Genomic DNA, 57671 nt, shown 5'->3' on the forward strand with positions numbered 1-57671 from the left:
AAAGAAATGAATCGTGTACTTGAGTATATCGATTCATTTCCTGAAATTGAACGTACGATAACACAATTGGAATGGTATTGAATGAGGTGAAGAGTTATGAAATTACGTGCAAACCGTGTAGGCGAGCAAATGAAAAAAGAATTAGGCGACATCATCAGTCGTAAAATTAAAGATCCACGTGTCGGATTTGTTACTGTAACAGATGTACAAGTGAGTGGAGATTTACAAATTGCTACAGTGTATATTTCTGTTTTAGGTGATGAAGAGCAGAAAGAAAGTACATTAAAAGGTTTAGCGAAGGCAAAAGGCTTCATTCGTTCAGAAATTGGCCAACGTATTCGTCTTCGTAAAACGCCTGAAATTTCCTTTGAATTTGATGAATCTATCGGATATGGTCATCGAATTGATACACTTTTACATGAAATTAATAAAGAAGGTAAACGTGAAGAATAATGGATAGACATTTGTCTATCCATTTTTTCAATGTAAAATAAGTTTTAGGTAATGATTATGAAAGAATTACGATGAGGTGAACATATATGGAAGGTGTAGTATTATTACATAAGCCAAAAGGCATGACATCACACGATTGTGTATTTAAATTAAGAAAGATATTGCGTGAAAAACGAATTGGTCATACAGGAACATTAGATCCAGATGTAACAGGAGTATTGCCTATTTGTGTTGGACGAGCAACGAAGATTGCACAATTTTTAACAAGTGAAACGAAAACATATGAAGGTGAAGTAACATTAGGGTTTTCAACAACAACTGAAGATGCTTCAGGTGAAGTTGTGGAAACGAAACATGTAGATCGTGTTATTACTCGTAAAGAAGTGGAGGAGGCTCTTGCCGCATTAACAGGTACGATTGAGCAAATGCCTCCGATGTTTTCGGCTGTAAAGGTTAACGGGAAAAAATTATATGAATATGCAAGAGCAGGACAAGAGGTTGAACGTCCAGTTCGTACAATTACAATTCATGAATTTGTATTACTAGATGATCGTGAAGTGTTTGAAGGAGAAAATATTTCATTCCGTTTCCGTGTAACGTGTAGTAAAGGAACATATGTAAGAACATTAGCGGTAATGATTGGTGAAAAACTTGGTTTTCCATCACATATGTCTCACCTTGTAAGAACGGCTTCTGGTGAATTTTTATTAGAGGATTGCATATCATTTGAAGAAATTGAGGAAAACGTGCAAAATGGAACAGTAGAGTCTATCTTCATTTCAATTGATGAAGCATTAAGTAAATTCCCGAAAATGGTTGTAGATGAAAAGCAAGCAGAAAAAATAAAAAATGGTATGTTCTTAAAAAATGAATTGCAAATAACGGCGCCGTTTATAACAGTGTTTGATAAAAACGATCACTGCCTTGCAATTTATGAGCACCATCCAAAGCACCCTGGTATGCTAAAGCCGATGAAAGTACTTGTGAATAATCAAGAACTAAAGCTATAATGAATTATTGGAAGGATTATTACAGAAAAAGGTGAATTCAAGCGTGAAACTTATTCATTTAACTCATCCACATGAACAAAATAAATTAGAATTACCACCTACTGTAATGGCATTAGGATTTTTTGATGGCATTCATTTAGGACATCAATGTGTGATTCGAACTGCGAAACAAATAGCGGATGAAAAGGGATATAAAAGTGCAGTTATGACATTTTATCCGCATCCATCTGTTGTTTTAGGTAAAAAAGAAGCGCATGCCGAGTATATTACACCAATGTGTGATAAAGAAAAAATAGTCGAGAGTTTAGGAATCGATATATTATATGTTGTTAAATTCGATGAATCATTTGCAGGCTTATTGCCACAACAATTTGTAGATGATTATATTATTGGTTTAAATGTAAAGCATGTAGTAGCAGGGTTTGATTATTCATATGGACGTTTAGGAAAAGGAAAGATGGAGACTTTACCATTTCATGCAAGAGGGGAGTTTACACAGACTGTGATTGAAAAAGTTGAATTTCAAGAAGAGAAAGTAAGTTCTACGGCATTACGAAAGTTAATTCGAAATGGCGAAATGGAGCAAATTCCATCTATTTTAGGTAGAGCATATACAGTAGGAGGAACGGTTGTACACGGTGATAAACGTGGACGTCAAATTGGTTTCCCAACAGCTAATGTAGGTTTAAGTGATGAGTATCTATTACCACCTGTAGGTGTTTATGCAGTGAGATTAAAAGTTCACGATGAATGGTACGATGGTGTATGTAATATTGGATATAAACCAACCTTTAAAGAAGATGAGCGCCAACTATCTATTGAAGTGCACTTATTTGAATTTAACAAAGACATATATGATCAAAATGTTACAGTAGAGTGGCATATGCGTATAAGAGAAGAGAAGAAATTCAATGGCATCGATGAGTTAGTTGAACAAATCGCAAAAGATAAGAAAACAGCACAAGAATATTTTGCGAACGAAAATAATATACTTGCTTTTTCAAATGAAAAGTAGTATTCTATGTTATGTACTTTATGACAACCATTGCTTGGCATTGCGACTCACCGACGCTTGCTAGGTAATCGGGGGTTTAATTAATAGGAGGTGAAATAGGATGGCTTTAACACAAGAGCGTAAAAATGAAATCATTGCACAATTTAGAACTCATGAGACTGATACTGGTTCTCCAGAGGTTCAAATTGCTGTCCTAACGGAGCAAATTAACACTCTAAACGAGCACTTACGTACTCACAAGAAAGATCATCATTCACGTCGTGGTCTATTAAAGATGGTTGGTAAACGTCGTAACTTACTAACTTACCTTCGTAATAGCGATATCACACGTTACCGTGAATTAATCACAAAGCTTGGCTTACGTCGATAGTCAAAGAAGCGGGAATATTCCCGCTTTTTTGTTAGGTAAAAATATATCTTCTACTCTTTATAGCTTACTTCATTTTCGGTAATACTAGAGGTAGAATATTGTGATATACTATCCATTTACATAGAAGAATTGAATACTTTAAATTGAGAGGGGTACTTAAATGAGTCAAGAAAAGCAAGTCTTCTCGATAGATTTAGCTGGTCGCCAGCTAACAGTTGAAACAGGTCAGCTTGCAAAGCAAGCGAACGGAGCAGTATTAGTAAGATATGGCGATACAGCGGTTCTATCTACAGCAACTGCATCAAAAGAAGCAAAAAATGTAGATTTCTTCCCACTTACAGTAAACTATGAAGAGCGTTTATATGCAGTCGGAAAAATTCCTGGCGGTTTCATTAAACGTGAAGGTCGTCCAAGTGAAAAAGCAATTTTGGCAAGTCGTTTAATCGACCGTCCAATTCGTCCACTTTTCGCAGATGGTTTCCGTAACGAAGTACAAGTTGTCAGCATCGTAATGAGTGTTGATCAAGATTGTTCTTCTGAAATGGCAGCTATGCTTGGTTCTTCATTAGCGTTATCGATTTCAGACATTCCATTTGAAGGTCCGATCGCGGGTGCAACAGTTGGTCGTATTAACGGCGAATTCGTTATCAACCCAACAGTAGAACAGCAAGAACAAAGTGATATTCACCTTGTTGTAGCTGGTACGAAAGATGCAATTAACATGGTTGAAGCAGGAGCAGATCAAGTGCCTGAGGAAACAATGTTAGAAGCAATTATGTTTGGTCATGACGAAATTAAACGTCTAATTGCATTCCAAGAAGAGATTGTACAAGCTGTAGGTAAAGAGAAATCAGAAGTGAAACTTTATGAAGTTGACGCTGATCTTAACCAAGCTGTACGTGAAATGGCTGAGAAGGATATGCATTCTGCAATTCAAGTACATGAGAAACATGCACGTGAAGATGCAATTAACGAAGTGAAAAAGCGTGTAATTGAGCATTACGAAGCGCAAGAAGCTGATGCTGATACATTAGGACAAGTAAATGAGATTTTATATAAAATTGTAAAAGAAGAAGTACGTCGTCTTATTACAGTTGAGAAAATCCGCCCAGATGGCCGTAAAGGTGACGAAATCCGTCCATTAGCATCAGAGGTTGGCATTTTATCTCGTACACACGGTTCTGGTTTATTCACACGTGGACAAACACAAGCATTAAGTATTTGTACATTAGGCGCATTAGGCGATGTGCAAATTTTAGATGGCCTTGGTGTAGAAGAATCAAAACGCTTTATGCACCATTACAATTTCCCATCATTTAGTGTTGGTGAAACAAGACCAATGCGTGGACCGGGTCGTCGTGAAATTGGTCACGGTGCACTAGGAGAACGTGCTCTTGAGCCTGTAATTCCGTCTGAAAAAGATTTCCCATACACAGTACGTCTTGTATCTGAAGTATTAGAATCAAATGGTTCTACTTCACAAGCGAGTATTTGTGGTAGTACTTTAGCAATGATGGATGCTGGTGTTCCACTTAAAGCTCCAGTTGCAGGTATTGCAATGGGCCTAGTTAAATCAGGTGAGCATTACACAATTTTAACTGATATTCAAGGTATGGAAGATCATTTAGGTGATATGGACTTTAAAGTAGCAGGTACAGCACACGGTGTAACTGCACTACAAATGGACATTAAAATCGATGGTCTATCTCGTGAAATTTTAGAAGAGGCATTACAACAAGCGAAAGTTGGTCGTATGCACATTCTAGATCATATGTTATCTGTAATTGCAGAGCCACGCACTGAATTATCAGCGTACGCTCCAAAGATTATTACAATGACAATTAACCCGGATAAAATCCGTGACGTTATCGGACCAAGCGGTAAACAAATCAATAAAATTATTGAAGAAACTGGTGTTAAAATTGACATCGAGCAAGATGGTACAGTATTCATTTCTTCAATAAATCAAGAAATGAACGACAAAGCTAAGAAAATTATCGAGGATATCGTTCGCGAAGTACAAGTAGGTGAAATCTACGAAGGAAAAGTGAAACGTGTTGAGAAATTCGGTGCTTTCGTTGAATTATTCAGCGGTAAAGACGGATTAGTTCACATTTCTGAACTTGCACTTGAGCGTGTAGGTAAAGTAGAAGACGTTGTGAAAATCGGTGATGTAATTACAGTTAAAGTTATCGAGATTGACAAGCAAGGTCGCGTGAATTTATCTAGAAAAGTATTGCTAAAAGAAGAGCAAGAAAAAGAAGCTGCTAAAGAAGAAAACAAACAAGAGCAGCAATAAGCAAAAGCCAGTTTAACTGGCTTTTTTTGTTATGTAAAAATATGATTTGCATATATTTTTATGTCAGTATAGGTATAGTTTTCATTATAACGCTCAAATTAACAAAGATAAGAAGGAAAATGGTTTTTTATATAGTTAATGGGAGGGTTTATATGAAAACTCGTATATTGGCATACATATGTATATTCTTTTTATATGTCAGTGCAGGTTCTTATTCTGTTTTTGCACAGGATCACTTATATGAAGAAATTCAAAAGCATGCAAAACAATATGAGATTGCACCGCAAAATGCGATGATTGATAAGATATGGAAAGCAACACCAGGATATAATGGAAGACAAGTTGATATGGAAGCATCCTATAACAATATGAAGAAATTAAAGCAGTTTGATCAAAAACATCTTGAATTCAAGGAAGTATCACCGAGTGTCCACTTAGAAGATTTATCACCAGCACCAATTTATAGAGGTCATCCGGATAAAAAGATGGTCGGGTTAACAATAAATGTGGCATGGGGAAATGAGTATTTGCCTCGTATATTAGAAATATTGAAAAAACATGATGTGAAGGCGACTTTCTTTTTAGAAGGACGTTGGGTGAAAGAAAATTTACGATTTGCAAAAATGATTGTCGATGCAAATCAAGAAGTTGGAAATCATTCTTACACACACCCTAATATGAAAACGTTATCGTCTGATGAAATAAGAGATCAGTTACAAAAAACAAATCGAATGATCGAAGCAGCTACGAATCAAAAGGTAAGATGGTTTGCACCGCCAAGTGGAAGTTTTCAGGATGAAGTCGTGAAAATTGCAGATGATTTTCAAATGGGAACGATTATGTGGACTGTTGATACAATTGATTGGAAGCGACCTGAGCCAGGTGTACTATTGCAGAGAGTAATGAGAAAAATACATCCAGGTGCTATCGTATTAATGCATCCTACTTCGTCCACAACAGAAGCATTAGATACAATGATTACAAAATTGAAGGAACAAGGATACAAAGTAGGGAATATAACAGAATTACTGGATGAAAAACGTGTAGATTAAATACATTTGCATGACATTCATCCTTAAACTTGTTATCATTAAATAATAGCACTTATTTAGAGAAACTGGCAGTAGGAGGAAAGTTTTTGATTAAAAAATATACTTGTAAAAATGGTGTAAGAATAGTTATGGAGAATATACCAACTGTAAGATCGGTTGCGATTGGTATTTGGATCCATGCAGGATCAAGAAATGAAAATGAAAAAAATAACGGGATTTCTCACTTTTTAGAGCATATGTTCTTTAAAGGAACAGAAACACGTAGTGCACGTGAAATTGCAGAATCATTTGATAGCATTGGTGGGCAAGTGAATGCTTTTACTTCAAAAGAATACACTTGTTACTATGCAAAAGTGCTAGATGAGCATGCTAAATATGCTTTAGATGTATTAGCAGATATGTTCTTTAATTCAACATTTGATGAAGAAGAACTGAAAAAAGAGAAGAATGTCGTATGTGAAGAAATTAAAATGTACGAAGATGCTCCAGATGATATTGTGCATGATATGTTAACGAAAGCAACATATGAAACGCATCCGCTTGGATATCCTATTTTAGGAACAGAAGAAACGCTTAATACGTTTACAGGTGATACGCTACGTCAATATATTAAGGATCATTACACACCTGAAAATGTAGTTGTATCAATTGCAGGAAATATTGATGAAGCCTTTTTACAAACAGTAGAGCAATATTTCGGTAGTTATGAAGGAACGACAAACCGTGAACAAGTACATAGCCCAATTTTCCATTTTAATAAGGTAGCACGTAAAAAGGAAACAGAACAAGCTCATTTATGTTTAGGATATAAAGGCTTACAAATGGGACACGAAGATATTTATAACTTAATTGTATTAAATAACGTTTTAGGCGGTAGTATGAGTAGCCGTTTATTCCAAGAAGTACGTGAGCAACGCGGGTTAGCTTACTCAGTCTTTTCTTACCATTCTTCTTATGAAGATACAGGTATGTTAACGCTCTATGGTGGAACAGGTAGCCAACAATTAGATACACTGTATGAAACAATGCAAGAAACATTAGAAACATTGAAAAATACAGGTATTACAGAAAAAGAGCTTATGAATAGTAAAGAACAATTAAAAGGAAACTTAATGTTAAGTTTAGAAAGTACGAATAGTCGTATGAGCCGTAATGGTAAAAATGAATTGCTACTTCGTAAGCACCGTTCACTTGATGAGATTATTGAAAGTGTAAACACTGTAACAAAAGAAAATGTAGATGAGTTAATTCGTAACATGTTTACAGATGAATTTTCTGCAGCATTAATTAGTCCAGATGGAAAACTTCCAAAAGGAATAAAACTGTAATTACTATATATGATTTAAAAATAACCGTATCTCTTTTAAATGAGATACGGTTATTTTTTATGGGTATATAGAATAGGTACTAATTATGGATAACTTAAATGAATAATTTGGGTAGGAGGAGAGAGTATGCGATTAAGTGAACTAAGTGGGAAAGAAATTGTTAATTTAGAAAGAGCAGAAAAAATGGGGGGTTTAGGTTATGTGGATTTAGAGATTGATGAGAAGGATGGACAAATACAGGCTCTTATTATACCTGCTGGGAAATGGGGAGGTTTTAAAAAGGAACCACAAGAAATAAGAGTAGCATGGAGTCAAATAAAAAAAGTGGGTCATGATATGATTCTTTGCGATATTACAGATCGTTCAAATTCGAAGTGAAAGATGGCCATTTTGGTCATCTTTTTTTGTTCATTTTACTCAGAGCAAAATCCAACAGAATATCTTTTCCTATGCCGAATTTTGAGGTAGGGCCTTCCTACATACAAATAGCGGGATACATGATAGGTGCTTTTTGTTTTTCAATCACCTAAAACTCGTACATTACATATGATGTGGAGGAAAAAGAAAAAGTAGGCACTTTTCTTATAAATGACAGAAAAAGAAGGTGAATTAGGGAATGTTGACTGAGATGCATATTGCTGTCATAGGAGGAGATGCAAGACAGCTAGAAGTAATTCGCAAGCTCGTTGAATTGGATGCGAAACTTTCATTGATAGGGTTTGATCAGTTAGACCATGGCTTCACAGGGGCAGCAAAAGAAAGTATACAAAATTTAGATTTCACTTCTGTAGATGCAATTATTTTGCCAGTTGCAGGTACAAATGCCAAGGGAGAAGTAGATACTATTTTTTCAAACGAAAAAGTTTCTATAACGAAAGAACAAATTGAAAATACACCAGAACATTTTACTATATATTCAGGTATTGGTACGCCTTACTTGGAAAATCTCGTATCTACTACAAACCGTAAACTAATTAAATTATTTGATCGTGATGATGTGGCAATCTACAATTCTATACCAACTGTAGAAGGTACATTAATGATGGTAATTCAACATACCGACTATACAATTCATGGTTCTAATGTAATGGTTTTAGGATTTGGTAGAACAGGGATGAGCGTTGCCAGAGCATTTCAATCATTAGGAGCCCATGTCAAAGTTGGAGCAAGACGATCGGAACATATTGCACGTATTACAGAAATGATGTTTTCTCCTTTTCATATGCAGGACATTGAGAAAGAAGTAGGGGATATCGATATTGTCATTAATACAATTCCGCATCTCGTTGTGACAGCAAATGTCATTTCAAAAATGCCGGCCCATACGTTAGTAATTGATTTAGCTTCTAAACCAGGTGGTACCGACTTTAGATATGCGGAAAAAAGGGGAGTTAAAGCGCTGTTAGCACCTGGATTACCAGGTATTGTTGCTCCAAAAACAGCAGGACAAATTTTAGCGAACGTTCTTTCTCAGTTATTAGCAGAAGATGTAATCGCAAGAAAGGAGAATGGGGAATGAATTTAAAAGGGAAAAGAATAGGGTTTGGTTTTACTGGTTCACATTGTACGTACGAAGAAGTAATGCCTCATTTAGAAAAGTTAATTGCTGAGGGAGCTGAAGTGCGTCCAGTTGTTTCTTACACTGTTCAATCAACAAATACGAGATTTGGCGAAGGGGCAGAATGGATTAAAAAGATTGAAGAAGTAACAGGTTTTAAAGCGATTAATTCAATCGTTGGCGCAGAACCACTTGGACCTAAAATCCCATTAGATTGTATGGTAATTGCTCCTTTAACAGGAAATTCTATGAGTAAATTTGCGAATGCAATGACAGACTCTCCAGTACTAATGGCAGCAAAAGCGACGCTAAGAAATGGCAAGCCTGTCGTATTGGCCGTTTCGACGAATGATGCTTTAGGGCTTAATGGAGTAAATCTCATGCGCCTAATGGCCACAAAAAACATCTACTTCGTCCCATTCGGTCAAGACGCACCAGAGAAAAAACCGAACTCAATGGTAGCACGCATGGAGCTGCTTGAAGATACAGTATTAGAAGCGCTGCAAGGGAAGCAATTGCAACCGGTTGTCGTAGAAAAATTCAGATATATGAATTAAAAAACGAAAAAAAACGGACAATTTTTGATGAAACCATCATTCTTACTGTAGAATATGATAAAATTAACGTTATTAAGATTAGAAGGGGTATTCTATACTCCTTCTCATTCTAAGTTATAGAAGGATTGGTATCTAGAAAGGGGCATAGTGATGGAAAAGCAAAAAACTTTTCATGTCGCTGTAGTTGGAGCGACCGGCGCAGTTGGTGAACAAATGTTAAATACTTTAGAGAAACGAGAATTTCCAATCGGGAAGTTAACGTTACTTTCATCTAAACGATCTGCAGGTAAGAAACTTGTATTTAAAGGCGAAGAATTTACAGTTCAAGAGGCAACTCCTGAAAGTTTTGAAGGAGTAGATATCGCACTATTTAGTGCTGGTGGATCTGTATCAAAACAATTAGCGCCAGAAGCAGCAAAGCGCGGTGCGATTGTTGTTGATAATACAAGTGCATTCCGTATGACAGAAAACGTGCCACTTGTTGTACCTGAAGTAAATGAAAACGACTTAAAAGAACATAACGGTATTATTGCAAATCCAAACTGTTCTACAATTCAAATGGTAGTAGCTCTTGAGCCAGTTCGTCAGCAATATGGTTTAAAACGAGTAATCGTTTCCACATATCAAGCTGTATCAGGTGCTGGTGCGGCAGCGATTGAAGAACTTCATGAACAATCACAAGCAATCTTAAATGGTGAAGAAGTGAAGGCGAATGTTTTACCTGTATCAGGTGATAAGAAACATTTCCCGATTGCTTTCAACGCGATTCCACAGATTGATAAGTTCCAAGATAATGGATTTACATTTGAAGAAATGAAAATGATTAATGAAACGAAAAAAATTATGCATATGCCAGAGCTAGAAGTAGCGGCAACATGTGTACGTTTACCAGTTGTATCAGGTCACTCTGAGTCTGTTTACATTGAAGTAGAAAAAGAGGGCGTAACAGTAGAGGGATTAAAGAACTTACTTGCAAATGCGGAAGGTATCGTTCTGCAAGATAACCCAGAAGAGCAATTATATCCAATGCCAGCTACTGCAGTAGGTAAAAACGAAGTATTCGTTGGAAGAATCCGTAAAGATTTAAATAACGATAAAGGATTCCATCTTTGGGTCGTATCTGATAACTTATTAAAAGGCGCTGCATGGAATTCTGTTCAAATTGCAGAGCGCTTAGTAAAATTACAATTAGTGTAAACGGCTAAGAGAAGGTGCAAAATATGAAAATTATTGTTCAAAAATTTGGTGGCACATCTGTACGTGATGAAAATGGACGTAAGCATGCGCTTCATCATATAAAAAAATCGCTAGATGCGGGTTATAAAGTAGTGACTGTCGTATCTGCTATGGGCCGTAAAGGTGAACCATATGCAACTGATACGTTGTTAAGTCTTGTAAATCAAGAGGAATCTCACATTTCTAATCGTGAGCAAGATTTATTATTATCATGCGGAGAATTAATCTCAGCAATCGTTTTCTCTAACATGTTAAATGAGAACGGTATAAAAGCGGCGGCATTAAATGGTGCACAAGCTGGTTTTGTAACAAATGATGATTTTACAAATGCTAAGATTATTGAAATGAATTGTGATCGTATACACGAAGAGCTAGAAAATGTAGATGTAATCGTTGTGACAGGATTCCAAGGACAAACGAAAAAAGGTGATACGACAACACTTGGACGCGGAGGTAGTGATACTTCAGCTTCAGCTTTAGGTGTTGCGCTTCATGCTGAATATATCGATATCTTCACAGATGTAGAAGGTGTGATGACTGCGGATCCTCGCATTGTAAAAGATGCACGTCATCTTCAAACTGTAACGTATAACGAAATTTGTAACATGGCATACCAAGGTGCAAAAGTCGTTCATCCACGTGCAGTTGAAATTGCGATGCATGCAAAAGTACCGCTTCGTGTACGTTCTACGTACTCTGATAGTGAAGGTACGCTTATTTCAGCATCTGACGGCGCTACAAAAGGCCGTGATGTAGAAGAACGTCCTGTTACAGGTATTGCACATGTATCAAATGTGACGCAAATTAAAGTACTTGCAAAAGAAACAGCATATGATTTGCAGCAGCATGTGTTTAAAGAAATGGCGAATGAAGGAATCAGTGTCGATTTAATTAACATTTCACCTACTGGGGTAGCTTATACGGTGAGTGATAATGTATCAAATCGTGCAGTTGAACTATTACAAAACCTTGGATATGAGCCAATTGTGACAGAGCATTGTGCGAAAGTATCTATTGTAGGAGCTGGAATGGCAGGATACCCAGGGGTTACTGCGAAAATCGTTACAGCTTTAGCTGAAAAAGGTATTCAAATTCTGCAATCAGCAGATAGTCATACAACTATTTGGGTTCTTGTAAAAGAAACTGATTTAGTGGAGGCTGTAAATGCATTACATAGTGCGTTTGAGCTTTCAAAAGAAAAGCAACTGGAACAATAAGGAGTGAGACCATGATAGATTTTGGGACAATTGCAACCGCGATGGTAACACCGTTTGATATAAACGGCAATATCGATTTTGCAAAGACAACGAAATTGGTAAATTATTTAATTGATAACGGTACAACAGCAATCGTGGTAGGAGGAACGACAGGAGAATCTCCTACATTAACTTCAGAAGAAAAAGTAGCGTTATATCGCCATGTCGTATCTGTTGTCGATAAAAGGGTGCCCGTAATCGCTGGAACAGGTAGCAATAATACGCATGCTTCTATTGACTTAACGAAAAAAGCAACAGAGGTTGGTGTTGATGCAGTAATGCTAGTAGCACCGTATTATAACAAACCGAGTCAAGAAGGAATGTATCAGCACTTTAAAGCAATTGCTGAAAGCACGCCGCTTCCGGTTATGCTATATAACGTTCCGGGACGATCTATTGTACAAATCTCCGTTGATACAGTTGTTCGTTTATCAGAAATAGAAAACATTGTTGCGATTAAAGATGCAGGCGGCGATGTGTTAACAATGACAGAAATCATTGAAAAAACAGCGGACGACTTCGCAGTATACAGCGGTGATGACGGTTTAACGTTACCAGCTATGGCAGTTGGAGCGAAAGGTATCGTTTCTGTAGCATCTCATGTTATCGGAAATGAAATGCAAGAAATGATTGCAGCGTTCCAAGCAGGTGAATTTAAGAAGGCGCAAAAATTACATCAATTACTTGTAAGAGTAACGGATTCATTATTTATGGCGCCAAGCCCAACACCAGTAAAAACAGCATTACAAATGGTTGGATTAGATGTAGGTTCTGTACGTTTACCACTTCTTCCGTTAACAGAAGAAGAAAGAGTAACGTTACAATCTGTTATGCAATCTATCCCTCGTTAATAAAAAATGACCTAGTGTAGAACTAGGTCATTTTTTATTTGTATGAAAATCTTTTTCTTATCTTACCTATATGTGTTCTTACAAGATCATTAACCGGTTCTTTATTATATATTGCAACATGTAAAAGAAAATAATCGTATCCCTTTAAAGGAATTAAAAAATCATAGTCATTATAGAATAAACATTTGTATGAACATAATAAACTACCGGTTTTGTTTTTTAGAGAAAATCCTTCAAATATGATGTAATTCATAAAAAAACTCCATTTTGTAAGTGTTTTTGTTCAATTTTAGAAAAATAAGTCTTGAAACTCCATATTATGAAATAAATTTAGCGTATTTATGGTTATTTCTTCAAAATAATAGGTAGTATAAAATCGGAGTAAATAAATAGGGAATCCATTTGATACTTTTGTTATAATTCCGTTCTTTTACTTTTTCTTTCGCACGATTTAACTTGTGTTCTATTTCTTGTATCAGGTATAATATGGCTAAGTAGCTTAGTACGGGTATGCTTAGCAAAATTGGTAAAAATTATAATTTGATTACATTTTCATATCATATCGAATAAGATATTTGATTTATATAATGAAAGAGAGGTGAAACCTGGTTTAAAAAATAAACAAGGACATGATATCGCATAACGGTAAGGACATTCGTCTTGGACGGTGAATATATGGTGGTTGTAGAGTTTCCCTGGTGTCTCTGCAATTTTAGTGAAATCAGTGTTTGAAAGATTTTTAAACCAGGCAACAACATGAAGAGAAAAGAGAATGAGTCTGTTAAAGTATTTGCTCTTGGTGGAGTAGGTGAAATCGGGAAAAACATGTACTGTGTTGAAATTGATTCTGAAATCTTTATTGTAGATGCAGGGTTAATGTTCCCGGGAGATGAAATGTTTGGAATTGATATCGTTATTCCTGATATTACATATTTAGTAGAAAACCAAGAGCGAGTAAAAGGTTTATTTATTACTCACGGTCATGAAGATCATATTGGTGGCATCGTTTACGTACTTCGTAAATTATCAATTCCAGTGTATGCAACGAAATTAACGGTAGGACTTATACAAGAAAAACTTGGCGAAGCGGGTATGTTAGGCCGTGTAGATTTAAAAACAATCGATTCAAATTCAACAGTAGAGTTTAATACTACAACGGTGTCATTCTTTGGAACGACACATAGTATTCCAGATTCTGTTGGTGTTTGTTTCCATACATCAAAAGGTGCGATCGTATATACGGGAGACTTTAAATTCGATCAAACTCCAATTGGAAATAGTGGAGCAGACCTTGGGAAAATGGCTCAAATCGGAAATGAAGGCGTTCTATGCTTATTATCTGATAGTACAAATGCTGAGCGTCCAGGCTATACAGGTTCTGAAAAAGAAGTTGGTGTAGAAATTTCTAAAGTGTTCTACGGCGCAGAAGGACGTATTATCGTTGCTTCATTTGCATCGAATGTACATCGTATTCAACAAGTATTTGATGCAGCTGCTGAAACAGGACGAAAAGTAGCGGTTGTAGGACGTAGTATGGTGAAAGTGGTAGATATCGCAAGACGTCTTGGTTATTTAGATGTTCCAGAAGGTATGGTTATTTCACTACAAGAAGTAGACAATTTCCCAGAGAAAAAGGTAGCTATTTTAACAACAGGTAGCCAAGGTGAACCGATGGCAGCCCTTTCTAGAATGGCAAAACAAGCTCATAAACAAATTTCAATTCGTAAAGGTGATACGGTTATTATCGCGGCATCTCCAATTCCAGGTAATGAAATATCTGTATCGAAAATTATTGACTTGTTATTTAGAGCGGGAGCTGAAGTTGTTTATTACGGTGAAAGAAAAGTTCACGTTTCAGGTCACGGTAGCCAAGAAGAATTAAAATTAATGTTAAATCTAATGAAACCGAAATATTTTGTACCCGTACATGGTGAGTTCCGTATGCAAAAAGCACATGCATACTTAGCTGAAGATGTAGGTATTGCAAGAGAAAATATCTTTATTGTAGAAAAAGGCGATGTAATTGGTTTTGGTGACGATGAAGCGAACTTAGTTGGCAAAGTGCAAGCTGGCAATGTGTTAATTGATGGATTAGGTGTAGGTGATGTTGGTAATATCGTTCTTCGAGATAGAAAAATGTTATCTCAAGATGGAATATTAGTAGTTGTTGTAACACTGGGTAAAGATGAAAAGAAAATTATCTCTGGTCCAGAAATCATTTCACGTGGATTTGTATATGTACGTGAATCAGAAGCGTTAATTGACCGTTCTACAGAGATTGTACGTATGATTGTTGAGCAATCAATTAAAGAATATTCAATTGAATGGTCTATGTTAAAACAAAATATTCGTGAATTATTAGGACAGTTCTTGTACGAAGAGACGAAGAGAAAACCTATGATTTTACCGATTATTATGGAAGTATAAAAAAGATCACCTTTACGGGTGATTTTTTTTCTTTTTTCACTCTATCGAATGAAATTTATAACTTAAGAAATACTAATTATATACGAGTGAAAGGGGATGCGATATGACAGAACGTGATCGTTATACAAATGAAGAGAAAGAGGCTGAGCCGAAAGAAACCGGAAAAGAAGCTTCAATAGTGGAAAAAATTCAGCAGCTTGGACAAACGAATGTACCGCAAATGAATGAATCACGTATTCATTGTTTAACAATTGTTGGACAGGTGGAAGGTCATGTTCAGTTGCCACCGCAAAATAAAACAACGAAATATGAGCATATTATTCCGCAAATTGTTGCGATTGAACAAAATCCGAAAATTGAAGGCTTGCTTTTAGTGTTAAATACAGTTGGTGGTGACGTTGAAGCTGGGCTAGCAATTTCTGAGATGGTCGCTTCACTTTCAAAACCGACAGTATCTTTAGTTTTAGGCGGAGGGCATTCTATCGGTGTACCGATTGCCGTTTCTACAGACTATTCATTTATTGCAGAAACTGCGACGATGACAATTCATCCGATTCGTCTAACAGGTCTTGTTATAGGTGTGCCGCAAACATTTGAGTATTTAGATAAAATGCAAGAAAGAGTCATTCGCTTTGTGACGAAGCATTCGAAAGTAACGGAAGATCGTTTTAAAGAGCTTATGTTTGCGAAAGGGAATTTGACGCGAGATATTGGTACGAATGTAATTGGTGGAGATGCAGTGAAGTACGGTCTTATAGATGATGTCGGTGGTATCGGAAATGCGATTCGAAAATTAAACGAATTAATAGATGGTCGCGCGGATGATCATGCAGAAGGGACAATGTTACAATGATTTTATATACAATTATGCCAGAGCAACTCGTGTATCCAGCCGATTATTCGCAATGTGAAAGTCAAAAAGTCGTAAATATAAACGGTGTTGAATTAATGGTTTCAGAAGAAGAACATGGGTATTATTCTATTGTACGCGTGTTAAGTACGGATCCGCTTCACTACTTAGAGTTTGAGCCGGGACAGAAAATAACCTTTTAGCAAAAAGAAGGATTTTGTTTAGAAGCTATGGTATAATATAAAAAACAAGACGGTTGAGCAGCCATGAGAGGGCTGCTTTCTTCTGTTTATTTAACATTTTACAAGAAGTGTAAAAATAGAAGATATAAAGACCTGAAAAAATAGAGAAAACAAACATATAAGCAGAGTTTTTTAGGAATTTTTACTTATATGTAGATCACGAGGTGAAGAAATGGCAAAACAAAAGCAAAGAGGGACGAAGGCAAAGGCAAGACGTACGATAAAGCCAACTTTGTATTATGAAATCGTCGGTTTAACTCTTTTTGCACTTTCAATCATTACGATTTTACAGCTAGGCGTTGTAGGAAAATCGTTTGTGTTATTTTTTCGCTTCTTCTTTGGTGAGTGGTACATAATTGGTGTGTTAGGTATAATAGCTTTATCCGTTTCATTCGTTATAAAACGTGGATGGCCGAACCTTTTAAATAAACGGCTAATCGGTTTTTATTTAATAGTATTGGCGATATTAATGTTTAGTCATATTACATTATTTAACCTTCTTACGAAAGATGGAGCAGTGCAAAATACTTCTGTTATTGTAAGTACGAAAGATAATTTCTTTCTTGAAATGAAAAAAGGGCCAGATAGCGTTCATTTAGGTGGTGGCATGTTTGGTGCACTTATGTTCGCCACTTGTTACTTCTTATTTGATGAAGTAGGAGCTTATATTATTGGTATTATTTTAGTTATTCTCGGTATACTTTGTATAACAAATAAGCATATTGGAGAAGTGTTAGCTCCAGTTGGTAGAATTCTTAGAAGTCAATTTCAAGTGATGCAAGGGGACTATAAAGATTGGAGAGCCAAAAGAACGGCTGAACAAACAGAAAAGAAAAAAACAACAAGAAGCACAAGGAGCAAACGTGCTGCAGAACATGAAGAAATTATTGAGCCGATGGAAGAAATCTCAATTGATCCTCCGATTATTTCGAATTTCACTGAGAATTATCCTGTAAATGAAGAAGAGGATAAACGAATTGAAGTAGAGGAAGAAGAGTTAATCACTTCACCGTTTATTGAAGAGGCTCCACCAGTTGAAGAGCCGAAGAAAAAGCGTGGAGAAAAAATCGTTGAATCGCTAGAGGGGGAAACACAAGCACCTCCTATGCAATTTTCAAATGTAGAAAATAAAGATTACAAGCTTCCTGCGCTTGATATATTGAAATTTCCAAAGAATAAGCAAGTTACAAATGAAAATGCGGAAATTTATGAGAATGCTCGTAAATTAGAACGTACTTTCCAAAGCTTTGGAGTGAAAGCGAAAGTAACAAAAGTACATAGAGGTCCTGCAGTCACAAAATATGAAGTGTATCCTGATATGGGAGTAAAGGTAAGCAAAATCGTCGGTTTAAGTGATGATTTAGCGCTTGCTTTAGCTGCAAAGGACATTCGTATTGAAGCTCCAATTCCCGGGAAATCAGCTGTAGGGATTGAAGTTCCGAACTCAGAAGTTTCTATGGTAACACTTAGGGAAGTTCTTGATTCTAAGGCTAATAATCATCCAGAAGAGAAGTTGCTGATTGGTCTTGGACGAGATATTACAGGTGAAGCTGTATTAGCCCGCTTAAATAAAATGCCCCATTTACTAGTGGCAGGTGCTACAGGTAGCGGGAAGAGTGTATGTATTAACGGTATTATTGTTAGCATTTTAATGCGTGCAAAACCACATGAAGTAAAATTAATGATGATTGATCCGAAAATGGTAGAGTTAAATGTATATAACGGTGTGCCTCATTTGTTAACACCAGTTGTAACGGATCCGAAAAAAGCATCACAGGCATTGAAAAAAGTTGTAAGTGAAATGGAGCGTCGTTATGAGTTATTTGCTCATAGTGGCACGCGAAATATTGAAGGATATAATGATTATATAAAAGAGCATAATAATCAATCAGAAGCGAAACAACCGGAATTACCTTATATTGTCGTAATTGTGGACGAGTTAGCAGATTTAATGATGGTTGCTTCGTCGGATGTAGAGGATGCGATTATGCGTCTAGCGCAAATGGCTCGTGCTGCCGGTATTCATTTAATTATTGCAACGCAACGTCCATCAGTTGATGTAATTACGGGAGTTATTAAAGCGAATATTCCGTCACGTATTGCATTCGCTGTATCTTCTCAAACAGATTCTCGTACAATTCTTGACGGCGGTGGTGCAGAGAAACTGCTAGGTCGTGGGGATATGCTATTTATACCAATTGGTGCATCGAAGCCTGTACGTGTACAAGGTGCTTTTTTATCAGATGATGAAGTTGAGAGAGTTGTAGAATATGTTATTGGTCAGCAAAAAGCGCAATATCAAGAAGATATGATTCCGCAAGATGTTCCTGATACGAAGCAGGAAGTAGAAGATGAATTATATGATGAAGCAGTTCAGCTCGTAGTGGAAATGCAAACAGCCTCTGTTTCTATGTTGCAACGGAGGTTTAGAGTTGGTTATACCCGTGCTGCCCGATTAATTGATGCAATGGAAATGAATGGTGTAGTAGGACCGTATGAAGGTAGTAAACCACGAGAAGTGCTCATTAATGATGTACAAGAAAAAAGTTCATAAAAAAAGCCTAATTGTTTTTACAATTAGGCTTTTTTATATGCTGGTTTTGTTATATACTATATTCAGCGACAAAGAAAGGGCTTACATTTAAGGTGCTTCTTTAGAATACGAATACTTTGGTGTGGTTTTTTGTGAACGTTCGATATTTAATGTAGAAAAATGTTAAATTTTGTTGACACGTATGGGAGCAAGTGGTAAGATTACTTCGAAAAGAATCACTGCCTCATATAATCTTGGAGATAAGGTCCATAAGTTTCTACCTGGCAACCATGAATTGCTAGACTATGAGGGGAAAAGTGTGTAACAAAGGATGTAAGAGATCTTTGTGCCGAACTTTTTCTCGCTATGAGGAATGTTTGTGGTGCAAAGTTTTTTTTATGCAGTAAAGAGTGAAAATTTCATCTTAAAAAATTATTAATATTTATTCGACAATTATGCCTGTTTTTAGTATTTAGCAATTTTTATTATGTTGTAAGTTGAAAAAAGAGAAAAGAAGTCTTACATCAGAGGTCGAATAATTGAAATGCGGGGGAGTCTTATGTCAGTAAAATCTGATAGTCGTCACCTATATTTACGGGTGATTGATCACATCAAAGAAAAAATTAAAGATGGGGCTTACAAAGAAAGACAAAAGTTACCATCAGAGTTTGATTTAGCGAAAGAACTTGGTGTAAGTAGAGCGACTTTAAGGGAAGCGCTGCGTATTTTAGAAGAAGAAAATGTTGTCATTCGCAGACATGGTGTAGGAACATTTGTAAATGCAAAGCCGTTATTTTCTTCTGGGATTGAGCAACTTTCTAGTATTACAGATATGATTTCTAGTGTGGGGAAAACACCAGGAACTATCTTTTTATCATCATCTACAACAAGTTTAACAGAAGAAGAAAAAGAGAAGTTTAATAGTGAAGATGGTTTTAATGCAGTGATGATTGAGCGTGTGCGTACAGCAGATGGGGAACCTGTTGTATATTGTATCGATAAACTTGCAAAAGAGATATTGCCAGATTTATCGGGATACAACGAAGAATCATTGCTTACAGTGATACATAACAATACGCACAAACGTATCACATACGCAGTTGCTCACATTGAGCCGATTGGCTATCATCCGAAAATCTCACCGATTTTGGAATGTGAACCAGAAACGGCACTGCTAGTGTTAAAACAAATGCACTATGATCAAAATGATGAGCCAATCTTATATTCTATCAATTACTTTAGAGCTGATAAGTTTAGCTTCCACGTATTAAGAAAACGTATGTAGGTGAGTTCCTTTTTAGGGAGGTGACAGCAAGAAGTTAGGGACAGCGGCGTATAAAAAAATAGACAAATCATTTCAGGAGGGGTTTCTAGTATGAAGAAAAAAACAGGTCTTTTATTATCATTAACATTAGCAGCAAGTGCGGTGTTAGGTGCATGTGGTAACTCGGATAAAGCGAGTAGCGACAAAAAAGAGTTTAAGGTTGGTATGGTTACAGATGTTGGGGGCGTTGATGACAAATCATTTAACCAATCAGCTTGGGAAGGTTTAACGAAGTTCGGTAAAGACAATGACTTAAAGAAAAATGAAGGATATCGTTATCTTCAATCTAGTAAAGATGCGGATTATATCCCGAATTTAACGAAATTTGCGAAAGATCATTATAACACAACATTTGGTATTGGTTACTTAATGGAAAAATCAATTGCAAAGGTAGCTGAACAATATCCAAAAGAGCAATTTGCGATTGTAGATACAGTTGTAGAGAAGCCAAACGTAACAAGTATTACATTTAAAGACCATGAAGGTTCATTCCTAGTTGGTGCTGTAGCAGCGATGACGACAAAATCAAATAAAGTTGGGTTTGTTGGTGGTGTAAAAAGCCCATTAATTACAAAATTTGAATCAGGCTTTAAAGCTGGTGCAAAAGCAGTAAATCCAAATATCGAAATCGTATCACAATATGCTGATGCATTTGATAAACCAGAAAAAGGCTCTGTATTAGCTTCAGCAATGTACGGTGGTGGAGTTGACGTAATTTATCATGCTTCAGGTGCAACTGGTAACGGTGTATTCACAGAAGCGAAAAACCGTAAGAAAAAAGGTGAAAACGTTTGGGTAATCGGTGTTGACCGTGACCAAAATCAAGAAGGTATGCCTGAAAACGTAACTTTAACATCAATGGTAAAACGTGTTGATATTGCAGTAGCAAAAGTAGCACAAGAAGCGAAAGATGGTAAATTAAAAGGCGGTAAAGTAGAAGAATTCGGATTAAAAGATGACGGTGTTGGTATTGCGAAATCTACTGACAATGTGAAAAAAGTAAATCCAGAAATCTTAACAAAAGTAGAAGAGCTTGAGAAGAAAATCACTGACGGTGAAATTAAAGTCCCTGCAACTGACGAAGAATATAAAACATATGAAGCTTCTCTAAAGAAATAATAATAGAGAAATAGCAAAGGTTAGTTCGTAGAACTAACCTTTGCATATATAAAAATACTTTTTTTAATAGAGTGTAATTAGGGAGTGTTCCCTGCTAAAAGGAGGAACAAAATGGAATACGTAATTGAGATGAACAATATTACAAAAGTATTCCCAGGCATTGTAGCGAATGACGATATTACGCTGCAAGTAAAACAGGGAGAAATACATGCTTTACTTGGAGAAAATGGTGCAGGGAAATCCACATTGATGAATGTACTATTTGGTTTGTACCAACCAGAACAAGGTGAAATTAAAATTAAAGGAAAACCTGTAAAAATTACAAATCCGAATATAGCAAATGACCTTGGTATTGGGATGGTCCATCAGCATTTTATGCTTGTTCATAATTTTACAGTTACAGAGAATATTATTCTTGGAAATGAGCCGAAGAAAAACGGGAAAATTGCTGTTGAAGAAGCGGCAAAAGAAATTAAGCAATTATCTGAACAGTATGGTTTGGCTGTTGATCCACATGCGAAAATTGAAGATATTTCTGTTGGGATGCAGCAAAGGGTTGAAATATTAAAGACTCTTTATCGTGGTGCTGAGATTTTAATATTTGATGAGCCAACCGCGGTGTTAACTCCTCAAGAAATTCATGAGTTGATTCAAATTATGAAAAAGCTTGTGCAAGAGGGAAAATCTATCATCCTTATTACACATAAGTTAAAAGAAATTATGGAAGTTTGCGATCGTTGTACAATTATTCGTAAAGGTAAGGGGATTGGTACTGTTGATGTAGCGGAAACGGATGAGCATAAACTTGCAGAGTTAATGGTCGGACGTCAAGTGAATTTTAAAACAGAAAAAATAGAAGCTAAACCAATGGAAGAAGTACTATCTATTGCAAACCTAATTGTTCATGATACGCGCAAGTTACCTGCTGTAAAAGGCCTTGACTTAACTGTTCGTGCAGGAGAAATCGTTGGGATTGCAGGGATTGATGGAAATGGTCAAAGTGAATTAATAGAGGCGATTACTGGTTTACGAAAAGTTGAGTCAGGTTCTATTGCAATTAAAGGAAAAGAAATAACGAATTGGCCTGTTCGAAGAATAACAGAAGAGGGGATTGGTCATATTCCTGAAGACCGTCATAAACACGGACTTGTTCTCGATTTTTCTGTTCGGGACAATATTGTTTTACAAACATACTATAAAAATCCATTTTCAAAGAAAGGGATTTTAAATTTTAGTAAAATTACAGAAAAAGCGAAAGCACTTATTGAACAGTTTGATGTACGTACACCTAGTGAACAAACGTTAGCTCGTGCTCTATCTGGTGGAAACCAACAAAAGGCAATTATTGCACGTGAGGTAGATCGTAATCCAGATTTATTAATTGCAGCACAGCCGACACGTGGTTTAGATGTAGGTGCGATTGAATTTATTCATAAAAAATTAATTGAGCAGAGAGATAATGGTAAGGCAGTATTGCTTTTATCTTTAGAACTGGATGAAATTTTAAATGTAAGCGATCGAGTGGCTGTTATATATGAAGGGAAAATTGTAGCGATTGTCGATGCGAAAGAAACAAATGAACAACAGCTTGGATTATTAATGGCCGGCGGGACAGGGAAAGAGAAGGTGAACACAAATGGCTAAAAAATTTTTAACAGAACGAACAATTAATATTTTAGTACCTGTGTTATCCGTAGTTTTCGGTTTACTTGTTGGTGCCATTGTAATGTTAGTTAGTGGATATGATCCAATTGTTGGATATGCCGCGCTTTGGGAAGGGATGGTTGGCAATCCACAAGCTATCGGTGAGACGTTGCGTACGATGATTCCGCTTGTATTAGCTGGTCTTTCAGTAGCATTTGCATTTCGTACAGGTCTTTTCAATATTGGGGTGGAAGGACAGTTATTAGTTGGGTGGCTCGCTGCTGTTTGGTTTGGATATGCAGTGTCGTTACCAGCAATTTTGCATATTCCGTTATCTATTTTAGTGGCGGCAATTGTCGGCGGTTTATGGGGTTTTATACCTGGATATTTAAAAGGGAAACTTAAAGTAAATGAAGTAATTGTTACAATTATGATGAACTACATTGCACTTTATGTTACGTATGATCTTATTAAACGTTTTATCCACGAAGGTAATGAAAAATCTTATGACGTACAAGCAAGTGCTTCGTTAGCTTCTGATTGGTTATCTTCATTGACAGATGGATCTCGTTTACACTGGGGAATTGTTGTGGCTATTATCATTGCGATTGTAATGTGGTTCTTATTAGATAGAACAACGTTAGGGTATGAATTAAAATCGGTTGGTTTTAACCAAAATGCCTCTCAATACGCAGGAATGAAAGTATCGCGTAATGTTGTATTATCAATGACAATTGCTGGTGCTTTTGCAGGAATTGGTGGAGCTATGGAAGGATTAGGGACATTCCAAAGTATGACAGCAATGTCTTCGTTTACTGGTATTGGATTTGATGGGATTGCGGTAGCACTTTTAGGCGGAAATAATCCATTTGGTATACTATTAGCGGCTTTACTGTTTGGTGGTTTGAAAAGTGCAGCACCACAAATGAATTTCGAAGCAGATGTACCTTCGGAGTTAATTAACGTTATTATTGCATGTATTATTTTCTTTGTAGCGTGCAGTTATGTTTTACGCTGGGCACTTACACGCATGAGCAAGGAGGGGAAATAAATGAGCTTTTTAGATATTTTAGCCATTCTTGTGACGGGTACGTTATATACGGCAGCGCCACTTATTTTTACGGCGTTAGGTGGAGTGTTCAGTGAACGTTCTGGAGTTGTAAATATAGCGTTAGAAGGTTTAATGTTATTTGGTGCATTTATTGGTATTGTTACAACGTTATTAATGGGTGATACGTGGGGATCGATGACTCCTTGGATTGCATTATTATTTGCAGCAATTGGTAGTGGATTGTTTGCACTTCTTCACGCAGTAGCATCCATTACATTCCGTGCAGATCAAGTAGTGAGCGGAGTAGCAATTAACTTCTTAGCACTTGGTTTAACAGTATTTGCGATTAAGAAAATCTTTGGCAAAGGACAAACTGATTTCATTCAATACCGCATTGAAAAAATCGATGTTCCGGGTCTTTCGGATATTCCGGTAATCGGAAAAATCTTTTTCTCTAATGTACCGTTAACATCATATATTGCTATTATTTTAGCGTTTGTCGTTTGGTATATCATTTATAAAACGCCGTTCGGTCTTCGTCTTCGTGCGGTTGGTGAGCATCCAATGGCAGCGGATACGATGGGGATTAACGTATATAAAATGCGTTATATTGCAGTTGCTATATCTGGAATGTTTGCAGGAGTTGGTGGAGCGGTCTTCGCTATGTCGATTTCTGGTAACTTCTCAGGTGCTACAATTACTGGACAAGGTTTCTTGGCGTTAGCAGCAATGATTTTCGGTAAATGGAATCCACTCGGTGCTCTTGGAGCGGCTCTGTTCTTCGGATTTGCTCAATCATTAGGAATAACAGGCGGTACAATTCCAGTACTAAAAGAAATTCCAAGTGTATTCTTAACGATATTGCCGTATGTATTCACAATATTAGCGCTTGTTGGTTTTGTAGGTCGTTCTGAAGCTCCGAAAGCATTAGGGACTCCTTATGAAAAAGGAAAACGATAAGTATAAAAAAAGCTCGCACATTAGTGCGGGCTTTTTTACATAGACTATATTTAATACGGAATTTTACTATGTTCCTTACATATTACAGTTTTTAGAAAGGGCCTAATGTAAGTATAGTGAGGAAGAAAAGTTGATTTTTTATTTCTAAAAACTGTATATTGAAGAGGAATATTCCTATATACGTAAAGGAGGGCTATAAATGAAACTGATGGAACAACAGTTACATGAGCTAGGTGGTTTACGAGTACATATTATTCCAACTGATAAATATAAAACAAATACATTTGTATTTCGTTTGAAAGCACCTTTAAATGAGGAGACGGTGACAGAGCGTGCCCTATTGCCATACGTATTGCAAAGTGCGACAGAAAAGCTTCCTTCTGTAATTCGTCTTCGTCAATATTTAGAAGAATTATACGGATCTTCTTTGGCAGTAGATGTAAGTAAAAAAGGAGAAGAACATATCATCTCTATTTATGTAGACATTGCAAATGAAGTATATTTACATGATGCACCACCGTTATTTGAAAAAGCGCTTTCTATGTTATCGGATATCGTTTTACATCCAGCGAAAGAGGGGAATGGTTTTCTGTCTTCTATTGTAGAAAGTGAAAAGAGAGCGCTCTTACAACGAATTGAAGCGACGTATGATGATAAAATGCGTTATGCAAACGAGCGTTTAATTGAAGAAATGTGCAAAGTAGAACCATATCGTTTAAGCGCAAATGGGAAAAAAGAGAGTGTTTCTTCTATTACAAATGAAAGTTTGTATCAATATTATCAAAAAGTGTTAGCGGAAGATGAAATGGACCTATACATTATTGGTGATATTTCAGAAAACGCAGTTGATCTTGTAAGTAAGTATTTTTCTATTTCAGCACGTCCTGTGAGGGAAAGAAATGTACTTCTTCATAAGAGAAATAATGAAGAAAAAGAAGTTGTGGAAAAACAAGAATTAAAACAAAGTAAATTACACATCGGATATCGTACATTTATTACGTATAAAGACGAAGATTATTTTGCGCTGCAATTGTTCAATGGATTGTTTGGAGGATTTTCTCATTCGAAGTTATTCGTTAATGTTCGTGAAAAAAATAGTTTAGCGTACTATGCAGCATCTCGCTTTGAAAGTCATAAAGGTTTATTATTTGTCATGTCAGGAATCGAAGCGAAAAATTATGAAAAAGCGGTTGAGATTATTAAAGAGCAAATGCTTGCAATGCAAAATGGTGATTTTTCTGAAGAAGAGATGCATCAAACGAAAAGTGTTATTCGAAATCAAATATTAGAAGCAATTGATACACCGCGTGGATTTGTGGAAATGCTGTATCATGGTATTATTTCAGATCGTACGCGTCCGGTTGAAGAATGGCTTACAGGTATTGAAAGTGTGACGAAAGAAGAGATTGTGAAAGTTGCTAAAAATATTGAATTAGATACAATTTACTTTTTACACGGAACGGAGGGAGAATAAATGGAGAAAATTGTTTATGAGCAATTAAAAGAGACACTCTATTATGAAAAACTTCCTAATGGATTAGATGTATATATTTTACCGAAGCAAGGATTTAATAAAACATTTGCAACGTTTACGACAAAATATGGTTCTGTGGATAATACATTCGTACCACTAGGTAAAGAAGAAATGATTCGTGTGCCGGATGGGATTGCTCATTTCCTTGAGCATAAACTATTTGAAAAAGAAGATCACGATGCCTTCCAATTGTTTAGTAAACAAGGGGCATCGGCAAATGCTTTCACGTCATTCACAAGAACAGCTTACCTTTTTTCATGTACATCAAATGTAGAACAAAATTTAAATACATTGTTAAATTTCGTACAAGAGCCTTACTTTTCTGAAAAAACAGTTGAAAAAGAGAAAGGTATCATTGGGCAAGAAATTCAAATGTATCAAGATAATCCAGATTGGCGCTTATATTTTGGGTTAATTGATAGCTTGTTTGTAAAGCACCCGATTAAAATTGATATTGCGGGTACAATCGAGTCTATTAGTAAAATTACGAAAGACCTACTATATGAATGTTATGAAACGTTTTATCATCCAAGCAATATGTTAATGTTTGTTGTAGGTGCAATTGATCCAGAGAAAACGATGGATTTGATACGTGAAAATCAAGCGAAAAAAGATTATAAAAACCAACCAGAAATAGTACGTTCATTCGAAGAAGAACCAGATGAGGTAAATGAAAAGAAGAAAATTATTTCAATGCCTGTACAAACTCCGAAATGTTTAGTTGGTATTAAAGCGACAAACTTAAAAGAAAAAGGGGAAGCCCTTTTAAAACAAGAAATTGCGCTTACGTTACTTTTAGATTATTTATTTGGGAAAAGTTCTGTTCATTACGAATCTTTATATAATGAAGGGCTCATTGATGATTCGTTCTCGTATGATTATACAGAAGAGAATAACTTCGGTTTTGCAATGGTAGGCGGCGATACGAAGCAACCTGATGAGCTGGAAGAGCGTTTGAAAGGTATTTTATTAAATACAAATTATGATCAATTAGATGAGGCGGCATTAGAACGAGTAAAGAAAAAGAAAATAGGTGGCTTTTTACGCTCCTTGAATTCACCAGAATATATTGCAAATCAATTTACACGATATGCGTTTAATGAATCGAGTTTGTTTGATGCATTGACTGTATTAGAAAGTTTAACTGTTCAAGATTTACAAGAAGTAGCAAAATTATTATTATCAGAAGAAAAAATGAGCGTTTGTCAAGTATTACCGAAAAAATAAAAGGTTTCACAATAATACCCTCATCTTATCATTGATAAATTGTAAGATGAGGGTATTATTTATTTGTAGGGAAAAGATTTTTTTGAGATAAGAGAGGAATTGTATGAAAAAGTATGCATTAGTAACTGGAGGAAGCGGAGGGATTGGCTCTGCTATTTCGAAACAATTAATTCAAGATGGATATACAGTATATGTTCATTATAATAACAGTGAAGAGAAAGTGAATGAGTTGCAGAAAGAATGGGATGAAGTAATTCCTGTTCAAGCGAATTTAGCTTCTACTGATGGGGCAGAGCAATTGTGGAAACAAATTGAACATCCTCTTGATGTTATCGTATATGCAGCTGGGAAGAGTATATTTGGACTCGTAACAGATGTAACGAATGATGAATTGAATGATATGGTAGAACTTCAAGTGAAGAGTATCTATAAATTATTATCAATGGCATTGCCATCTATGATTCAACGGAGAAGCGGTAATATTGTACTTGTTTCGTCTATATGGGGACAAATTGGTGCATCATGTGAAGTGCTTTACTCGATGGTAAAAGGTGCGCAAAATTCATATGTGAAAGCTTTAGCAAAAGAAGTTTCATTAAGTGGAATAAGGGTGAACGCGGTGGCGCCAGGTGCAATTGAAACGGAAATGTTAAACGTATTTTCAGAAGAGGATAAGAATGAAATTGCAGAAGAGATTCCGTTAGGTAGGCTGGGATTGCCAGAAGAAGTAGCAAAAACAGTGTCATTTTTTGTATCTCCGGGTGCATCTTATATAACGGGGCAAATTATCGGAGTGAACGGCGGTTGGCATTGCTAAAAATTTCTTACATAAAAAATGAAAAACTGTACAAATTAAGCATGATTCTATTACTAAGTAGTGAGGTGCTTATACATGTCAGTTTTAGATAATTTTGATCAATGGAAGAGCTTTTTAGGAGAACGTTTAGAGCAAGCGCAAGGAAAAGGTCTTGATGGTGGTGCTGTATCAGATATGGCATTTCGTGTTGGTGACTATTTAGCGAATGAAGTAGAAGCACGCAACGATCAAGAGAAACTATTAGCTGAGCTTTGGAAAGTTGCTGACGAACAAGAGCAGCATACAATCGCAAACTTAATGGTAAAATTTGTACAACATAAGTAAAAAATAGAGAGGAGATTCTCCTCTCTATTTTTTTTGTATAATAATTGAAAGGGATAGATTATACATTTAGCTTCCCTATTAAGGTGAAATCATATAATATAGTACGTAGGTGTAAAGTAAGCAAGGGGAGTGATCTTGGATGATTGAATGGTATTTTGAATATGAAATACATAAAAACCGACCTGGCTTGCTTGGGGACGTTTCTTCGTTAATCGGTATGCTCGGCATTAATATTGTCACAATTAATGGTGTAGATAATGCAAGGCGTGGATTACTCCTTATGTGTGATAATCAAGAGCAAATTTCTAGACTTGAATCAATTTTAAATACGATGGATAACATAACGGTAACGAAATATCGTCCGCCAAAGCTAAGAGATAAGCTAGCGGTTAGACATGGTAGGTACATACAACGAGATGCAGATGATAAGAAGACATTTCGGTTTGTGCGTGATGAATTAGGCTTACTTGTAGACTTTATGGCTGAAATAATGAAAAAAGAAGGCCATAAGCTAATTGGTATACGAGGAATGCCTCGTGTTGGAAAAACAGAATCCATTGTTGCCGCAAGTGTTTGTGCAAATAAAAGATGGTTATTTGTATCGTCTACTCTTATTAAGCAAACTGTTCGTAGTCAATTGATTGAAGATGAGTATAGCGACGACAATATTTTCATCTTAGATGGAATCGTGTCAACAAAGCGTGCTAACGAAAGGCATTGGCAGCTAGTTCGTGAAATTATGAGATTGCCTGCAACGAAAGTTGTGGAACATCCTGACGTATTTGTGAGTCAGTCAGAATACACATTGGATGATTTTGATTATATTATCGAGTTGCGTAACGATTATGATGAAGAAATTCAATATAATTTAGTAGATGAAATTGAGCAAGGTACGCAAAATAATTTCTCTATGTTTGACTTTTAAAGAAATATTGAGGTGTTAGTAGTGACAGAATTAGGACAAAAGCTGAAAGAAGCAAGAGGAACGAAAGGCTTGTCTATTGATCAGCTGCATGAGATTACAAAAATTCAAAAACGCCATTTAGTAGCGATTGAGGAAGGCAATTATGATGTATTGCCAGGAGCTTTTTATGCGCGTGCATTCATTAAACAATACGCAGATGCGGTTGGATTAAATGGAGAAGAACTGCTTGTGGAATATCAGAGTACGATACCGCAATCTGAAAAACGTGACGTTCCACAAGTATCAACTGGACAAAAAACGCAAGAAACAATGCAAAAGTCTTCATCATGGCCAATTGCAGATCATATGCCGAAAATCTTAGTTGCGCTGTTAGTAATCGCAGTTGGAGTAGTAATTTGGTTTGTTTTCCAAGCGTTAACGGGAAAAGGTGATGAGAAGGTTCCGAATGTTCAAAGTGAGAAAATTGAAGTTAAAAAAGCGGAAAATTCTCCGTTAGATACGAAGAAAGATGAAGTGAAAGCGGAAGAGCCGAAAAAAGAAGAGCCAAAGAAAGAAGAGCCAAAGAAAGAAGAACCACCAGTGCAACCAACGGGACAACAAGAAATCAAAGTAATTGGGACAACTGGTAAGGAATCCACTTTGGAAATTCATAACAATAAAACGTTAGAACTAGAAATTACAACAAAAGGCGCAAGTTATGTAGGTATTAAAAATGAGGCAGGAAATGATATCTTTAGTGGAACAATAGAGGAAGGCCAAACTCAAAAATATGATTTATCAACAGCGAAAGTGGTAAACCTTAATATAGGAAGTGCACCGAATGTTGAATTTAAATTAAATGGCCAAGTCGTTACATTCCCGTTGAATCCAGAAGAGAATTATCATCAAAAATTCTTGATTAAAAATCTAGGGATAGAGCAGCCTGCACAATAACAGTCATCGCTTCGATGACTTTTTTCAATGAACAAATGTTTTTGATATGATGGAGGAATAGCTGTGAATTTACCAAATAAAATTACAATATCTAGAATCTGCTTAATTCCAATTTTTATGGTAATTATGTTAGCGCCCTTTGATTGGGGTTCATACACAATTGGTGATGTTGATTTACCAATTCAACACTTAGTAGGAGCGCTTATCTTTATTGTTGCTTCGGCTACAGATTGGATTGATGGACATTACGCAAGAAAGTATAATCTTGTAACGAATTTAGGGAAGTTCCTTGACCCGTTAGCTGATAAATTACTTGTTTCAGCGGCACTTATCACGTTAGTTGAGATGCAATACGTACCTGCTTGGATCGTTATTGTCATTATAAGCCGTGAGTTTGCGGTCACTGGTTTACGTCTTGTACTTGCTGGAACAGGGGAAGTAGTTGCGGCAAATCAACTAGGGAAAATTAAGACGTGGACACAAATCATCGCGATTGCGGCATATTTATTACACGATGTACCTTTAAATTTAATCCATATTCCAGTTGCTGATATTTTTATATGGATTGCATTAATTTTTACTGTTATTTCAGGATGGGATTATTTCTGGAAAAATAGAGCTGCTTTTGTAAACTCAAAATAGAAGTTTATGGGGGAATTGGGATGAATGCTGAAATTATTGCGGTTGGAACAGAATTATTACTTGGACAAATTGCAAATACAAACGCCCAGTTTTTATCTGAAAAGTTAGCTTCAATTGGCATTAATGTGTACTACCATACTGTAGTTGGAGATAATAACAAACGATTACAGCAGGCGATTGAAGTTGCAGAAGAACGTGCGGACATGCTTATTTTTACAGGTGGATTAGGCCCGACAAAAGATGATTTGACGAAGGAAACAATTGCGTCTAGCTTAGAGGAAGAGCTTGTATATGACGAAAACGCATTAGCATTAATAAGCAATTATTTTAAACGTACAGGTCGTGAGTTCACTGAAAATAATAAAAAGCAGGCACTCGTTTTGAATGGGGCAACTGTGTTTGCAAATGATCACGGTATGGCACCTGGTATGGGGTTAAATAAGAACGGAAAAGTTTATATTTTATTACCAGGACCACCGAAAGAGATGAAGCCAATGTATGTAAGTTACGTAGAGCCTTTTTTACGTAACTTTACAACGGGAGAAAACATCTATTCTCGCGTGCTTCGATTCTTCGGAATTGGGGAATCCCAATTAGAGGTGAAAGTTCAAGATTTAATTGATGGACAAGCGAACCCGACAATCGCACCGCTTGCCAATGATGGAGAAGTGACATTACGTTTAACGGCTAAACATCAAAATGCTCATGAAGCGGAGAAACTCATTCAGCATGTGGAAGATTTGATTTTAGAAAGAGTTGGAGAATTTTTCTACGGGTATGACCAAGAGTTTCTACATTATAAGGCGATAGAGTTATTGAAGAAAAAAGGATTAACTTTAGCGTGTGCGGAAAGTTTAACAGGTGGTCTCTTTGGTAATCAAGTAACAGAAAACGCTGGTGTGTCTTCCGTATTTAAAGGCGGTGTTATTTGTTACCATAATGATGTGAAGCAACATGTATTACATGTACCTGAGGAAGTCTTGTCTACTGACGGTGCAGTTAGTAAAGAATGTGCTCGTTATCTTGCTGAAAATGTTAGAGAATTATTAAAAGCGGATATCGGAATTAGTTTCACTGGGGTAGCAGGACCAGGTGCTTCAGAACATAAAGAGCCGGGAACTGTATTTGTTGGATTGGCGATTAAAGATGAACCAACTGTAGTCTTTCCTCTAAATTTAAGCGGAAGTCGTCAACAAATTAGGGAACGCTCAGCAAAATATGGATTTTATCATTTGTATAAAAAGCTAGAAGAGATATAAGTCTCTTTTAGCTTTTTTTAATGGTTAAATGTGGTTATATTTAATGAAAAATAAAAAAATCGAATAAATGTTCGATTTTTGTTGGCAAATTGAATTGAAAATAGGTATAATAAGATTAGCAATTCAGTTAAGGAGGAATTTTGAATGAGTGATCGTCAAGCGGCATTAGATATGGCGTTAAAACAAATAGAGAAGCAATTCGGTAAAGGTTCAATTATGAAATTAGGAGAACAAGCGGAGCGTAGAGTTTCTACAGTTTCTAGTGGTTCTTTAGCACTTGATGTGGCATTAGGAGTAGGCGGATACCCACGCGGCCGTATTATCGAGATTTATGGACCTGAGAGTTCAGGTAAAACAACAGTTTCATTACATGCAATTGCAGAGGTACAGCGTCAAGGTGGACAAGCAGCATTCATCGATGCGGAGCATGCAATGGATCCTGTATATGCACAAAAATTAGGTGTTAACATCGATGAATTACTATTATCACAACCTGATACAGGGGAGCAAGGTTTAGAAATCGCAGAAGCACTTGTACGAAGTGGTGCGGTTGATATTATCGTAATTGACTCTGTAGCAGCTCTTGTACCGAAAGCTGAGATTGAAGGAGACATGGGTGACTCACACGTAGGTTTACAAGCTCGTTTAATGTCTCAAGCACTTCGTAAACTTTCAGGTGCAATCAATAAATCAAAAACAATCGCAATCTTTATTAACCAAATTCGTGAAAAAGTTGGGGTTATGTTCGGAAACCCAGAAACAACTCCAGGTGGTCGTGCGTTAAAATTCTATTCAACTGTTCGTCTTGAAGTACGTCGTGCCGAGCAATTAAAACAAGGTAACGACATTGTTGGTAATAAAACAAAAGTAAAAGTAGTTAAAAATAAAGTGGCACCACCATTCCGTGTTGCGGAAGTTGATATTATGTACGGAGAAGGTATTTCAAGAGAAGGTGAAATCTTAGATATGGCTTCTGAACTTGATATCGTTCAAAAGAGCGGTGCTTGGTACTCTTATAATGAAGAACGCTTAGGACAAGGTCGTGAAAATTCGAAGCAGTTCTTAAAAGAAAATACGGATTTAAGAGAAGAAATTGCCTTCTTTATTCGTGAGCATCACGGAATTAGCGAAGATTCAGGTGCTGAAGATATGGAAGATCCAAGTCTTCTTGATTAAAGTGGGATAAAAGACACGGCTTCGTGTCTTTTATTTTTGTATCATTATGAAAGCGTTGTATATCGTTGGAGATAAAATATTTAATCCATCTAAAACATTATGTGTACAGAGGGATATATGCGTGTTTTACATGAATAAACTGGAATTTACTAAGGTTTTCCAGGATAATATGCTCTCTGCTTTTTAAATTCCTATATAAATTAGAGCTGAAGGTAAAGAAAGTAAAAGTAGACAACGCTTGACAATGAAAATTGCGATAGATACAATGAGAATGTATATTTTTTCTTATATACGAAACACTCTTCTCAAGAAGAGAAGTAATATTCGGAGTAAGATTTAAATCTTGCCGAAATAATAATATGACATTTTAATTGTGAAATGAAGAAAGTCCCTTAAAAAAGCGGGACGACGGTCTTTGCTGTATGTTGGTATTCAATGTACATGCCGACAGTCTTTTTTCATTCATAGCAAGGGGAGGTGAAATCATGAGTAGTACAGTTTGGATACTCATCTCCATTTTGCTTGCAACAGTCGGTGCAGTTGTTGGCTTTTTTGTTCGAAAGTCTATTGCTGAAGCGAAGATTAATGGTGCAGCCAATGAAGCGAAACGTATTCTAGACGAAGCGAATCGTGAGGCTGAAGCACTTAAGAAAGAAGCGCTTTTAGAAGCAAAGGATGAAATTCATACACTTCGTACAGAAGCTGAATTAGAAATTCGTGACCGTAGAAGCGAATTACAAAAACAAGAAAATCGTTTAATGCAAAAAGAAGAGAACCTTGATCGTAAAGACGAAACGCTCGATAAACGCGAGCAACAGTTAGAAAAGAAAGAGGATTCTCTTGTAGCGAGACAACAACAGATTGAAGAGTTGGAAAGCAAAGTGGGAGAGTTAGTTCAAAAGCAACAAACAGAATTAGAGCGCATTTCCAATCTGACACGCGAACAAGCGAAAGCAATTATTCTTGGTAAAGTAGAAAGTGAAGTTTCTCATGAAATTGCCGTAATGGTAAAAGAAAGTGAAGTTCGTGCGAAAGAAGAAGCAGATAAGAAAGCAAAAGAGATTTTATCTCTTGCAATGCAGAGATGTGCAGCTGATCATGTTGCTGAAACAACCGTTTCGGTTGTAAATCTTCCAAATGACGAAATGAAGGGACGTATTATCGGACGTGAAGGTCGAAATATTCGTACGTTAGAAACGCTAACAGGTATTGACCTAATTATCGATGATACACCAGAAGCGGTTATCCTATCTGGATTCGACCCAATTCGTCGTGAAACAGCTCGTATCGCTCTTGATAAACTAGTACAGGACGGACGTATTCACCCAGCGCGTATTGAAGAGATGGTCGAAAAATCAAGACGTGAAGTGGACGAGTATATTCGCGAAGTCGGAGAGCAAACAACGTTTGAAGTGGGTGTTCACGGATTACATCCAGATTTAATTAAGATTTTAGGTCGTTTGAAATACCGTACAAGTTACGGGCAAAACGTCTTAAAACACTCTATGGAAGTGGCATATTTAACTGGACTTATGGCAGCAGAGCTTGGTGAGGATGAAAAACTAGCAAGACGTGCTGGTCTATTACATGATATCGGTAAAGCGATTGACCATGAAGTAGAAGGTAGCCACGTTGAAATTGGTGTTGAACTCGCAACGAAATATAAAGAGCATCCTGTAGTTATAAACAGTATTGCATCTCACCACGGAGACACAGAACCAACTTCTATCATTGCAGTTTTAGTTGCAGCAGCAGATGCATTATCAGCTGCAAGACCTGGAGCTCGTAGTGAAACACTTGAGAACTATATTCGTCGTCTTGAAAAGTTAGAAGAGATTTCAGAGTCTTATGAAGGCGTAGAAAAATCTTTCGCAATTCAAGCAGGACGAGAAGTTCGTATTCTGGTAAAACCAGATACAATTGATGATTTAGAAGCTCATCGTTTAGCTCGTGATATTCGAAAACGTATTGAAAATGAACTGGATTACCCAGGGCATATTAAAGTAACTGTTATTCGTGAAACACGTGCAGTGGAATACGCAAAATAAAGTGGTGAAACACCACTTTATTTTTTTGTGTTGGAATTGGTTAAAATAAAGGAAATTAGTTATACCTAGCATACAAGTGAAACAAACTTATAATAAATATATTGTAAGATAATTACTTGAAGCTATAGTAATAAAAAATGTAGTACATAGGAAGGGTAAGACATATGAGAATATTATTTGTTGGGGATGTAGTAGGATCTCCTGGTAGAGGTATGATTCAACAATACGTACCGGCATTAAAGAAGAAATATACACCTACAGTAACCATTATTAATGGGGAAAATGCAGCAGGTGGACGTGGAATTACGGAAAAAATATACCGAAACTTTTTAGAATGCGGAGCACAAGCGGTTACACTTGGAAATCACGCTTGGGATAACCGTGAAGTATTTGAATTTATTGATGATGCAAAATATCTTGCAAGACCAGCTAACTTCCCAGAAGGCACTCCAGGAAAAGGGCTTATTTTTGTGAACTGTAATGGAACAGAAGTTGCAGTTATTAACTTACAAGGACGTACGTTCCTTCCTCCAATTGATTGTCCATTCCGTAAAGTGGATGAATTAATTAACATTGCGAAAAAACGTACGAATATTATTTTTGTTGATTTCCATGCGGAAACTACAAGCGAAAAACAAGCGTTAGGTTGGTATGTAGATGGTCGTGCTACAGCGGTAGTAGGTACACATACGCATGTTCCTACAGCAGATAATCGCATTTTACCAAGCGGAACGGCATATATCACAGATGTTGGTATGACAGGGCCGTACGATGGAATTTTAGGTATGGACCGAGAAGCAGTATTGAAGAAGTTTTTAACAAACTTACCAGTACGATTTGAAGTGACAAATGGTAGAACACAATTAAGTGCAGTGCTAATTGATGTGGATCCTAATACGGGAAAAGCTAAGAAAATTGAGCGTATCTTAATTAATGATGATCAGCCATTTTTTGAGTAATTCCTATTAAAATTTAGATAAGTTATTATTTTTTAATTTTTTAGAAAAATTACAGAAATTTAGCAGGAATACGTGTCATTCCTCGTGAATATAAGTTAAAGTGAAATAATTGCTAATACTTTTTATAGAAACGAGGAGGAAACGCGGAATGGAAATATTAAAAGTTAAAGCAACGTCGGTCCCTAATTCTGTAGCTGGTGCACTTGCAGGTGTTATTCGCGAACGCGGAACAGCAGAAATTCAAGCAATTGGTGCAGGTGCATTGAACCAAGCGGTAAAGGCAGTAGCAATTGCAAGAGGATTTGTAGCGCCTAGTGGTTTGGACCTGATTTGTATCCCAGCGTTTACGGATATCATGATTGATGGGGAAGAACGTACAGCAATAAAATTAATTGTAGAACCTCGTTAAGTTTAAACAACCTGTTTGCAGTATGCAAACAGGTTGTTTTTATAATGGAGGAATGAAAATGAAAATTTTTGATGCTCATTGTGATGTGCTTCTTCAGTTATGGAGTGCACAAGGGAGAAAGGATTTTAAACATGATTCGCAATTACATATTACATTTGAACAGTTAAAGAACAGAAAAGGAAGTATACAATGTTTTGCTATATATGTGCCAGAAACAGTGGCATATGAAAACCGATTTGAAGTAGCATTGCAAATGGTAGATATTTTTTATAATGAAATTTTATCCCTACCAGGTGTTAAGTTTATTCAGACAAAAGATGATATTAACATGTTAAAACAGGACGAGATTGGAGCGATATTAACACTAGAAGGATGCGAAGCAATTGGAAAAGATGCAATGAAATTACGGTTGTTGTATCGCCTAGGAGTACGTTCTTTTGGACTAACATGGAATTATGCCAATCTATTAGCTGATGGTGCGCTAGAGACACGTGGGGCAGGTTTAACGACTTCTGGTAAACATGTTGTACAAGAACTGAATGCGTTACATGTATGGACTGATGTGTCTCATTTGAATGAAAGAAGTTTTTGGGATGTTATAGAAATTGCAAAAAATCCTATTGCTTCCCACTCAAATTGTATGAAACTTTGCCAGCACCCACGTAATTTAAACGATGAACAACTTAAAGCTCTTATAAAGCGAAATGGCATGATCGGTGTCACTTTTGTACCGCAGTTTCTAACAAATGAAAAACAAGCGAATGTAGCAGATATAGTAAGACATATCGAATATATTTGTTCATTAGGTGGAGAGAACAATATAGGGTTTGGTTCGGATTTTGATGGGATAGTAGAAACAGTTGTAAATGTATCAGCGTATCGAGATTATGAAAATGTAATGAATGAGCTTTGTAAACACTATGCTGCATCTACTGTAGAGCGATTTTTATATGATAATTTTGTTGAACATATCGGCTTTTAAGATTTTTGTTTTAAAAATCCAGAAAAATTAGAATTAATTCATTTGATATTATTGCTTTTTTTAAGACCTAATACTAGAATGAAAAACAAAATAGCTTTATACTAAAGATTCAGGGAAATCAGAAGAGGCATAATTTGCGTCCATTGTAGTTTATTTGCATAAAAAATGCTAAACTATTACTGTAAAAAAATACACTACAATGAATGCAGCCAAAAGGGGTGTAGGAGATGATTAGTCAACTTTCATGGAAAGTTGGAGGCCAACAAGGTGAAGGAATTGAAAGTACAGGAGAAATCTTCTGTATTGCATTAAACCGATTAGGATATTACCTATACGGTTACCGCCACTTCTCATCACGTATAAAAGGCGGCCATACAAATAATAAAATTCGTGTAAGTACAACAGAAGTACGCGCGATCTCAGATGATTTAGATATTTTAATTGCTTTTGATCAAGAAACAATTGATTTTAACTTCCACGAACTACGTCCGGGCGGGATTGTAGTTGCAGATGCGAAATTTAATCCGACAATACCTGACAATACAGATGTAAATCTATATGTGATACCGTTTACAGATATTGCTTCAGAATTAGGCACATCATTAATGAAAAACATGGTTGCTGTTGGAGCATCAAGTGCGGTATTAGGATTAGATGAAACAGCTTATTTAGATGTTGTTGAAGAGATCTTTGGTCGTAAAGGAGAGCAAGTTGTTCAAAAGAATATGGACGCAATTAAGCGCGGCTCTCAATATATGAAAGAGTTATTAGGTGAGAAAGTAAACATGATGCAGCTTGAAAAAGCTGATGGTCAGAAGCGCATGTTTATGATTGGGAACGATGCGATCGCATTTGGTGCAGTAGCTGGTGGTGCTCGCTTTATGTCTGCATATCCAATTACACCTGCATCTGAAATTATGGAATACTTAATTAAAAAATTGCCAAAAGTCGGCGGAACAGTAATCCAAACTGAGGATGAAATTGCAGCTTGTACAATGGCAATCGGTGCAAACTATGCTGGTGTTCGTACATTAACTGCATCTGCTGGTCCAGGTCTATCTTTAATGATGGAAGCGATTGGTTTAGCAGGTATTACAGAAACGCCATTAGTAATTGTTGATACACAACGTGGTGGTCCAAGTACAGGATTACCAACGAAACAAGAGCAGTCTGATTTAATGGCAATGATTTACGGTACGCACGGTGAAATTCCAAAAATCGTAATGGCGCCAAGTACAGTGGAAGAAGCTTTCTATGATATTGTAGAAGCGTTTAACTTATCTGAAGAATATCAAGTACCTGTTATTTTCTTAACAGATTTACAGCTTTCTTTAGGGAAACAGACAGTAGAACCACTTAAGTTAGATAAAGTGGAAATTCGTCGTGGTAAGCTTGATTTAGAAGCGGAATTACCAGAACGTGAAAATAAAGCATACTTCAAGCGTTATGAAGTAACAGAAGATGGCGTTTCACCACGTGTTTTACCTGGTATGAAAAATGGTGTTCACCATGTTACAGGTGTAGAACATGATGAAACTGGTAAACCATCTGAATCAGCATTAAACCGCAGAGATCAAATGGACAAACGTTTCCGTAAAATGGAGAACTTGAAGTTTAATACCCCTGTTTATAAAAATGTTAAGCATGAAGAAGCAGACGTATTGCTTGTTGGATTTAACTCAACTCGTGGTGCGATCGAAGAAGCAATGGAGCGCTTAGAACAAGAGGGTATGAAAGTAAACCATGCTCATGTGCGTTTAATTCACCCGTTCCCAACAGCTGAAATCGATCCACTTGTGAAAAATGCGAAGCGTGTTGTAGTGGTAGAAAACAATGCAACAGGTCAACTTGCTAACATTATGAAAATGAATCTTGGTAACGGTGAGAAAATTTCTAGTCTTTTAAAATATGATGGGAACCCATTCTTGCCGAAAGAGATTTACAACGAATGCAAAAAAGGGGTTGTATTAAATGGCAACATTTAAGGACTTTCGTAACAGTGTAAAACCAAACTGGTGCCCAGGTTGCGGAGACTTCTCGGTGCAAGCTGCAATTCAACGTGCGGCAGCTAACGTTGGCTTAAATCCAGATGAACTTGCTGTTATTTCTGGTATCGGCTGTTCAGGTCGTATTTCAGGTTATATTAATTCATATGGTGTGCATAGTATTCATGGTCGTGCCCTTCCAATTGCACAAGGTGTAAAAATGGCAAACCGTGATTTAACAGTTATCGCATCAGGTGGTGACGGTGATGGATTTGCGATTGGTATGGGACATACGATCCATTCTATTCGTCGTAACATTGACATTACGTACATCGTAATGGATAACCAAATTTACGGATTAACAAAAGGGCAAACTTCACCACGTAGTGAAGCTGGATTTAAAACGAAAAGTACACCACAAGGTTCAATTGAACCGTCACTAAATGTTATGGAAATGGCTTTAACAGCTGGTGCAACATTTGTGGCGCAAAGCTTTTCAAGTGATTTAAAAGAATTAACACAAATTATTGAAGCTGGTATTAACCATAAAGGATTTTCATTAATTAACGTATTCAGCCCATGTGTTACTTACAATAAAGTAAATACTTACGATTGGTTTAAAGAGAATTTAACAAAACTAAGTACAGTAGAGGGATATGATCCGTCTAATCGCATGATGGCTATGCAAACATTAATGGAAAACAACGGATTAGTAACAGGGTTAATTTATCAAAATACAGCGCAACCTTCATACCAAGAACTAGTAAAAGGATATAGTGAGAAGCCTTTAGTGCAATCTGATTTAAATATGGATCAGAAAATGTTTGATGAACTTGTTGCTGAATTTATGTAATATAAAAAAAGGTTGCCATTTGGCAACCTTTTTTTATGAGTGAAAATATAAGGTAGTCTTATTTACTTAGAAAATTCAGAATGGTACAATAATATGTAAATCGTTGTATGGAAATGGCAAGTTCATTGCTAATAAAATGTAAGATAAGACAGCGCCAATTTTTTGTTAAAATTGGCGAAACGCTTCATACTATGGTAATGTTTATAGGGATAAAGCAATATGCTTTTTAGTAGGACAAAAAGAAATATAAAAAGGGAATGTCTATTTGTGTGGGGAAGACTTCATTCTTATAGATGATTAGATTGGTTACTCAAGTTTCAAAGGACAAGTTATCTCTCAAGCTATCTAACCATTTTTGAGATGGGTCTAAGCGCATTAAAATGGACTATAAAGTGTGTATAGTTAAGGGTGAAAGGAGATTACCGATGAACAAGCAACAACGATTAGCAAGTCAACAAGTGAATTCCTCTACGAAAAAAGAAGAGAAAGATTATAGCAAATACTTTGAAAGTGTATACCAACCACCTTCCTTAAAAGACGCGAAAAAGCGAGGGAAAGAAGAAGTTAAAATTGAACGGGATTTTGGCTTACCTGAAGAGTTTCGCAATTTCGGTACAGGAAGAAAGTTTTATATTCGTACATATGGTTGTCAAATGAATGAGCACGATACAGAAGTAATGGCGGGTATTTTCACTGCACTTGGATATGAACCAACCTTTTCAACTGAAGAAGCAGATGTAGTATTATTAAATACTTGTGCTATTCGTGAAAATGCTGAAAATAAAGTGTTCGGTGAACTAGGGCATTTAAAGGCACTAAAACGAAGAAATCCTGATCTTTTAATTGGTGTATGTGGTTGTATGTCCCAAGAGGAATCTGTTGTAAATAAAATTATGCAAAAAAATCAGCATGTAGATATGGTGTTTGGAACGCATAATATTCATAGATTACCGTACATTCTAAAAGATGCAATGTTCTCGAAGGAGACGGTAGTTGAAGTTTGGTCCAAAGAAGGAGACGTAATTGAAAATCTTCCGAAAGTACGTCGTGGTGATATTAAAGCTTGGGTAAATATTATGTATGGCTGTGATAAGTTCTGTACATATTGTATCGTACCGTATACACGCGGAAAAGAGCGAAGCAGACGTCCAGAAGACATTATCCAAGAGATTCGTCATTTAGCTGCGAATGGTTATAAAGAAATTACGTTACTTGGACAGAACGTAAATGCATATGGTAAAGACTTTGAAGATATAGAATACGGTCTTGGCGATTTAATGGACGAGCTCCGTAAAGTTGATATTGCTCGTATTCGTTTTACAACGAGCCATCCACGCGATTTCGATGATCACTTAATTGAAGTGCTTGGAAAAGGTGGCAACTTAGTAGAACATATTCACTTACCAGTTCAATCTGGAAGCACAGAAATGTTAAAAATTATGGCGCGTAAATATTCACATGAGCATTATTTAGAGCTTGTAAGAAAAATTAAAGAAGCAATTCCAAACGCGGTATTAACAACTGATATTATCGTCGGTTTCCCGAATGAAACAGATGAGCAATTTGAAGAAACGATGTCGTTATATCGTGAAGTAGGGTTTGATACTGCCTTTACCTTTATTTATTCTCCGCGTGAAGGTACACCAGCTGCAAAAATGAAAGACAATGTACCGATGGAAGTAAAGAAAGAACGTCTTCAACGCTTAAATGCACTAGTAAATAAATTGGCAATTGAAAAGAATAATCGTTATAAAGGTCAAATTGTAGAAGTGTTAGTTGATGGAGAGAGTAAAAATAATCCAGAAGTACTTGCAGGTTATACTCGTACAAATAAACTTGTAAACTTTGTTGCTCCAAAGTCTTTAATTGGTCAGCTTGTGAAAGTAAAAGTAACGGATGCAAAAACTTGGTCTCTTAACGGAGAATTAGTTGAAGAGCCGATTGAGGTGGAATAATAGATGAAAGTATATTCGAAAGATGAAATTGTTGAGCAAGCGAAAGAATTAGCAAAAATGATTTCTGAAACAGAAGAAGTTGATTTCTTTAAGAAAGCAGAGGCACAAATTCATAAAAATGAAAATGTGAAGCGCGCAATTGATGAAATTAAAGCACTGCAAAAACAAGCAGTAAACTTGCAACATTACGGGAAATGGGAAGCTTTGAAAAAAGTAGAAGCTGAAATTGATGCCCTGCAAGATAAGTTAGATAGCATCCCAGTTGTACAAGAATTTAAATCTTCACAAACATATGTAAATGACTTACTACAGCTAGTTGCAAGTACGATTTCTAACAACGTAACAGATGAAATATTAATTTCAACTAATGGCGATGTATTGAAGGGTGAAACGGGCGCAGCGGTAGAAAGTAAAAAAGGAAATTGTGGTTGTTAAAGAGATGTCGAATTGACATCTCTTTTTTTAGTGGATTAAACGTAAGTTCTTCTCAAAAAAAGAATGACACATTCCGCTATTGTCACGCATATGATTAAGTGAATAGTGATTGAGGAGGGTTACGAATGTCCGAATTTAGAGAGATTATTACAAAAGCAGTGGTTGGAAAAGGACGTAAGTATACAAAGTCAACGCATACATGTGAATCGAATAATGAGCCAACAAGTATTTTAGGATGCTGGGTAATTAACCACTCGTACGAAGCAAGAAAGAATGGAAAACATGTGGAAATTGAAGGTTTCTATGATGTGAACACTTGGTATTCATTCGATGGCAATACAAAGACAGAAGTTGTAACAGAACGTGTAAACTACACAGATGAAGTAAGTATTGGATATCGTGATAAAAACTTTTCTGGTGATGATTTAGAAATTATTGCTCGTGTTATTCAGCCACCAAATTGTTTAGAAGCTCTTGTATCACCAAATGGTAATAAAATTGTTGTAACGGTAGAACGTGAATTTGTAACAGAAGTAGTTGGCGAAACGAAAATTTGTGTAAGTGTAAACCCTGAAGGTTGTGTAGAATCAGATGATGCTTTCCAAATTGAAGATGATGAGTTTGAAGAGTTAGATCCGAACTTTATCGTTGATGCAGAAGAAGAGTAATAGAAAGCTAGGGAGAAGTTCTTCCTAGCTTTTTACTTTACATAAGTGGTGCTTAGATGAACATGATTGCTAATGAAATGTGCTATAATGAAGAAAGACTCCTGAAATAGGAGATAAGAGTGTCCGTGAAATGTGACATATATGAATATAGATTATTATGTAAGAATTATGGAGGAGAAGTATGACGCAATATACGCCTATGATACAGCAATATTTAAAAGTTAAGGCAGACTATCAAGATGCCTTTTTATTTTTCCGCTTAGGTGATTTTTATGAAATGTTCTTTGAGGATGCGGTTAAAGCAGCCCACGAACTTGAAATTACATTAACGAGCCGAGACGGTGGTAGTAGTGAACGTATACCGATGTGCGGTGTACCGTATCATGCGGCTAAAAACTATATTGAACAACTTGTTGAAAAAGGATATAAAGTAGCGGTTTGTGAGCAAGTAGAAGACCCAAAAACAGCTAAAGGTGTAGTGCGCCGTGAAGTAGTACAATTAATTACGCCAGGAACGATGATGGAAGGGCGTACGATTGATGAGAAAGAAAATAACTTTTTAGCCGCATTAACACATTTTGAAGATGGATCATATGCGTTAGCTTGTAACGATTTAACGACTGGACAAAATACAGTAACGTTATTGACTGGTTCAGTAGAGGATATTTTATTAGAAGTGTATGCAACTGGTTCGAAAGAAATTGTTGTAGATTCTTCCTTTTCTAAAGATGAACTAAACAAGTTAACGGAAACGTTAAAAATGACGATTTCATATGAAGATGCAACGGCAATTCCTGAAGGGCTAGAACATCTTGTGAAAAATGTTTCACAAGCAAAGTTAATTAAAGCAGTTGGGCGCTTATTTAACTATGTAATAAGAACGCAAAAACGTTCATTAGATCATTTGCAGCCTGTGGAAATTTATTATACGAATCAATTTATGAAGATTGATGTGCATTCAAAGCGAAATTTAGAGCTGACAGAAACACTTCGAACGAAAGAAAAAACAGGATCATTATTATGGCTATTAGATAAGACGAAGACTGCTATGGGTGGTCGTATGTTAAAACAGTGGATGGAACGTCCACTTATACAGAAGGAACGAATTGAAGAGCGTTTAGAGATGGTTGAAACGTTTGTAAATGATTACTTCTTGCGTGAAGATTTAAAAGAAAAGTTAAAAGAAGTATATGATTTAGAACGTTTAGCAGGGAAAGTTGCATTTGGTAATGTTAATGCACGGGACTTATTACAGTTAAGACGCTCGTTACTACAAGTGCCAGCTATTTTAGAAGCGATTAGTTTGTTAGATAACGCGTATGCAGCGAGATTAATTCAAGGTGCAGATCCATGTGAGAGCTTAACAGAATTACTAGGAAGAAGTATTCAAGAAAATCCACCGCTTTCTATTAAAGATGGAGATATTATTAAAGATGGTTATAATGACAAGCTTGATCAATATCGTTACGTGAGTAAAAACGGAAAAACGTGGATTGCTGAGCTTGAAAAACGAGAGCGTGATATTACAGGAATTAAATCGTTAAAAATCGGATACAACCGTATTTTCGGTTACTACATTGAAGTAACGAAAGCGAACCTTGGAGCATTACCAGAAGGCCGCTACGAGCGTAAACAAACGCTTGCTAATGCGGAACGTTTCATTACAGATGAACTAAAAGAAAAAGAAACATTAATCTTAGAAGCTGAAGAAAAAATTGTACAACTAGAATACGATTTATTTACAGCGCTTCGTGAAGAAGTAAAAGTATTTATTCCGAAATTACAGCATTTAGCGAAAGTAATTAGTGAATTAGACGTACTGCAAAGTTTTGCGACAGTGAGTGAAGAGGAACAGTTTGTAAAACCTGTACTAACAACGAAGCGTGAAATTTTCATTAAAGATGGTCGTCATCCTGTCGTAGAAAAAGTATTGAACGGGAAATTGTATGTACCGAATGATTGTATTATGCCAGAGAATATGGATGTATTTTTAATTACAGGACCGAACATGTCTGGTAAAAGTACGTATATGAGACAATTAGCACTTGTAACGGTTATGTCGCAAATTGGTTGTTTCGTGCCAGCAACAGAAGCAGTATTACCTGTATTTGACCAAATCTTTACGAGAATTGGCGCGGCGGATGATTTAATTTCAGGTCAAAGTACATTTATGGTCGAAATGTTAGAAGCGAAAAATGCCATTGCAAACGCATCAGAAAGAAGTTTAATTTTATTTGATGAAATTGGACGCGGTACATCTACGTATGATGGTATGGCACTTGCACAAGCAATCATTGAACATATTCATGACCAAATTGGTGCGAAAACGTTATTCTCTACGCATTATCATGAATTGACTGTGCTAGAAGACAGTTTAGATCAACTGAAAAATGTACACGTTTCAGCTATTGAAGAGAACGGAAAAGTAGTATTCCTTCATAAAATTCAAGACGGGGCAGCTGATAAAAGTTACGGAATTCATGTTGCGCAACTTGCGGAGCTTCCAGATAGCTTAATCGCTCGAGCGAAAGAAGTGTTAGCGCAATTAGAAGGACAGGAAGAAATTATTATTCCGAAGCGTGTAGAAGTGAAAGCGCAAGAGCAAGAAGGAATTCCAAAACCTATAGTTGTAAAAGAGGAACCAATAGAAATAGAAGAAACGAAGGTAGACAATGAAGAAGAATCACAACTATCATTCTTTGGCGCAGAGCAATCTTCGAAAAAACAAGACAAACCAGTTCTAGATGCAAAAGAAACGGCAGTGCTGACGCAAATTAAAAAAATTGATTTACTTGATATGACACCTTTAGAAGCGATGAACGAACTGTATCGCTTACAAAAAAAGTTAAAGAAAGGATGAGTAAGTAGATGGGGAAAATTCGCAAACTCGATGACCAACTCTCTAACTTAATTGCGGCAGGGGAAGTAGTAGAGCGCCCTGCCTCAGTCGTAAAAGAACTTGTGGAAAATTCTATCGATGCGAATAGTACATCTATTGAAATCCACTTAGAAGAAGCTGGTTTATCGAAAATTCGCATCATTGATAACGGAGATGGCATTGCAGAAGAAGATTGTATCGTTGCTTTTGAACGACATGCGACGAGCAAAATTAAAGATGAAAACGATCTGTTTCGCATAAGAACACTCGGTTTCCGCGGTGAGGCATTGCCAAGTATTGCCTCAGTTAGTGAATTAGAATTAATCACTAGCACCGGTGATGCTCCTGGTACACACCTTATTATTAAAGGTGGAGACATTATAAAGCAGGAAAAAACAGCGAGCCGAAAAGGAACAGATATTACAGTACAAAACTTATTCTTTAATACACCAGCGCGTCTGAAATATATGAAAACCATTCATACAGAGCTTGGTAATATTACAGATATCGTGTATCGTATTGCAATGTCGCATCCAGAAGTATCATTAAAGCTATTTCATAATGAAAAGAAATTGCTTCATACATCAGGAAATGGTGATGTAAGACAAGTGCTTGCATCGATTTATAGCATTCAAGTTGCAAAGAAGCTTGTTCCAATTGAAGCTGAATCTTTAGATTTCACCATTAAAGGTTATGTAACATTACCAGAAGTAACGAGAGCATCTCGTAATTATATGTCAACAATCGTAAATGGCCGTTACGTTCGAAATTTCGTATTAATGAAAGCTATTCAGCAAGGATACCATACATTATTGCCAGTAGGACGATATCCAATCGGTTTCTTATCAATTGAAATGGATCCAATGCTTGTTGACGTTAACGTACATCCAGCGAAATTGGAAGTTCGTTTTAGTAAAGAACAAGAATTACTAAAGCTAATCGAAGAAACATTGCAAGCAGCATTCAAAAAAATACAGCTCATTCCAGATGCAGGTGTAACAACGAAGAAAAAAGAAAAAGATGAAAGTGTGCAAGAACAGTTTCAGTTTGAGCATGCGAAGCCGAAAGAACCATCTATGCCGGAGATCGTTTTACCGACGGGAATGGATGAAAAACAAGAAGAACCGCAGGCTGTGAAACAGCCTGCGCAGCTTTGGCAATCACCGAAGCAAGAATGGCAACCACCACAGTCGCTCGTGAGAGAAGAACAAAGTTGGCAACCATCTACAAAATCGATAATAGAAGAACCGATTCGAGAAGAGAAATCGTGGAACAGTAACGATGAAGACTTTGAATTAGAGGAATTGGAAGAAGAAGTTCAGGAAATAGAAGAAATCGAAATGAACGGTAATGATTTACCGCCGCTTTATCCAATTGGACAAATGCATGGAACATATATTTTCGCTCAAAATGATAAAGGCTTATATATGATTGACCAACATGCCGCGCAGGAACGTATTAATTATGAATACTTCCGTGATAAAGTAGGACGAGTAGCACAAGAAGTACAAGAACTACTCGTACCATACCGTATCGATTTATCTCTTACCGAATTTTTACGTGTCGAAGAGCAACTAGAAGAACTAAAAAAAGTTGGACTATTTTTGGAGCAATTCGGCCATCAATCCTTTATCGTTCGCTCGCATCCAACGTGGTTCCCGAAAGGGCAAGAAACAGAAATTATCGATGAAATGATGGAGCAGGTCGTTAAACTAAAAAAAGTTGATATTAAAAAATTACGTGAAGAAGCAGCCATCATGATGAGCTGTAAAGCTTCAATTAAAGCAAATCAATATTTAACGAACGATCAAATATATGCTTTACTGGAAGAACTTCGTACAACAACAAACCCATACACATGCCCGCACGGAAGACCAATTCTTGTGCATCATTCTACTTATGAGTTGGAGAAGATGTTTAAGAGGGTTATGTAGGGATAATATGATTTAATAAAAAGAAGCGATGAAATAAATCGCTTCTTTTTTGTTTAGATATTCTTTTTTTTATAAATTCTTCATCTGTAACCAATTATAGAAAAATTATATGAATCCATAGTTTTCATACAGGTTGCATGTAAAAACTTCTTTTTCTCTCTATGTTTTTTCTTTTCCTTATAGAATCCTTATAATTATCATTTATTCTAGAATTACAATATACGAGGAGGAAGTTTAGGATGAATGAGATTATGTTAGAAACAAAAAATCTTTGTAAAACATTTAGAAAGCAAAGTGTGGTACAAAATATTTCGCTTTCTGTACCGAAATATTCAATCTATGGATTGTTAGGTCCTAATGGAGCGGGGAAATCGACCACTTTAAAAATGATAACAGGCATGCTTACACCTACTTCTGGTGAGATTTACTTTGATGGTCATAAATGGACGCGGCACGATCTACATTCTATTGGTGCTTTAATTGAGTCTCCTCCGCTTTATGAAAATTTAACAGCAAGAGAAAACCTGCAGGTTCGTACGACTGTTTTAGGTTTGCCTAAATCAAGGATTGATGAAGTATTGCATATTGTGGAGCTAGAGAATACAGATAAGAAAAAAGCGAAGGATTTTTCTATGGGGATGAAGCAACGATTGGGAATTGCGATTGCATTGCTGAACCATCCGAAATTTTTAATATTAGATGAGCCGATGAATGGACTGGATCCTTTTGGAATTCAGGAATTAAGAAAACTCATTTTATCCTTTCCTGGAAAAGGAATTACGGTCATTTTATCGAGTCATATTTTAAGCGAAGTAAGTCAAATTGCAGATCATGTTGGGATTATATCAGGTGGTGTATTGGGGTATCAGGGGAAATTGAATAAGAATGATGACTTGGAAGATTTATTTGTACAAGTGGCTGGAAAGTATAGAAGGGAGGCATAAGAAATGAATCTATATATTGCATCTGAAAAAATTAAAATTAGACATACTTTTTTGAATAAACTTATCTGGCTAGTTCCATTTGCTACAATACTAATTGCCTTTTTATTATCGGCGGATTATTTTCAATTATCTAGTTACAACTGGTGGTACATTACGATGCTTCCGGGAATGGTTTCTTTAAGTTGTGTACTTCTTGCGGAGAAAGATAAAAAAATGAATAATCGTTCCATTTTATCGTTACCAGTTTCATTAAAACGAGTGTGGATTTCTAAAGTATTACTAATTTTAGGGATTTTGAGTTTTTCATGCATACTGTTTTTCTGTGGAATCGAGTTATCTAGTTTACTAGTAAATAAAGAGAATTTCCGCATCATTCCTACGGTAAATGCACTATTAGGAAGCGTTCTTTTAATCGTTACTTTTATGTGGCAAATTCCAATCTGCTTGTTTTTAGGTAACAAAATAGGTCTATTTCCGACGCTTCTGTTGAATATAGGGGCAAATGGAATTTTTGGGGTTGTATTGGCAACAAAAAATATTTGGATGATTAATCCATACACATATCCAAGTAGACTGATGATCCCTATTTTGAAAATACTACCAAATGGTTTGTATGCAGAAACCGGAAGTGTAACGTTTAAACCAGAACTACTTTCCTACGATGTGATTTTGCCAGGCATAGTAATTTCTGTTGTGTTGTTCCTGTTATTCACTTATGTGACGGCAAAGTGGTTTGAAAAGCAGGAGGCAAAATAATATGGCGGTTTTGTCGAAGGTATTAAGAGCAGATTTTATAAAAATGAAACACACGATTTTTTTCTGGATACATGTAGCGATGCCAATCATCGGTATTGCTCTTTTTTTAAGTTATTATTCCTTTTCAAAATTTGATTCTATAAATAAAGTTTCAGGCTATATACAAGTATTATCGATATCTTTTCCGTTGCTAATTAGCATAGTGTGTTCTTCTGTCGTGGAACAGGAAGCTTTGGCAGGAAATTTTAAAGAACTTTTATCAACGGAATACGGAAGACGTAAAGCGTTAATTAGTAAAGTATGTTTACTTTTAATATGTGGGTTTTGTTCCACTATGTTGGCAGTCGTTGGGTTTGCGACAGGTTTTCATTTTCTGTTAGGACAAAATGAAATTCCATTTGCTTTGTATGTTGAAATTCCCTTCATTCTTTTTAGTTGTCAAATCTTTATGTATATATGGCATCTGTTCTTAAATTTTCGCTTTAGTAAAGGTGTTTCCATTGGGATTGGAATTATAGAAAGCTTGTTGGCAGCTTTAATGCTTACAGGGATGGGGGATGTAATTTGGAAATACATGCCATGTGCATGGGGCGCGAGATTATGCAATTATTTTTTGGGATACAAATTAAGTCCTAGTTCTATTCGTGTCTTACCAGTAGAGGCAGCAACTGGAGCAGTGATTTGTGTTTGTTTCACGATCATTGCATTTGTTATTTCTCTTATTTGGTTTTCCTTTTATGAAGGGCGCAAAGAAATGTAAGTGTAATTGTATTATAATGGAAGAGTGGGGAGGGATTCTATATGGCAAGAATATTAGCAATTGATGATGAAGACGGCATCCTTTACATTATAAAAAGTGCTTTAGAGAAAGAAGGTCATGAGGTAACAGCCGTTAGTAATCCTCTTACTATACCAAAGGAAAAATTTTGTCATTTTGATTTAATTCTGTTAGATGTCATGATGCCAGAAATAGATGGTTTTACACTTTGTAAGGAAATACGGGATTTGGTTGATAGTCCAATTGTATTTCTAACAGCCAAAACAATGGAGAAGGATCTAATCACAGGGCTTAGTCTCGGTGGAGATGACTATATTACAAAACCTTTTGGAATTGGAGAACTGCGTGCGAGGGTATCCGCGCATGTAAGGCGTGAGCATAGAGAAAAGCAAAATGCATTTTTCCTGTCAGGTCTTACATTTCATCTGTCATGTAAAGAAATATGGTATGACGATACATCTATCGCATTTACGAAAAGTGAGTATGGAATTTGCGAATATTTAGCTTTGAATCATGGACAAGTATTTTCAAGAGAAAAGATTTACGAAAATGTTTTTGGTTATGAGGGAGAAAGTGATAACCAAGTAATTGTGGAACATATTAAAAATATCCGTCATAAATTATCTAAGTATGGCATGAATCCAATAGAAACAGTATGGGGAATTGGTTATAAATGGAGAAAATGAAAAAGCAAGTCAACCTTAGTAAGATTTTAATACAGTATATTTTTGCATTTTCAATAGGGACGATTGCTTTAGTGACTTTTTTTATGATTCTATTCCAAGTTGGAGTTAACGCAGAAATAATCTTACCAGCAAATTATTATGAAAAACAGATTGAGTCGCAAAGAGATGCTATAGTTAAAGCGGAGCAGGAAGATGATCAAATTTTAAAACAATATAAATATGCTCTGTATGATTTTTCAGGAAACGTTATACAAGGGAGTATTAATAAAGATTATGCAGGACAAATATGGAATAACATACATAATGATGAAAAAGGTGATAGTAAGTACTACTATGCAGTTATAGAACGTGATAAAGATATTTGTGTCATTCTATATACGTTACATGCTACTTTTAAAAATCCTTCTTTGCAGAAGTATTTACCGAGTCCGGAAGTTTGTGAAATTGTTCTTTTTATTCTACTATTTGTTGCCGAAGTGATATTTCTATCTCGCTCTTTTGGTAAATCATTGTCAAAGGAAATGATGATTTTGAGAAAGGTAACAGATAAAATTCAAAAGGAAGATTTAGATTTTCAAGTGGAACAATCTAAAATAAAAGAAGTGAATGAAGTATTAACTTCTTTAGCAAAAATGAAAGATGAATTAAATCATTCGTTACGTACACAGTGGAATATGGAAACAAATAGAAGAGAGCAGATTGCTGCTTTGGCACATGACATTAAAACGCCGTTAACGATATTGAGAGGGAATGCAGAGCTATTAAATGAATCAACGCTAGATTCAAATCAGAAGAAATGTAATAAGCATATTTTGAAAAGTATTGATGAGATGGAAATATATATGAAATCTTTACTCGATATTACGAAATGTGAGGAAGGCGCTCCACTTCAATTCAAGCAAACAGATCTCCACGACTTTATTCATAATATTATAGAAGAAAGTGCAATTTGTGTTTTAGACAAACAGTTAAATCTAATTGAAAATGTTCGGGACATACCAAATTTTATTCCTATTGACGAGACCGCTTTGAAAAGAGCAATTATGAATATAATGATGAATGCAATTGAATATTCTCCGACAAAGGGTGACTTGATGTTCTCAGTGGAAATGATTAGTGAAAAACTGCAATTTATTGTAGAGGACTCGGGAAGAGGGTTTACAGAAGAGGAAATGCATTCAGCTACAGAGCAGTTTTATAGGGGAGATAAAAGTAGAAACTCCAAAGATCATCATGGAATGGGGTTATACATTGCTAAAAGCTTTGCAAAGCAACACGGTGGAAACCTTTACTTAAGTAATTCGGAAAAGCTGCACGGTGCAAAAGTTGTTTTGGAAATATTAGCGAAGTAGAGGGAGGGGGGCAGATTATAACAATTCGCTCCTTTTTAATATAATGCTTTTACAACTATATGTTAAAAATTCATTTATAAACTAGAGATAACCTCAACCTATTTGTAATTTATATGTACGTTCTTAATTTGTTTGTAAGGAAAGAGTTTTTTAATTTACAGACTTATCGGAATTATGTAAAGTGTAGATAAAACCATAAAATGAGGTGTTCTTTATGTGTACTAGTTTGACATTAGAGACAAAAAACGGTCAGCATCTTTTTGCAAGAACGATGGACTTCACATTAGATATGAATCAAGAAGTAATAATCATTCCTCGGCATTACCAGTGGAATAATATAACTGGTGAAATCATTAATACGAAACATGCTACGGTCGGAATGGGAATTAATCATCAAGGAAGGATCATTATGGCGGACGGAGTAAATGAAGCAGGTATGACATGTGCAACACTCTATTTTCCAGGATTCGCTACTTATAGTCAAAGCATAGATGACAACAAAACGAATTTAGCTCCATTTGATTTTGTGACTTGGAGTCTGACACAATTCAATTCTGTCAAAGAGTTAAAGAAATCTGTAGATAGCCTTACCTTTTTGGATATACCGTTACCGGATTTAGGACTTACGCCACCACTACATTGGATTTTGGCAGATAAATGGGGAGATTGTATTGTACTGGAGCCGACAAATGAAGGATTAAAAATGTATGACAACCCACTAGGAGTGATGACGAATAGTCCGGAGTTTAATTGGCATTTGCAAAATTTAAGACAATATATTGGCCTTAAATCGCAGCCATTCGCGCCAACAGAATGGAATAATTTACCATTAAGTGCTTTTGGCCAGGGCTCAGGCTCAATGGGACTTCCAGGGGATTTCACCCCGCCATCGAGGTTTGTGCGGGCAGCATATGGCAAACAAAACATTCAAGGTATAGATAGCGAAGAAGAGGGAGTATCAGCCCTTTTTCATATCTTATCAAATTGTGAGGTTCCTAAAGGTGGAGTAATAACAGAAGAAGGTGCATTAGATAATACCATATATACAAGTGTAATGTGTATGGAATCCGGAACATATTATTATCATACTTACGATTGTAGACAAATTATAGCTGTTCATTTATTTCATGAAAATTTAGATACAGATGAGATTAAAGCCTATCCGTTCCAACGGAAACAAAAAATATTTTATGAAAACTAAGTAGCTTTGAAACAATGTTTGGTGCATTTTTGAATATATATAATAGGGGCAATAATGACCTATATCATTCTTGGGTGCTTCTTTAACTTTTTGATTTATCATAAATCTACTCCTTTCTCTGATGACTTTAACAAGTAAAGTTTTGCTGGTAGGCTTTATTTATAAATAGTAAAGAACAAAAAAGTGCGGAAAATATCCATGCCTTTTTTGTTCTTCCATTATCTATGTATAAAAAAGCGCTGTATATCAGCACTTTTTAAAAGTACATGAGTTGTATAAGAAAGATTTATTAACTATACAAGGCCTAATATAGGTTATTATTTGATTCATTGCTATAAGGGTCTATAAGGTTATTTGTTTTTATTATTATTAATTTTTTCCGTATATAGCACCTGTTCCTTATAGTGTTTTTTAATTGGGAAAGTATGTGTACCAGAGCCGTTTTTGAAATTTTTATTGATAGGATTCTTTAGAGGGATTGTTGTAGTTTCTGTAAATTCATATGGGTAGTTGATTTTAGATTTATCTTCAAACATGAAAAAGCCTCCTTTTAGGATTTCCTGAATTCTTTACTATAACATGATATGCATATAGATTTTTTTTGGACTAGTTATTTATATAGGTTAATGGAATTTAATTACGTAACTACTGAAGTGTTCTAAAGGAAAACAATTCGAGAAAGATATTGTATGAATAGCTGCTCACTATTGTTGTTGTTTAAATTATCATGGTGTATGTGAAATTCTGAAGAAACTTAGTATATATGTCTATCAAACAAGCACTATGTGATGAACTCTTTTATGTTAGGTGAAGTGAATTTTGCATATATATTCGTTATAAATTGTTTTTATAATATGATTCATATAGGTTTTTCCTGATAATATAATGTGGAATATTATAGTGTTATTATGTTATTAGAAACATTTAATGCTGTTTCATAACTGAAAGGTAATTGAAAAAAAACTGAAACTTTTCTCATGAAAATTCAATCTAACTTGAAAAATGAAAGGAAAATGAAATTTTCCAAAAGATATTCTTTGTTAAGATAAAAAGCATACATAAATAAAGTGTTGACATATCTTAAAAATGTATTTTCAAGATATAGTGGGGGAAAAGATGAGAATAGAAAAACAATTAATAAAAAAGATGTATTATGAAACATTTCTAATGGAGAATGTAACAAAATCACCTCTTGACGTACTTGGAGAAGCTTATGTAAACGAAGAAAAAAATGAGGTTTCTGATGGATCTTATATTCGTTTTGCGCAAGGTGAATTTTATTATCGCCATCAAGATTTTGAAGCAGCTATTTTTAAATGGGAGAAGGTTAGTAATGAATTAGCACCGTGGGCACAAAAAAATATTGCGGATGCGTATTTCGAACTGAATCAATTATCAATTGCTGAAAATGTATACACTTCCATTACTACTGATAATAAAATATTGATGACTGAAATTAGACTACAATTACTTTCTCTTTACATAGAGCAAAATAATTTTGAAGCAGCTTTCGCTGTTATTAAAGAAGCGGTTTCTTTAAATCCAGATTATCCGAATGTCACAAAAATTGCCCGTTCCTTTTATGAGGAACAACAAGATTTTGATAGTGCAGTAGAGCTTGCTGTGAATGAGTTAATTCGAATAGAATCTTATCCGTGGTTTGAGGTGTTAAAAGGATATATCGATAAAGGATTTACTAAACATATTTCACCAGATTATTTTTATGATGCATTAGTTACATTAAATAATGTAGATCAAGTACAATTTACGCAAATGGTTTCATCACTTTGGAACAGTTATAAAAATGAACAAAATTACTTATTGTGGCTTAACACAATAAATGAATTTTTCTTACATATTGAAATAGAGTCGTCCGATATATGGGACAAAATTTCTTCTCTTTACGAAGAAACATACTTTGCATTAATTCAAGGGCAATATATGCTTAAACAATTACACAATATCATTCCAAGTCTTTTAACAAATTGGTTAAAAGTAGTCAATCCGTCTTATGCTGTATTTCCATCAGCAGCTGTATTGGCATGGGATGAAATTTTTCCTACCCAAATAGATTCATCAAATATAAAACATGCGGAAAACCTACTGTCATATTCTATGAATCATGTGAATGCTTTAGAGTACAGTCTACATCTTTTTGAATCTATTACACAGTGGGCACAAAAGCACAATATAGAAATAGGTCACCGATTTAGATGGTTAGTTGACGAACTTGCGGATTTAAGAACAAATCGTATTTTAGTAACAGGAACTTCAGGGAACGGAAAAACTACATTTATCAACTCTATATTAGGAGAAAATCTATTAGAAAAATCAATTTCAAATGTAGTAGTTTTAAAAAATGATGCTCATACAGAAATTAACGCCATAACAGATGCTGCAATTACAACAACGGAAGATATCTCTGATTATCATAATATGATGTCTCAACACCATCAAACGTATAGAGATAGAGCATGTGTTGAATTTAAATTACCATGCAAATTTTTAAGTGAAAATAAACTTACATTTGTAGTTACACCTGGATTTAATAGGAATAATGACACTAGGGATGAAGTATTTGAATATCTAAATTCTGTGGATGAATTATTGTTTGTATTGAATGCGGATTCACCGTTTACTGATAAAGAGCGTGATATTTTATTAAGCATTCAAGAACATACACCAAATTTACAAATTCATTTCTTATTAAATAAAATTGATAACATTTACAGTGAAGCAGAAGTGAAAAGAGTATTACAAGATACGGCAGCGAGAATAAACACATATTTCCCGCAAGCGAGAATTTTTCCTTATTCTTCGTTATATACAAGTAGTCAACAATTAAATGAGTTAACTGAGTTTATTCATTTTAACTT

51 protein-coding genes and 1 riboswitch (2 of these 52 cut by a window edge) are annotated in these 57671 nt (G+C 35.9%); of the genes, 50 read left to right on the forward strand and 1 reads right to left on the reverse strand.

The features are described from left to right. The 49 genes from QCI73_RS08645 to QCI73_RS08885 form a co-directional block, all read left to right on the forward strand. Positions 1–81, forward strand: the 3' portion of a protein-coding gene (locus tag QCI73_RS08645) for a DUF503 domain-containing protein (protein ID WP_000582364.1). 201 nt of this gene lie to the left of the window's left edge; 81 of the gene's 282 nt are visible here — the last part of the coding sequence; its start codon lies beyond the left edge, outside the window; the stop codon is at positions 79–81. Positions 82–96: 15 nt separating this feature from the next. Beyond that, complete coding sequence (rbfA, locus tag QCI73_RS08650; RefSeq protein ID WP_000776443.1) at positions 97–453, forward strand: 30S ribosome-binding factor RbfA; 357 nt, start codon at positions 97–99, stop codon at positions 451–453. 86 nt (positions 454–539) lie between these two features. Then, entirely contained in the window at positions 540–1463 is a 924-nt protein-coding gene (truB, locus tag QCI73_RS08655) for a tRNA pseudouridine(55) synthase TruB (RefSeq protein ID WP_353822755.1), read from the forward strand. 43 nt (positions 1464–1506) lie between these two features. Next, entirely contained in the window at positions 1507–2478 is a 972-nt protein-coding gene (gene ribF, locus QCI73_RS08660; protein ID WP_000766710.1) for a bifunctional riboflavin kinase/FAD synthetase, read from the forward strand. A gap of 100 nt (positions 2479–2578) precedes the next feature. Further along, entirely contained in the window at positions 2579–2848 is a 270-nt protein-coding gene (gene rpsO / locus QCI73_RS08665; protein WP_001229392.1) for a 30S ribosomal protein S15, read from the forward strand. Between the two features lie 160 nt (positions 2849–3008). Then, complete coding sequence (pnp, locus tag QCI73_RS08670; protein WP_000076746.1) at positions 3009–5147, forward strand: polyribonucleotide nucleotidyltransferase; 2139 nt, start codon at positions 3009–3011, stop codon at positions 5145–5147. 152 nt (positions 5148–5299) lie between these two features. Then, positions 5300–6199 (forward strand): polysaccharide deacetylase family protein, encoded by a 900-nt coding sequence (locus QCI73_RS08675; RefSeq protein ID WP_353822756.1) that lies wholly within the window; start codon positions 5300–5302, stop codon positions 6197–6199. 86 nt (positions 6200–6285) lie between these two features. Then, entirely contained in the window at positions 6286–7527 is a 1242-nt protein-coding gene (locus QCI73_RS08680) for a M16 family metallopeptidase (protein WP_000592994.1), read from the forward strand. 126 nt (positions 7528–7653) lie between these two features. Further along, positions 7654–7905 (forward strand): YlmC/YmxH family sporulation protein, encoded by a 252-nt coding sequence (locus QCI73_RS08685; RefSeq protein ID WP_353822757.1) that lies wholly within the window; start codon positions 7654–7656, stop codon positions 7903–7905. Between the two features lie 238 nt (positions 7906–8143). Continuing rightward, entirely contained in the window at positions 8144–9046 is a 903-nt protein-coding gene (gene dpaA / locus QCI73_RS08690) for a dipicolinic acid synthetase subunit A (protein WP_000954733.1), read from the forward strand. Further along, complete coding sequence (dpaB, locus tag QCI73_RS08695; protein WP_001049480.1) at positions 9043–9642, forward strand: dipicolinate synthase subunit B; 600 nt, start codon at positions 9043–9045, stop codon at positions 9640–9642. The genes dpaA and dpaB overlap by 4 nt, the downstream gene beginning before the upstream one ends. 150 nt (positions 9643–9792) lie before the next feature. Beyond that, on the forward strand, positions 9793–10839 hold the full coding sequence (asd, locus tag QCI73_RS08700; RefSeq protein ID WP_353822758.1) for an aspartate-semialdehyde dehydrogenase: 1047 nt from the start codon (positions 9793–9795) through the stop codon (positions 10837–10839). Positions 10840–10862: 23 nt separating this feature from the next. After that, complete coding sequence (gene dapG / locus QCI73_RS08705; RefSeq protein WP_000692473.1) at positions 10863–12095, forward strand: aspartate kinase; 1233 nt, start codon at positions 10863–10865, stop codon at positions 12093–12095. Between the two features lie 11 nt (positions 12096–12106). Further along, positions 12107–12985 carry a 4-hydroxy-tetrahydrodipicolinate synthase gene (gene dapA / locus QCI73_RS08710; RefSeq protein WP_000564761.1) on the forward strand — a complete coding sequence of 293 codons (879 nt, stop codon included), beginning with the start codon at positions 12107–12109 and terminating at the stop codon, positions 12983–12985. Between the two features lie 756 nt (positions 12986–13741). Further along, positions 13742–15412, forward strand: coding sequence for a ribonuclease J (locus QCI73_RS08715; RefSeq protein ID WP_000823085.1), 1671 nt, complete (start codon positions 13742–13744; stop codon positions 15410–15412). A 103-nt stretch (positions 15413–15515) separates the two neighbouring features. Further along, positions 15516–16265, forward strand: coding sequence for a translocation-enhancing protein TepA (gene tepA, locus QCI73_RS08720; protein WP_000139814.1), 750 nt, complete (start codon positions 15516–15518; stop codon positions 16263–16265). Next, a complete protein-coding gene (locus tag QCI73_RS08725) occupies positions 16262–16465 on the forward strand; it encodes a YlzJ-like family protein (RefSeq protein ID WP_000605027.1) in 204 nt (67 codons plus the stop codon). Before tepA ends, QCI73_RS08725 begins: the two co-directional genes overlap by 4 nt. A gap of 211 nt (positions 16466–16676) precedes the next feature. Further along, the gene (locus tag QCI73_RS08730; protein WP_353822759.1) at positions 16677–19058 is read left to right on the forward strand and encodes a DNA translocase FtsK; all 2382 of its coding nucleotides are present in this window, start codon (positions 16677–16679) and stop codon (positions 19056–19058) included. Between the two features lie 203 nt (positions 19059–19261). Then, positions 19262–19363: riboswitch (purine riboswitch) on the forward strand. A 233-nt stretch (positions 19364–19596) separates the two neighbouring features. After that, a complete protein-coding gene (locus QCI73_RS08735; RefSeq protein WP_000114176.1) occupies positions 19597–20322 on the forward strand; it encodes a GntR family transcriptional regulator in 726 nt (241 codons plus the stop codon). Positions 20323–20412: 90 nt separating this feature from the next. Next, positions 20413–21480, forward strand: coding sequence for a BMP family lipoprotein (locus QCI73_RS08740; protein ID WP_000730591.1), 1068 nt, complete (start codon positions 20413–20415; stop codon positions 21478–21480). A gap of 111 nt (positions 21481–21591) precedes the next feature. After that, positions 21592–23124, forward strand: coding sequence for an ABC transporter ATP-binding protein (locus tag QCI73_RS08745; protein ID WP_000456919.1), 1533 nt, complete (start codon positions 21592–21594; stop codon positions 23122–23124). Then, positions 23117–24175: an ABC transporter permease gene (locus QCI73_RS08750; protein ID WP_001074499.1), complete on the forward strand. Its 1059-nt coding sequence runs from the start codon at positions 23117–23119 to the stop codon at positions 24173–24175. Before QCI73_RS08745 ends, QCI73_RS08750 begins: the two co-directional genes overlap by 8 nt. Then, positions 24176–25135, forward strand: coding sequence for an ABC transporter permease (locus tag QCI73_RS08755; RefSeq protein WP_000008842.1), 960 nt, complete (start codon positions 24176–24178; stop codon positions 25133–25135). A 199-nt stretch (positions 25136–25334) separates the two neighbouring features. Next, entirely contained in the window at positions 25335–26609 is a 1275-nt protein-coding gene (gene yfmF / locus QCI73_RS08760) for an EF-P 5-aminopentanol modification-associated protein YfmF (protein ID WP_353822760.1), read from the forward strand. Further along, positions 26610–27896 (forward strand): EF-P 5-aminopentanol modification-associated protein YfmH, encoded by a 1287-nt coding sequence (gene yfmH, locus QCI73_RS08765; RefSeq protein WP_000411947.1) that lies wholly within the window; start codon positions 26610–26612, stop codon positions 27894–27896. Between the two features lie 103 nt (positions 27897–27999). Beyond that, positions 28000–28713: an elongation factor P 5-aminopentanone reductase gene (gene ymfI, locus QCI73_RS08770; protein ID WP_327922605.1), complete on the forward strand. Its 714-nt coding sequence runs from the start codon at positions 28000–28002 to the stop codon at positions 28711–28713. A gap of 75 nt (positions 28714–28788) precedes the next feature. Next, positions 28789–29037, forward strand: coding sequence for a DUF3243 domain-containing protein (locus QCI73_RS08775; protein ID WP_000114454.1), 249 nt, complete (start codon positions 28789–28791; stop codon positions 29035–29037). A 139-nt stretch (positions 29038–29176) separates the two neighbouring features. After that, positions 29177–29962, forward strand: coding sequence for a DUF3388 domain-containing protein (locus QCI73_RS08780; RefSeq protein ID WP_000574107.1), 786 nt, complete (start codon positions 29177–29179; stop codon positions 29960–29962). Between the two features lie 12 nt (positions 29963–29974). Next, on the forward strand, positions 29975–30895 hold the full coding sequence (locus QCI73_RS08785; protein ID WP_353822761.1) for a helix-turn-helix domain-containing protein: 921 nt from the start codon (positions 29975–29977) through the stop codon (positions 30893–30895). Between the two features lie 63 nt (positions 30896–30958). Further along, entirely contained in the window at positions 30959–31537 is a 579-nt protein-coding gene (pgsA, locus tag QCI73_RS08790; protein WP_001052965.1) for a CDP-diacylglycerol--glycerol-3-phosphate 3-phosphatidyltransferase, read from the forward strand. Between the two features lie 20 nt (positions 31538–31557). Continuing rightward, positions 31558–32796, forward strand: a complete 1239-nt coding sequence (cinA, locus tag QCI73_RS08795; protein ID WP_353822762.1) for a competence/damage-inducible protein CinA — start codon at positions 31558–31560, stop codon at positions 32794–32796. A 144-nt stretch (positions 32797–32940) separates the two neighbouring features. Next, on the forward strand, positions 32941–33972 hold the full coding sequence (recA, locus tag QCI73_RS08800) for a recombinase RecA (protein WP_001283859.1): 1032 nt from the start codon (positions 32941–32943) through the stop codon (positions 33970–33972). A 485-nt stretch (positions 33973–34457) separates the two neighbouring features. After that, positions 34458–36020, forward strand: a complete 1563-nt coding sequence (gene rny / locus QCI73_RS08805) for a ribonuclease Y (protein WP_000099774.1) — start codon at positions 34458–34460, stop codon at positions 36018–36020. A gap of 164 nt (positions 36021–36184) precedes the next feature. Continuing rightward, a complete protein-coding gene (locus tag QCI73_RS08810) occupies positions 36185–36979 on the forward strand; it encodes a TIGR00282 family metallophosphoesterase (RefSeq protein ID WP_001221095.1) in 795 nt (264 codons plus the stop codon). Between the two features lie 148 nt (positions 36980–37127). Continuing rightward, positions 37128–37388, forward strand: coding sequence for a stage V sporulation protein SpoVS (gene spoVS, locus QCI73_RS08815; RefSeq protein ID WP_000404341.1), 261 nt, complete (start codon positions 37128–37130; stop codon positions 37386–37388). 58 nt (positions 37389–37446) lie between these two features. Then, positions 37447–38370: a dipeptidase gene (locus QCI73_RS08820; protein WP_042875433.1), complete on the forward strand. Its 924-nt coding sequence runs from the start codon at positions 37447–37449 to the stop codon at positions 38368–38370. A 227-nt stretch (positions 38371–38597) separates the two neighbouring features. Beyond that, on the forward strand, positions 38598–40355 hold the full coding sequence (locus QCI73_RS08825; RefSeq protein ID WP_327922609.1) for a 2-oxoacid:acceptor oxidoreductase subunit alpha: 1758 nt from the start codon (positions 38598–38600) through the stop codon (positions 40353–40355). Continuing rightward, positions 40342–41208, forward strand: a complete 867-nt coding sequence (locus tag QCI73_RS08830) for a 2-oxoacid:ferredoxin oxidoreductase subunit beta (protein WP_000190154.1) — start codon at positions 40342–40344, stop codon at positions 41206–41208. Before QCI73_RS08825 ends, QCI73_RS08830 begins: the two co-directional genes overlap by 14 nt. 425 nt (positions 41209–41633) lie before the next feature. Next, positions 41634–43163 (forward strand): tRNA (N6-isopentenyl adenosine(37)-C2)-methylthiotransferase MiaB, encoded by a 1530-nt coding sequence (gene miaB, locus QCI73_RS08835; protein WP_353822763.1) that lies wholly within the window; start codon positions 41634–41636, stop codon positions 43161–43163. 3 nt (positions 43164–43166) lie between these two features. After that, on the forward strand, positions 43167–43598 hold the full coding sequence (locus QCI73_RS08840) for a YlbF/YmcA family competence regulator (RefSeq protein ID WP_000870462.1): 432 nt from the start codon (positions 43167–43169) through the stop codon (positions 43596–43598). Positions 43599–43723: 125 nt separating this feature from the next. Continuing rightward, entirely contained in the window at positions 43724–44266 is a 543-nt protein-coding gene (gene cotE / locus QCI73_RS08845) for an outer spore coat protein CotE (RefSeq protein ID WP_001288798.1), read from the forward strand. Positions 44267–44447: 181 nt separating this feature from the next. Then, positions 44448–47126, forward strand: a complete 2679-nt coding sequence (mutS, locus tag QCI73_RS08850; protein WP_353822764.1) for a DNA mismatch repair protein MutS — start codon at positions 44448–44450, stop codon at positions 47124–47126. A gap of 8 nt (positions 47127–47134) precedes the next feature. Then, positions 47135–49078, forward strand: a complete 1944-nt coding sequence (gene mutL, locus QCI73_RS08855; protein ID WP_353822765.1) for a DNA mismatch repair endonuclease MutL — start codon at positions 47135–47137, stop codon at positions 49076–49078. A gap of 239 nt (positions 49079–49317) precedes the next feature. Then, entirely contained in the window at positions 49318–50022 is a 705-nt protein-coding gene (locus QCI73_RS08860) for a lantibiotic protection ABC transporter ATP-binding protein (RefSeq protein ID WP_001002802.1), read from the forward strand. A gap of 3 nt (positions 50023–50025) precedes the next feature. After that, positions 50026–50778: a lantibiotic immunity ABC transporter MutE/EpiE family permease subunit gene (locus QCI73_RS08865; protein WP_327922613.1), complete on the forward strand. Its 753-nt coding sequence runs from the start codon at positions 50026–50028 to the stop codon at positions 50776–50778. 1 nt (position 50779) lies between these two features. Further along, a complete protein-coding gene (locus QCI73_RS08870; protein WP_327922614.1) occupies positions 50780–51538 on the forward strand; it encodes a lantibiotic immunity ABC transporter MutG family permease subunit in 759 nt (252 codons plus the stop codon). A 41-nt stretch (positions 51539–51579) separates the two neighbouring features. Further along, a complete protein-coding gene (locus QCI73_RS08875; protein ID WP_000101080.1) occupies positions 51580–52242 on the forward strand; it encodes a response regulator transcription factor in 663 nt (220 codons plus the stop codon). After that, the gene (locus QCI73_RS08880) at positions 52230–53594 is read left to right on the forward strand and encodes a sensor histidine kinase (protein ID WP_353822766.1); all 1365 of its coding nucleotides are present in this window, start codon (positions 52230–52232) and stop codon (positions 53592–53594) included. Before QCI73_RS08875 ends, QCI73_RS08880 begins: the two co-directional genes overlap by 13 nt. Positions 53595–53808: 214 nt before the next feature. Continuing rightward, positions 53809–54795, forward strand: coding sequence for a choloylglycine hydrolase family protein (locus tag QCI73_RS08885; protein WP_353822767.1), 987 nt, complete (start codon positions 53809–53811; stop codon positions 54793–54795). 350 nt (positions 54796–55145) lie between these two features. Here QCI73_RS08885 and QCI73_RS08890 read toward each other — a convergent pair whose 3' ends face one another. Further along, positions 55146–55331: a hypothetical protein gene (locus QCI73_RS08890; RefSeq protein WP_000461128.1), complete on the reverse strand. Its 186-nt coding sequence runs from the start codon at positions 55329–55331 to the stop codon at positions 55146–55148. Positions 55332–55881: 550 nt separating this feature from the next. On the opposite strand from QCI73_RS08890, the gene QCI73_RS08895 reads away from it, so the two are divergent. Beyond that, positions 55882–57671: the 5' portion of a dynamin family protein gene (locus QCI73_RS08895; RefSeq protein ID WP_353822768.1), read on the forward strand. Its footprint extends 1024 nt past the window's final position; 1790 of the gene's 2814 nt are visible here — the first part of the coding sequence; the start codon lies at positions 55882–55884; its stop codon lies beyond the right edge, outside the window.

This window comes from Bacillus cereus group sp. MG16 (genome assembly GCF_040459875.1).
Lineage (GTDB): Bacteria > Bacillota > Bacilli > Bacillales > Bacillaceae_G > Bacillus_A > Bacillus_A paranthracis.

What these genes read in the sequence shown, in the direction of transcription:
- QCI73_RS08860 (WP_001002802.1), top strand. Translation starts at nt 49,318, where the DNA reads ATGAATGAGATTATGTTAGAAACAAAAAATCTTTGTAAAACATTTAGA.
- yfmF (WP_353822760.1), top strand. Translation starts at nt 25,335, where the DNA reads ATGAAACTGATGGAACAACAGTTACATGAGCTAGGTGGTTTACGAGTA.
- QCI73_RS08865 (WP_327922613.1), top strand. Translation starts at nt 50,026, where the DNA reads ATGAATCTATATATTGCATCTGAAAAAATTAAAATTAGACATACTTTT.
- QCI73_RS08875 (WP_000101080.1), top strand. Translation starts at nt 51,580, where the DNA reads ATGGCAAGAATATTAGCAATTGATGATGAAGACGGCATCCTTTACATT.
- cotE (WP_001288798.1), top strand. Translation starts at nt 43,724, where the DNA reads ATGTCCGAATTTAGAGAGATTATTACAAAAGCAGTGGTTGGAAAAGGA.
- yfmH (WP_000411947.1), top strand. Translation starts at nt 26,610, where the DNA reads ATGGAGAAAATTGTTTATGAGCAATTAAAAGAGACACTCTATTATGAA.
- rpsO (WP_001229392.1), top strand. Translation starts at nt 2,579, where the DNA reads ATGGCTTTAACACAAGAGCGTAAAAATGAAATCATTGCACAATTTAGA.
- QCI73_RS08885 (WP_353822767.1), top strand. Translation starts at nt 53,809, where the DNA reads ATGTGTACTAGTTTGACATTAGAGACAAAAAACGGTCAGCATCTTTTT.
- QCI73_RS08750 (WP_001074499.1), top strand. Translation starts at nt 23,117, where the DNA reads ATGGCTAAAAAATTTTTAACAGAACGAACAATTAATATTTTAGTACCT.
- QCI73_RS08755 (WP_000008842.1), top strand. Translation starts at nt 24,176, where the DNA reads ATGAGCTTTTTAGATATTTTAGCCATTCTTGTGACGGGTACGTTATAT.
- truB (WP_353822755.1), top strand. Translation starts at nt 540, where the DNA reads ATGGAAGGTGTAGTATTATTACATAAGCCAAAAGGCATGACATCACAC.
- QCI73_RS08685 (WP_353822757.1), top strand. Translation starts at nt 7,654, where the DNA reads ATGCGATTAAGTGAACTAAGTGGGAAAGAAATTGTTAATTTAGAAAGA.
- QCI73_RS08890 (WP_000461128.1), bottom strand. Translation starts at nt 55,331, where the DNA reads ATGTTTGAAGATAAATCTAAAATCAACTACCCATATGAATTTACAGAA.
- dapA (WP_000564761.1), top strand. Translation starts at nt 12,107, where the DNA reads ATGATAGATTTTGGGACAATTGCAACCGCGATGGTAACACCGTTTGAT.
- QCI73_RS08825 (WP_327922609.1), top strand. Translation starts at nt 38,598, where the DNA reads ATGATTAGTCAACTTTCATGGAAAGTTGGAGGCCAACAAGGTGAAGGA.
- QCI73_RS08725 (WP_000605027.1), top strand. Translation starts at nt 16,262, where the DNA reads ATGATTTTATATACAATTATGCCAGAGCAACTCGTGTATCCAGCCGAT.
- pnp (WP_000076746.1), top strand. Translation starts at nt 3,009, where the DNA reads ATGAGTCAAGAAAAGCAAGTCTTCTCGATAGATTTAGCTGGTCGCCAG.
- QCI73_RS08830 (WP_000190154.1), top strand. Translation starts at nt 40,342, where the DNA reads ATGGCAACATTTAAGGACTTTCGTAACAGTGTAAAACCAAACTGGTGC.
- QCI73_RS08840 (WP_000870462.1), top strand. Translation starts at nt 43,167, where the DNA reads ATGAAAGTATATTCGAAAGATGAAATTGTTGAGCAAGCGAAAGAATTA.
- cinA (WP_353822762.1), top strand. Translation starts at nt 31,558, where the DNA reads ATGAATGCTGAAATTATTGCGGTTGGAACAGAATTATTACTTGGACAA.
- mutS (WP_353822764.1), top strand. Translation starts at nt 44,448, where the DNA reads ATGACGCAATATACGCCTATGATACAGCAATATTTAAAAGTTAAGGCA.
- QCI73_RS08740 (WP_000730591.1), top strand. Translation starts at nt 20,413, where the DNA reads ATGAAGAAAAAAACAGGTCTTTTATTATCATTAACATTAGCAGCAAGT.
- QCI73_RS08745 (WP_000456919.1), top strand. Translation starts at nt 21,592, where the DNA reads ATGGAATACGTAATTGAGATGAACAATATTACAAAAGTATTCCCAGGC.
- QCI73_RS08730 (WP_353822759.1), top strand. Translation starts at nt 16,677, where the DNA reads ATGGCAAAACAAAAGCAAAGAGGGACGAAGGCAAAGGCAAGACGTACG.
- ymfI (WP_327922605.1), top strand. Translation starts at nt 28,000, where the DNA reads ATGAAAAAGTATGCATTAGTAACTGGAGGAAGCGGAGGGATTGGCTCT.
- rny (WP_000099774.1), top strand. Translation starts at nt 34,458, where the DNA reads ATGAGTAGTACAGTTTGGATACTCATCTCCATTTTGCTTGCAACAGTC.
- QCI73_RS08870 (WP_327922614.1), top strand. Translation starts at nt 50,780, where the DNA reads ATGGCGGTTTTGTCGAAGGTATTAAGAGCAGATTTTATAAAAATGAAA.
- QCI73_RS08675 (WP_353822756.1), top strand. Translation starts at nt 5,300, where the DNA reads ATGAAAACTCGTATATTGGCATACATATGTATATTCTTTTTATATGTC.
- tepA (WP_000139814.1), top strand. Translation starts at nt 15,516, where the DNA reads ATGACAGAACGTGATCGTTATACAAATGAAGAGAAAGAGGCTGAGCCG.
- dpaA (WP_000954733.1), top strand. Translation starts at nt 8,144, where the DNA reads ATGTTGACTGAGATGCATATTGCTGTCATAGGAGGAGATGCAAGACAG.
- dapG (WP_000692473.1), top strand. Translation starts at nt 10,863, where the DNA reads ATGAAAATTATTGTTCAAAAATTTGGTGGCACATCTGTACGTGATGAA.
- QCI73_RS08735 (WP_000114176.1), top strand. Translation starts at nt 19,597, where the DNA reads ATGTCAGTAAAATCTGATAGTCGTCACCTATATTTACGGGTGATTGAT.
- QCI73_RS08775 (WP_000114454.1), top strand. Translation starts at nt 28,789, where the DNA reads ATGTCAGTTTTAGATAATTTTGATCAATGGAAGAGCTTTTTAGGAGAA.
- miaB (WP_353822763.1), top strand. Translation starts at nt 41,634, where the DNA reads ATGAACAAGCAACAACGATTAGCAAGTCAACAAGTGAATTCCTCTACG.
- mutL (WP_353822765.1), top strand. Translation starts at nt 47,135, where the DNA reads ATGGGGAAAATTCGCAAACTCGATGACCAACTCTCTAACTTAATTGCG.
- recA (WP_001283859.1), top strand. Translation starts at nt 32,941, where the DNA reads ATGAGTGATCGTCAAGCGGCATTAGATATGGCGTTAAAACAAATAGAG.
- asd (WP_353822758.1), top strand. Translation starts at nt 9,793, where the DNA reads ATGGAAAAGCAAAAAACTTTTCATGTCGCTGTAGTTGGAGCGACCGGC.
- QCI73_RS08715 (WP_000823085.1), top strand. Translation starts at nt 13,742, where the DNA reads ATGAAGAGAAAAGAGAATGAGTCTGTTAAAGTATTTGCTCTTGGTGGA.
- QCI73_RS08820 (WP_042875433.1), top strand. Translation starts at nt 37,447, where the DNA reads ATGAAAATTTTTGATGCTCATTGTGATGTGCTTCTTCAGTTATGGAGT.
- spoVS (WP_000404341.1), top strand. Translation starts at nt 37,128, where the DNA reads ATGGAAATATTAAAAGTTAAAGCAACGTCGGTCCCTAATTCTGTAGCT.
- QCI73_RS08780 (WP_000574107.1), top strand. Translation starts at nt 29,177, where the DNA reads ATGATTGAATGGTATTTTGAATATGAAATACATAAAAACCGACCTGGC.
- QCI73_RS08810 (WP_001221095.1), top strand. Translation starts at nt 36,185, where the DNA reads ATGAGAATATTATTTGTTGGGGATGTAGTAGGATCTCCTGGTAGAGGT.
- QCI73_RS08880 (WP_353822766.1), top strand. Translation starts at nt 52,230, where the DNA reads ATGGAGAAAATGAAAAAGCAAGTCAACCTTAGTAAGATTTTAATACAG.
- rbfA (WP_000776443.1), top strand. Translation starts at nt 97, where the DNA reads ATGAAATTACGTGCAAACCGTGTAGGCGAGCAAATGAAAAAAGAATTA.
- dpaB (WP_001049480.1), top strand. Translation starts at nt 9,043, where the DNA reads ATGAATTTAAAAGGGAAAAGAATAGGGTTTGGTTTTACTGGTTCACAT.